This is a genomic window from Sphingomonas gilva (assembly GCF_003515075.1).
In the GTDB taxonomy this organism is placed as follows: domain Bacteria; phylum Pseudomonadota; class Alphaproteobacteria; order Sphingomonadales; family Sphingomonadaceae; genus Sphingomonas; species Sphingomonas gilva.
Genome location: NZ_QWLV01000003.1, coordinates 115343 through 171067 on the forward strand (window position 1 = coordinate 115343; position 55725 = coordinate 171067).

A 55725-nucleotide genomic window follows, 5' to 3' on the forward strand; every position below is an offset into this window, starting at 1 on the left:
GAAGGGGCGGAATCGCCACCTGCACGGTGGCGAGCCGGTAATAGAGGTCCTCGCGGAACTCGCCCGCATTGACGCTGGCGAGCAGATCATGGTCGCACGCCGCGATGATGCGCAGATCGAGCTCGCGGACGTTGCGCGCGCCCACGCCCTGCGCTTCGCCGGTCTCGATCAGGCGCATCAGCTTGGCCTGCACGTCGAGCGGCAGCAGCCCGACATCGTCGAGCAGCACGGTGCCGCCATCGGCCTGCGCCAGCCGTCCGATCTTGCGCTCGAAAGCTCCGGGAAAGGCGCCCATTTCGTGCCCGAACAGCTCGGATTCGATCAGGTTGGCGGGAATGGCGGCGAGGTTGATCACCGCCAGCCGGCTCCTGGCGCGCGGCGATGCGGCGTGGATCGCCTGCGCGACCACCTCCTTGCCGACGCCGGTCTCGCCCTCGATCAGCACGGGCACGCGCGTCCGCGCCGCCTTGGCGGCGATGGCGAGCGCGGCGCGGAACTTGGGCGCGGAGCCGACGATCTCGTCGAAGCCCAAGGGGGCGGAGATTTTCTCGGTCAGCGGACGCAGCTCGCCCGCGCCTGCATCGGGCGCGACCGCCGCATCGAGCGCGGCGAGCAGCCGCTCGGGCGCGAGCGGCTTGACCAGAAAATCGGTCGCACCGCTGCGCATCGCCTGCACCGCAAGGCTGACCGAGCCATCGGCGGTGAGGATCAGCACGGGGAGCGCCGGGCGGCGCGACTTGAGTTCGCTGACCAGCGAGGTCAGATCATCCGCCTCGCCATGATGGTCGATCAGGATGGCGTCGAGCATCATCCCGTCCTGCGTGCCGAGCATGGCGATCGCGGTTTCCGATTCGCCGGCGAAGATCGTCCGCCAACCGCCGCGCTGCGCAAGCACGGCGACCAGCCGGCGCTGCGCCGCCTCGTCGTCGATCAGCATCAGCATACGCTGCCCGTTGCGCGTCATCGTCCGTTCCGGCCCATAACCTGCCCCATGATGGGGCATGTCTAGCGGGGACGGGTAAAGGGGGGCTTAAACGTCCTGGACCAATCGACCGTAAAGTTCGGGCCGGCGATCGCGGAAGAAACCGAAGGCGGCGCGGTGGCGCTTGACTTGGGCTAGGTCGATCGTCGCGGTGATCACGCCTTCCTCCTCGCGGCCGAGCTCGGCCAGGATGTCGCCGCGCTCGTCGCAGATGAAGCTGGTGCCGTAGAAGGTCTGGCCGTGCTCGGTCCCCACGCGGTTGGCGGCGACCACCGGCACGACGTTGCTGACCGCATGCCCCACCATCGCCCGCCGCCACAGCCGCGCGGTGTCGAGCGAGGTGTCGTGCGGTTCGCTGCCGATCGCGGTGGGATAGAACAGGATCTCCGCTCCCATCAGCATCATCGCGCGCGCGGTTTCGGGATACCATTGATCCCAGCAGACGCCGACGCCCAGCTTGGCGGCGGGCCCGTCCCACACCTTGAAGCCGGTGTTGCCGGGACGGAAATAGAATTTCTCCTCATAGCCCGGCCCGTCGGGAATATGGCTCTTGCGGTAAACCCCCGCGATCTTGCCGTCGGGACCGACCATGGCGAGGCTGTTATAGTGATGCGGCCCGTCGGCTTCGAAGAAGCTGGTCGGAATGTGCACCTTGAGCTCGGCGGCAAGCGCCCGCATCGCCTGGACGGCCTTGTGATCGCCCACGGGTTTGGCGTTGGCGAACAGCCCTTCATCCTCGACGCGGCAGAAATATTCGCCCTCGAACAGCTCCGGCGGCAGGATCACCCGCGCGCCCTTCGCCGCCGCCTCGCGCACCAGCCGCGACACATTGGCGATATTGGCGTCGATATCGTTCGACAAGCCGAGCTGCAGCGCGGCGACGGTGATCTCGGTCATTCAGACCCTCGGTATCTGCTGGCTGATGCAATGGAAGCTGCCGCCGCCGGTCAGAATATGGTCGGCGCGAAAGCCCGTTGCAACGCGGTCCGGGAACAGCGCCTGGATCGCCGCCACCGCCGCCTGATCGTTGGGAGCGCCATATTGCGGCACCACCACCGCGGCGTTGCCGATGTAGAAGTTCATGTAGGATGCCGGGATCGCCCCGCCATCGCGCTCGACTCGGCCCGGCGAGGGCAGGCGGACGACCTCCAGGCCGAACCCATGGGCGCGTGCCGCCGCATCGGCATAGACCGCCGCATTGGGATCGTCGGGCCCCGCCGCCTCGGGCACCGCCAGCAGGCCCGCCGCGATGAAGCGGGCGAGATTGTCGACATGTCCGTCGGTATGGTCGTTGAGCAATCCGTCGCCCAGCCACAGCAACCGCTCGACGCCCAATGCGCCGCGCAGCCGCGCCTCGATCTCCTCGCGCGCCATGCCCGGATTGCGGTTGGGATTGAGCAGGCATTGTTCGGTCGTGACGCCCAGGCCAGCGCCGTCGACGTCGAGCGCGCCGCCCTCGAAGATCCAGGGCTCCTCGCTGACCGGAAGGCCGAAGCTCTCCGCCAGCCGATCGCCGATCGTGTCGTCGCCCGGCAGATCATATTTGCCGCCCCAGCCGTTGAACCCGAAATCGCGCCCCTGCCGCCCGGTGCCTTCGATGACGATGATCGGCCCGGTATCGCGCAGCCAGATGTCGCCGAAATGCTGGACGATCACCTCCGCCGCATCGCCCGCCAATCCGCGTGCGGCATCGGCGGCATGCCCGGTCGCCGCGACCAGGATCACGCGCTCGCCCCCGCCATCTGCATGGACCGCGCGCGCGAAGGCCGCCACCTCGGCCTGAGCCGGCTCCAGGTCTTCCAGCCACAGCGCGGGATCGCTCGGGAAGCCGATCCACACCGCCTCGTGCGGCATCCATTCGGCGGGCATGCGCAAGCTCATTTGCCGGCGCGGCTCTTGTCGCGGATCGCGCGGAATTCGTCGCCCTCGACCCAGTTCGGCCAGTCGCTGGCGGAGGCGAGCTCGCGCCCGACACGGTAATAGAGCGCCATGTCCTGCATCACCCCGGTCCAGTCCCAGGCGGGGTCATATTCGTCGGCGGGCGCATGATAGCGGTTAACCTCATAATCCTTGGCCGCCGCCTCGCCGGCCGCCTTGCCGCCCGTCACGAGATCGTCGCCGCCGTCGAAATAGAGCATCGGCACGCCGTGCTTCGCCAGGCTGAAATGGTCGGACCGGTAATAAAAGCCCTTTTCGGGCGTCGGTTCGGCGCTGGCGACGCGCTTCTGCGCCGCCAGCGCCCGATCGAGATAAGCGTCCAGCCCGGACTTGCCCTTGCCCACGACCACGACATTGCGCGCCGGACCGGCGAAGCCCAGCGCATCCATGTTGATCCCGCCCACCGTCTGCGCCAGCGGCATGACCGGATGCTCGCCATAATAGGCCGATCCGAGCAGCCCCGATTCCTCGGCGGTGACCGCGAGGAACAGCTGGCTGCGCGGCGTCGGTCCCGCCTTCACATTGGCCTCGGCCAGGGCGACCAGCCCGGCGGTGCCGGTGGCGTTATCGACCGCGCCGTTGCAGATATCGTCCCCGTCCACCGCCTCGCACCGGCCGAGATGGTCCCAGTGCGCGGTGTAGAGGACATATTCGTCGGGCCGCTCGGTTCCGGGCAGCAGCGCCACGACGTTCTTCGACTGGTGCTTGCGCACATCGTTCTCGAAGCCGACCGACGCCACGACCCCGAGATCGACCGGCTTGAAGCCGGGGCGCTTGGCCGCGGCGGTGAGCGCGGCCAGATCCTGCCCCGCGCTCGCCATCAGCGCCTTGGCCTTGTCGTTGGTGATCCAGCCGATCGCCGCCGACTGATCGGCATTGCCGTCGGCCGCGTCGGCCATCTGCTGCGCGCCGGTCCAGCTCGACTGGACGACGTTCCAGCCATAGGCGGCCGGCACGGTGTCGTGGACGATGATCGCCGCCGCCGCGCCCTGGCGCGCGGCTTCCTCATATTTGTAGGTCCAGCGGCCATAATAGGTCATCGCGCGGCCGCCGAACGGGCCGGTCAGCCCTTCGGCCTCGTAATCGGGGTCGTTGACCAGGATGACGACGGTCTTCCCCTTCACGTCGACGCCTTCATAGTCGTTCCAGCCGCGTTCGGGCGCGTTGATGCCATAGCCGACGAACACCACCGGGCTGTCCTTGACCTCGACCCTTGGCGTGACGCGGTAGGTGGCCACGACCATTTCGGGGCCGTAGGCGGCGCTGACGGTCTGCTTGCCGCCGGTGAAGGTCAGCGGCGAGACGTTCTTCGCGGCGATCTCGACCAGCGGCACGGTCTGGAACCAGCTGCCGTTGTTGCCCGGTTTCAACCCGAGACGCGTGAACTCGGCGACCAGCAGGTCGAGCGTCTTCCGCTCGCCCGCCGTTCCGGGCGCCCGCCCCTCGAATTCGTCGGACGAGAGCCGCTCGGTGAGCCGCTTCATTGTCGCCTCGGAAGGCGCGGCCGATGTCTCAGGCGCCTCGGCAGTGCTCGCCTGGCAGGCGGCGAGCAGCAATGGCAGGGCGAGCAGAAGGCGCATCATGGGTCTCCGAAAGGCAGTGCCGCGTGATGGCAGCGCGAGATGCCTGCGTCCAGACCAACGAAAAAGGGCGGCCCCGCAGGACCGCCCCATTCGCGCAATCTGAAAAGAATCAGCGGGAGTAGAACTCGACCACCAGGTTCGGCTCCATCTTCACCGGATAGGGCACCTCGTCGAGCGTCGGCACGCGGGTGAAGGTGATCTTGGCGTTGCCGTCGGGCGCGATATATTCGGGGATGTCGCGCTCGGCGAGGCTCTGCGCCTCCATCACCAGCGCCATTTCCTTGGCCTTGTTGCCCAACGTGATCTCGTCGCCCGGCTTCACCAGGCGGCTGGCGATGTTGCACTTCACGCCGTTGACCAGGATGTGGCCGTGGCTGACGAGCTGGCGCGCGGACCAGATGGTGGGCGCGAACTTGGCGCGATAGACCACCGCGTCCAGCCGGCGCTCGAGCAGGCCGATCATGTTCTGCCCGGTATCGCCCGCCATGCGGCTGGCCTCGACATAGGACTTCTTGAACTGCTTCTCGGTGACGTCGCCGTAATAGCCCTTCAGCTTCTGCTTGGCGCGCAGCTGGATGCCGAAGTCCGACACCTTGCCCTTGCGGCGCTGGCCGTGCTGGCCGGGACCGTATTCGCGCTTGTTGACCGGGCTCTTGGGCCGGCCCCAGATATTCTCGCCCATGCGGCGATCGAGCTTGTACTTGGCGCTGGAGCGCTTCGACATCGTGAATTCCTTGCAATTGCCAACAACGGACCGCGCCCGGCATGGGCGCGATCATTCCCGGTCATCGCTCTGCCGAAGGCAGGGCCGCCGCTTCACCGGGGTGCGGGGCCGTTTGCGAAGGCGCGCGGGTATACGCGGGAACGTCCGGAGTCAAGCTGGACGCCTCCGCCATCGCGGCCTAGTGCGCTCGCCATGCAGGACCCCATTCTTCCCGGCCCCGAATGCACGACGATGGCCGAGGTCCGCCGCGGCGTCGACGCGGTGGACAGGGCGCTGATCGCGCTGATCGCCCGCCGCTTCGCCTATATGGACGCCGCCGCGCGGATCAAGCCGACGCGCGGCACCGTTCGCGACGAGGCGCGCAAGGCGCAGGTGATCGCCAATGTCCGCGCGCATGCCACCGCGGCCGGCGTGCCCGAGGCGCCGATCGCCGACATCTGGAACCGCCTGATCGAGGCGTCGATCGCCTATGAACTAGAGGCGTTCGACGCCGTCCGATCATCCTGAGCAGCGACCGAGCTCGTCGAAGGCGCGTGTCGCAGGACCAGCGCTAGCGCCGCCTGGGCGAAAGGGCGGAGAACACGCCCCGCAGCGTCCGCACCTCCTGGCTGGTCCAGCCGGGCTTGGTGAGGAGCGTCCTCAGCGTCCGCCGGGTCGACGGCGCGCGCGAGGGCGGATGGAAGAAGTCGGCCGCCTCCAGCAGCGCGTCGAGCTGGCCGATCATGCCGTCGAGCTCGCCCTGCGGCGCGGGGGGATCGATCTCGGTGGACGGCGGGCTGGCCAGGCTCTCGCCCTTCGACCATTCATAGGCGATCAGGATCACCGCCTGGGCCAGGTTGAGGCTGCCGAATTCGGGATTGATCGGCACGGTGACGATCTGCCGCGCGACCGCGACGTCGTCGGTCTCCAGCCCCGATCGTTCGGGCCCGAACAGGATCGCCGAACGCCCGGCCTGCGCGCGGATCGCCGCCGCCGCCTGCTCGGGGGTCACCACCGGCTTGGTCACGCCGCGCTTGCGCACCGTGGTGGCGAAGACATGCGCGCAGTCGGCGACCGCATCGGCCACCGTTCCGAACACCCGCGCCCGTTCGAGCACGATGTCCGCGCCGGAGGCGGCGGGGCCGGCGGACGGGTTGGGCCAGCCGTCGCGCGGGCTGACCAGGCGCAGCTCGGTCAGCCCGAAATTGAGCATCGCCCGCGCCGCCTTGCCGATATTCTCGCCCAGTTGCGGGCGGACGAGAACGATGATGGGGGGCGTGAGAGATTTCAAATCGCCCTGTCCCTCCCGTTCGTCCCGAGTAGGCGTCGAGCTTGTCGAGACGCCGTATCGAGGGATTGGCTCCGCAAACCGTTTCTTCGCCGCGGCGGATAGCGTCGCCCAGTCTCCCCGGAAAAGGGCTTCCTTTTTTGCCCGCGACCAGTTCTTGACCTGGAGTTCGACGCGAATTGCTTCCTCCCGCGTGGGAAAGCTTTCCGACCACATTAGAGTGACTGGCCGGCGCGTCTGGGTATAGCCTGCGATCTCGCCAGCTTGGTGCTGGGCGAACCGGAAATCCAGATCTTCGGTATGCGCGGTGTAGTAGGTGCCATCGGAGCAGCGCAGGACATAAGCGAAGAAGCTCATCGCTGGAGCCTATCCCTCCCTCGATACGCCATCTCGACAAGCTCGATGGCTACTCGGGACGAACGGAGTGTGAAGGCCGCCAAGTTGGTCACCCCCTGCCCACCTCGGTCACGTTCCCGGCGAACTCCTCGAAATCGCGCGCCTCGGTGAAGTCCTTGTAGACGCTGGCGAAGCGGATATAGGCGACCGAATCGAGGCCTTTCAGCCCCTCCATCACCATCTCGCCGATGCGCGTGGAGGTCACCTCGCCCTCGCCCTGCGTCTCCAGCTGGCGCTGAATGCCCGAGACCAGCTTGTCGATCCGCACCTGGTCGATCGGGCGCTTGCGGCAGGCGATCGAGACCGAGCGCAGCAGCTTGTCGCGCTCGAACGGCTCGCGCCGCATGCCGCCTTCGGCGCCACCGCTCTTGAGCACCACCAGCTCGCGCAGCTGGATGCGCTCGAAGGTGGTGAAGCGCGCGGCGCAGCCTTCGCACTGGCGCCGGCGGCGAATCGCCGCGCCGTCCTCGGTTGGTCGCGAATCCTTTACCTGGCTGTCCTCATGGCCGCAGAACGGGCAGCGCATCTATTGCTCCTGCCGGAGAAGCGATGCGCGCACGCGCAAAGGCATCAGATGCCTTCCGGGTAGATCGGGAAGCGCGCGCACAATGCCCGCACCCGCGCGTTCACCGCCTGCTCCACCTTCGCGTCGCCCTGCTCGCCGTTCTTCCTGAGGCCGTCGAGCACGTCGGCGACCATGTTGCCGATCTCGCGGAATTCGGCGACGCCGAAGCCGCGGGTGGTGCCGGCGGGAGAGCCGACGCGGATGCCGCTGGTCTTGACCGGCGGCAGCGGATCGTTGGGGATGCCGTTCTTGTTGCAGGTGATGCCGGCGCGCTCCAGCGCCTCGTCGGCGTCCTTGCCGGTGACGCCGAGCGGAGTCAGATCGACCAGCGCCAGATGCGTGTCGGTGCCGCCCGAGACCAGGTTGGCGCCGCGCTCCTTCAAGGTCGCCGCCAGCACCTTGGCGTTCTCCACCACCGCGCGGATATAGCCCTTGTATTCGGGCTGCAGCGCCTCGCCGAAGGCGACCGCCTTGGCCGCGATGACGTGCATCAGCGGGCCGCCCTGAAGGCCCGGGAACACCGCCGAGTTGATCTTCTTCGCGATCGCCTCGTCATCGGTCATCACCATGCCGCCGCGCGGGCCGCGCAGCGTCTTGTGCGTCGTGGTGGTGACGACGTGCGCGTGGCCGAACGGGGTCGGGTGCAGCCCGCCCGCGACGATTCCCGCGAAATGCGCCATGTCGACCATGAACAGCGCGCCGACCTCGTCCGCGATGGCGCGGAAGCGGGCGAAATCGATGATCCGCGGATAGGCGGAGCCGCCGGTGATGATCAGCTTGGGGCGATGCTCCCTGGCCAGCCGCTCGACCTCGTCGAAGTCGATCAGATGATCGTCGGCGCGCACGCCGTATTGGACGGCGTTGAACCATTTGCCCGACATCGCCGCCTTGGCGCCGTGGGTCAGATGGCCGCCGGCATCGAGGCTGAGGCCCATGATGGTGTCGCCGGGCCTGGTCAGCGCCAGCATCACCGCGCCGTTCGCCTGCGCGCCCGAATGCGGCTGGACGTTGGCGTGAGCACAGCCGAACAGCTGCTTTGCGCGCTCGATCGCCAGCGTCTCGACCTCGTCGGAAGGGTGGCAGCCCTGATAATAGCGCTTGCCCGGATAGCCTTCGGCGTACTTGTTGGTGAAGACCGAGCCTTGCGCCTCCAGCACCGCCTTCGACACGATATTCTCGGACGCGATCAGCTCGATCTGGCTCTGCTCGCGCTCCAGCTCGTGCGCCACGCCGGCGAACACCGCCGCGTCGGCATCGGCCAGGCCGCGGGTGAAGAAGCCGTCCGGCTGGACGTCGTTGGAAGCGGTGGGTCGGCTGCTCATGCGGGTTCCTCGTCAAGCGCGGGTTGGCCCAGCTTGGCGACGCGCGGGGTGTGGCGGTCGCCCAGAAAGGCGGTGGAAAGGAAGGCGGCCAGGCAGGCCTTGGCCAGCTCCGGGCCGATCAGCCGCGCGCCCATCGCGATGATGTTGGCGTCGTTGTGGCTGCGCGCGAGCGCCGCCGAAAGCGGCTCCGACACCAGGGCGCAGCGCGCGGCCGGATGGCGGTTGGCGGCGATGGCGATGCCGATCCCCGATCCGCACAAGGCGACGCCGCGCTCCGCCTTGCCCTCGGCGACGGCGTTGGCGACTCGGTAGCCGTAATCGGGATAGTCGACGCTCGCGCTGCCGTGCGTGCCGAGGTCGACGACCTCATGCCCCTCGCCGCGCGCCCATTCGGCGAGCAGCGACTTCATCTCCACGGCGGCGTGGTCGGCGGCGAAAGCGATCTTCATGGCGGCGCTTTAGACCTCTCGCTCACGCTTCGCCACCCGCGTTTCGCCGATTGCCGCGACGATCCGCCACGACTAGGTTCGCCCGCGTGACCGCGACCGACGCCAGCGACGATGCCCGTGCCCGGTTGACCGCCGCGCTGGTCCGCGCCGGCGAGGGCGACCGTTCGGCGCTGCGCCAGGTCTATCAAGCGACCCATGCGAAGCTGTTCGGCATCATCCTGCGTATCTGCGGTGAAAGGCAGGCGGCGGAAGACGTGTTGCAGGACGTGTACCTCACCATCTGGCGGCGCGCCGGCGCGTTCGATCCCGGCCGCGCCAGCCCGATCACCTGGATGGCGACGATCGCGCGCAACCGGGCGATCGACCGCGTCCGTTCGTCCGCCATCCGCCGCACCGAGCCGGAGGACGCGGCGCTGGCGGTGGCGGACGAATCGCCCCTCGCGCCCGAACTGATCACCCAGGCGCAGGCGGCGACCCGGCTGCACGGCTGTCTCGACACGCTGGAGGAGCGCCAGCAGGCGGCGATCCGCACCGCCTTTTTCGACGGGCTGACCTATGCCGAGCTGGCCGAGCGCCAGGCGGTGCCGCTGGGCACGGTCAAGAGCTGGATCCGGCGCGGCATGATGAAGCTGAAGGAGTGCCTCGGCGATGTCCGCTGACGCGCTCCCGGAACACGACGCGCTCGCCGCCGAGCTGGCGCTGGGGCTGCTGGAGGGCGAGGAGCGCGCCGCCGCGCTGCGCCGCGTGCTCGCCGAGCCCGAATTCGCCCGCGCCGTGTCCGATTGGCGCGACCGGCTGGCGCCGCTGTTCGATCTCGTGCCGGATATGGCGCCCTCGGCCGATCTCTGGGCGCGGATCGACGCCGCGCTGGACGGCCGCGCTGCCTCCCCTCAGCGCACCGGCTTCTGGAAGGGCGCGGCCGCCGCAGCGCTCGCCGCGGCCGCCGCGCTTGCCGGGGTGCTGGTGCTGCGCCCGGCGCCGCCGCCGCAGATCGTCACCCAGCCCGCCCCGCCGCGCCTCGCCGCCCCGCTGATGCCCGAAGGCGCCTCCGGCACGATGATGGCGAGCTACGATCCCGGCCATGCGATGCTGCGCATCCGCGCGGAGACGATGCCCGACGATGGCCGGATGCCCGAATTGTGGGTCATTCCCGAAGGCGGCGAGCCGCATTCGCTGGGCATGATCAGGCAGGCGGGGACGACCGAGATGGCGATGCCCGCCGAGCTTAAGGCCTGGCTGGTCGATGGCGCGACGCTCGCCGTCACGCTCGAGCCCGCCACCGGCTCGCCCACCGGCAAGCCGACCGGGCCGATGATCGCCAGCGGCACGCTCACCACCGTCTGAGGCATCCGCCCGCTGCGCTCCGCCGTATCTCGGCCGGGCGCTTCCTCTTTCGCGCCCGCAGCCAAGGGACAGGGCGGCGCCGCTGGCGAACCCTCCTTTCGCAAGGGGCGCCGTCCTGGGGCCTGCCGGCGACGAGCCGGCAGGCCCATCCCTCGGCAAGGGAGCGCCGCTCGGCCTCTCGCGACTCGGCCGCGCTAGATCCAGTTCGGCGGCGTGTATCGGCGCCGCGGATTGCCGGCCATCGCGGAGGTGTGGCCGGTCCAGCGATAATCGTTGACGTTGCGGTTCATGCCGTTGGCCACCAGTCGCGCCTTGTTGGCGTCGCTCAGCCACAGCGAGGGCGCCCAGCCCGGTTCCAGATCGTCGGGGAACATGGTGATCAGCCGCCAGCCGCCATGGCTGTGCGTCGCGGGATCGTGCTGACGCCGGTAGATCAGGCTGCAACTGCCCTGCCACAGCAGATCGAGATCGAAGAAGGCGCACAGATCGTCGATCGATTCGAACAGCGGCCGCTTGCGGCGCAGCGCGATCATGTTGAACTTGTACGTCGCCGCGGACACGTTCGGGAACAGCTGGTCGCCGGTCTTGCGATCGTGGAAGCCGTCGATGCACTTGCGCACGAATTCCAGGCTGTGACGCGGATAGTTGCGCGGATCCTTGCGGGCGAAGCCGAGGCCGTACGGCGCGCCGGGACGGGGCGGCCCGACGACGATGTGGACGGAGTTGATCGGCGCGCGCATCCGCTTGCCGGTCTTGAAGGCGTAGGTCGCGGCGTAATGCTCGGGGCCGGTCAGGCCCGCGACCACCGCTTCGCCCCGCGCCCGCGCCAGGAAATGGGCCTCCGGCGTCATGAATCCGCCCGCCGTGGTTCCGGCCGCGGTGCCGGGATTGACCGGCGGATTGCCGTGATCGTTGAAGATGTCGAATATGGTCGACCCGTCATGATCGCTGTACGCCATCGCCCCGCCGTTCCAGCGGCGGATGGTGGCGTTCAGCCCCATCGGATCGGCGGCATGATCGGGCGTGATCTGAGTGACGGCGCGGATGAGCTGCGCCTCCCACCCGGTCTGCGCGCCGTGGCGGCCATAGGCGTGGCTGCCGTCATGCGCGGCGACCTCCGCCTTCAGCCTGGCCTCGTTGTCGCGCGTGGCGACCGATTTGAGGCCGATGAGATTGGAAAGATCCTTGTACTGGGGACCCCAGTTCTTCGTCGCGACCGGACGCATCTGCGCCTCTCCCCTGGCTTCCTCGCCTGCGGCCAACCTATCCCGCGTCCGGACGATTCGGCAAGGAAACGATTCGCGAAAGGGGGTGGACGCCGGCCTTATGCCGCCTTGCGCATCTCCAGCCGGTCCCAGATCTCGGCGAGCGCCCGCGTCAGTTCGCGCATCGCGGCTTCGTCATGCGTCGGGCCGGGGGTAAAGCGCAGCCGCTCGGTGCCGCGCGGCACCGTCGGATAATTGATCGGCTGGACGTACACGCCGTATTCGGCGAGCAGGATGTCGGCGATGCGCTTGGCCTTCACCGGATCGCCCACCATCAGCGGCACGATGTGCGTGGTGGACGGCATCACCGGCAGATCGGCCTCGGCGAACATCGTCTTCAATCGCGCCGCCGCCGCCTGCTGCGCGTCGCGCTCTTCGCCCGACCCCTTCAGGTGCCGCACGCTCGCGAGCGCGCCGGCGACCAGCACGGGCGACAGCGAGGTGGTGAAGATGAAGCCCGGCGCATAGCTGCGGATGACGTCGATGATCGTCTTCTCCGCCGCGATATAGCCCCCCATCACCCCGAACGCCTTGCCCAGCGTCCCCTCGACGATGGTGATGCGGTCCGCCGCGCCATCGCGCTCCGAAATGCCGCCGCCGCGCGCGCCGTACATGCCGACCGCGTGGACCTCGTCGAGATAGGTCAGCGCGTTATACTTGTCGGCGAGATCGCAGATCGCGTGGAGCGGCGCGATGTCGCCGTCCATCGAATAGACGCTTTCGAAGGCGATCAGCTTGGGCGCGGCTGGATCGGCCCCGGCGAGGAGCTCTTCGAGATGCGCCACGTCGTTGTGGCGGAACACGCGCTTCTCGCAGCCCGAATTGCGGATGCCCGCGATCATCGAGGCGTGGTTCAGCTCGTCCGAGAAGATGATGCAGCCGGGCAGCAGCTTGCCGAGCGTGGCCAGCGTCGCCTCGTTCGAGACATAGCCCGAGGTGAACAGCAGCGCGCCTTCCTTGCCGTGCAGGTCGGCGAGCTCGGCCTCCAGATCGATATGGTAATGCGTGTTGCCGCCGATGTTGCGCGTGCCGCCCGATCCCGCGCCGACATCGTGCAGCGCCTCTTCCATCGCCGCGATCACCTTCGGGTGCTGGCCCATCGCCAGATAGTCGTTGGAGCACCACACCGTGATCGGCTTCGGCCCGTTATGCCCGGCGAAGCAGCGCGCATTGGGGTAATTGCCCTTGTTGCGCAGGATGTCGATGAACACGCGGTAACGCCCTTCCGCATGCAGCCGGTCGATCGCCTGGTGGAACACGCGATCGTAATTGACGCCCTGGGCGGACGAATCGGCCGGGCCGGTGCTGACGAGCTTGGTCATGACACCCGCCCCCTAGCGCCGTTCGCCGCGCATTTCCAGCATGCGGCCGGGCAATTGACCGAATGACCGAGAACGGGCCGCTCGATCACAGCGTTTCGGCGCGCGAAAGCCCGTGGCGCGCGAGCGCAGGGAACAGCGCCTCGGGCGGCCGGGCGGTGAACACCGCGACGCCGCCGGACGGCGCGGCCGGCCAATCCTGCCCCTGGGTGAGATGCGCCACGCGCCGCGCGATGCCGGGACCGCCGTCGACGAAGCGCACGCCGGTCGGCGACGCGGCGGCAAGCTCCTCCCCGACCAGCGGAAAGTGCGTGCAGGCGTTGACGACGACATCGATCCGCTCGCCCTGCGGCTGACCGAACAGCCCCGCCAGCACGGCGGCGATCCGAGCCGGATCGGGCGGTTCGCCGCGCAGCTTGGCCTCGGCGATGTCGACCAGCTCGGCCGAGCCGTGGCGGATCACCGTGCAATCCGCGGCGAACCGGGCGGCGAGATCGTCGACATAGGGTTGGCGGACTGTGGCCTTCGTTCCCAGCACGCCGATGACGCGCGTCCGCGACAATTCGGCGGCGGGCTTGATCGCCGGCACGGTGCCGACCACCGGCACGTCGAGCGCGGCGCGCACCGCGGCGAGGGCGATGGTCGACGCGGTGTTGCAGGCGATGACGATCAGGCGCGGACGATAGCGCTCGACCAGCCGGCCCAGCAGCGCCGGCACCCGCCCGGCGATCTCGGCTTCGCTCCTTGTGCCATAGGGATAGCCGGCCGAATCGGCGACATAGACGATCGGCGCCTGAGGCAGCAGCGCGCGCGTCGGGGCGAGCACGGAAAGCCCGCCCACGCCCGAGTCGAAGAACAGCAGCGGCCGGCGGGCATCCATGCGCGCGCTTCTAGCCGCGCATCCTTCCCATGCAATCATCAGCTTGATCGACATTGTTGCGCACCCGGCATCACCGACCTAAATCCTTGAAGGAACAGGGGGCGGAGCGGGTTGACCACCGAGATTGTCTGGATGATGCCTGCGGGCGCATTGCTGCTCGGCTATCTGCTGGGGTCGATCCCGTTCGGCGTGATCCTGACGCGGCTGGCGGGCGCCGGCGATCTGCGGCGGATCGGATCGGGCAATATCGGCGCGACCAACGTGCTGCGCACCGGGCGCAAGGGTTTGGCGGCGGCGACGCTGCTGCTCGATCTGCTCAAGGGCGCGGCGGCCGTCTGGATCACCGGCGTCGTTTTCCCCGGACATGAAATGCTGGGCGCGGTCGGCGCGTTCATCGGCCATCTCTATCCGGTCTGGCTGGGCTTCAAGGGCGGCAAGGGCGTGGCGACGCTGATGGGCATCTGCGTGGCGCTGGCCTGGCCGGTCGGCCTCGTGTTCGCGGTCGTCTGGCTGGGGACGCTTGCGCTGCTGCGCATCTCCTCGCTCGCCGGGATGCTCGCCGCGATCAGCGCGCCGGTGGCGGCGGCGCTGTTCGGACGGTTCGATCTCGTCATCCTCTTCGTCGTCTTCGCGCTGCTCGTGCTGTGGAAGCATCGCGCCAATATCGATCGCCTGCTCGAAGGCAGCGAGCCGCGCGTCGGCAGCCGTGGCTGACGTCGAGCCGCAGACCGACCGGATCGATCGGCTGCGGCTGATCCGCACGCCGCGCATCGGCCCGGTCAGCTATGTCCAGCTCATCCGCCGCTTCGGCAGCGCGGGAGAAGCGCTCCGCGCGCTGCCCGATCTGGCCGGGCGCGGCGGCGGGCGGGCGCCCGCCATCCCCGATCGCGGGCTCGCCGAGCGCGAGCTGGCGCAGGCCGCGCGGCTGGGCGCGCGCCACGTCATGCTGGGCGATGCGGACTATCCGGCCCTGCTCGCCCGGCTCGACGATGCGCCGCCGGTGTTCACCGCGCGCGGCGATCTTGCGCTGGCGCGGCGGCCGTGCGTGGCGATGGTCGGCGCGCGCAACGCTTCGGCCGCCGGCTGCCGCTTCGCCCGCACGCTGGCGCATGCGCTGGCGGAGGCGGGCTTCGGCGTCGTCTCCGGCCTCGCCCGCGGCATCGACACCGCCGCGCATCTCGGCAGCCTCGAAGGCGGCACGATCGCGGTCATCGCCGGCGGCATCGACATCGTCTATCCGCCCGAAAATGCCGAGCTGCAGCAGCGGATCGCCGGCGAAGGCCTGCTGATCGCCGAGATGCCGCCGGGCGTCGAGCCGCGCGCGCGCCACTTCCCGCACCGCAACCGCATCATCGCGGGGCTGGCGGCGGGCACCGTGGTGGTCGAGGCCGCGCCCAGGTCCGGCTCGCTGATCACCGCGCGCCTGGCCGGAGAGGCGGGGCGCGAGGTGATGGCGGTGCCCGGTTCGCCGCTCGACGCCCGCGCCCAGGGCTGCAACCTGCTGATCCGCGAAGGCGCGACGCTGATCCAGTCGGCCGACGACGTGATAGAGGCGCTGGGCCCCATCGATCGCCGCATGGTCCGCGCGCCGGGCCTGTCCTATCAGCCCGAGCCCGCGCAGGAGGCGAGCGACGCGGAACGCGACAAGGTTCGCCGCCTGCTCGGCCCGGTCCCGGTGGGCGTGGACGAGATCGTGCGCCAGTCCGGCGTGGCGGCCGCGACGGTGCAGACCGTGCTGCTGGAGCTGGAGCTGGGCGGAATGCTCGAACGTCATGCGGGTGGGCGCGTCAGCCTTGCGGCCTGAACGGCTCGGCGCTGGCGCCAAAATTATGCTGTCCTACATGGCCGTGATTGTGCATCAGCTGGCGAATGACCGGCATCGGGCCCGATCGACATGCGGCAACGACACGTCGTCGTCTCACGAAAATCGCGCCGGACACTGAACATACTGAACTTCGCTTGCAACCGATCGGTTGAATGTCGCCCGGCTTGACGCCCTGGTCACACGCTCCCCACTCTCGCGCGTACACGTAAGGAACCGCGAACCTCCATGCAGCTCGTCATCGTCGAATCGCCCGCCAAGGCGAAAACCATCGAGAAATATCTGGGCGGCGATTACCGCGTGCTCGCCTCCTACGGCCATGTCCGCGATCTGCCGGCGAAGGACGGATCGGTGAACCCCGATGAGGGTTTCGCGATGGAGTGGGAGAATTACGCCGACAAGGCCAAGCAGCTGAAGGCGATCAGCGACGCCGCCAAGGGGGCCGACCGGCTCGTGCTCGCGACCGACCCCGATCGCGAGGGCGAGGCGATCAGCTGGCACGTCCAGGAGGTGCTGCGGAAGAGGAAGGCGCTTCCCGCCAAGGTCGACCGCGTCACCTTCAACGCCATCACCAAGGCGACCGTCAGCGAGGCGATGCGGCACCCGCGCGCGCTCGACGAGGATCTGATCGACGCATACCGCGCCCGGCGCGCGCTCGATTACCTCGTCGGCTTCACGCTCTCGCCGGTCTTGTGGCGCAAGCTGCCGGGCGCCAAGTCGGCGGGCCGGGTGCAATCGGTCGCGCTCAGGCTCATCGTCGAGCGCGAGCGCGAGATCGAAGGCTTCACGCCGCAGGAATATTGGTCGGTCACCGCGCATCTGGAAGCCGACGGCACCGCGTTCGACGCGCGGCTGTCGCGCTGGAAGGGCGAGAAGGTCGACCGCCTCGCCATCGGCGATCGCGGCGATGCGATGGCGGCGAAGAAGGCGGTCGAGGACGGCCGCTTCAGCGTCGCCTCGGTCGAGACCAAGCCCGCCACGCGCAATCCGCCGCCGCCCTTCACCACCTCGACGCTGCAGCAGGAGGCGGCGCGCAAGCTCGGCTTTTCGGCGAGCCACACGATGCGGATCGCCCAGGGCCTCTACGAGGACGGCGCGATCACCTATATGCGTACCGACGGCGTGCAGATGGATGGCGCCGCGATCTCGGCCGCGCGCCGCGCGGTGACCGATCGCTACGATGCGAGCTACGTCCCCGAGAAGCCGAGGGCGTACCAGACCAAGGCGAAGAACGCGCAGGAGGCGCACGAGGCGATCCGTCCGACCGATTTCTCGAAGGATCGCGCCGGATCGGGCGATCACGCCCGCCTCTACGATCTGATCTGGAAGCGCGCGCTGGCGAGCCAGATGGCCTCGGCGCGGATGGAAAGAACGACGGTCGATCTCGCCGACGGCAGCGGCCGGACGGGCCTGCGCGCCACCGGCCAGGTCGTGCTCTTCCCCGGCTATCTCGCGCTCTATGAGGAAGGCCAGGACGACAGCGCGGACGAGGATTCGAAGCGCCTGCCGCGCATGAAGGAAGGCGACGCGCCCGCCAAGAAGGGCGTCGACGCCGAGCAGCATTTCACCCAGCCGCCGCCGCGCTTCTCCGAAGCCTCGCTGGTCAAGCGGCTGGAGGAACTGGGCATCGGCCGCCCCTCCACCTACGCCTCGATCATCCAGGTGCTCAAGGACCGCGCATATGTGAAGATCGAGAAGAACCGCTTCTTCGCCGAGGAGAGCGGGCGGCTGCTGACGGCGTTCCTCGAGCGCTTCTTCGAGCGTTATGTCAGCTACGACTTCACCGCCGGCCTCGAGGACGAGCTCGACGAGGTGTCCGGCGGCCGCGCCCAGTGGCAGGCGGTGCTCGACGCCTTCTGGAAGGACTTCAAGCCGCGCACCAGCGAGGTGATGGAGTTCAAGCCGTCCGAGGTGACCGCCCAGCTCGACGCGTTCCTCGCGCCCTATCTCTTTCCGCCCAGGGCCGATGGAACGGACCCGCGGCTATGCCCCAATTGCGGCGAGGGGCGGCTGGCGCTGCGCGGCGGGCGCTTCGGCGCGTTCGTCGCCTGCTCCAACTATCCCGAGTGCAAATACACCCGCCGTTTCGCCCAGCCGGGCGGCGGCGAGGGCGACGATACCGGGCCGGAGGTGCTGGGCGAGGACGCAGACGGGCTGGAGGTCAGCAGACGTTCCGGCCGGTTCGGGCCCTATATCCAGGCGGGCGAAGGCAAGGAGGCGAAGCGCGCCTCGATTCCCAAGGACCTGCCCGGCGAGCTCGATCTGGAGATGGCGCTCAAATTGCTGTCGCTGCCGCGCACCGTCGGCACGCACCCCGAGACGGGCAAGGAGATCGTCGCCTCGATCGGCCGCTATGGCCCCTATCTGCAGCATGACGGCAAATATGCGCGGCTGGGCTCGACCGCCGAGGTGTTCGAGACCGGCATGAACGCCGCGGTGGTCAAGCTCGCCGAAGCCGCGGCGAGCGGCGGCCGCCCGGCGCGCGGGTCGCGCGAGCCGCTGAAGGTGCTGGGCAAGCATCCGCGCACCGAGGCCGAGATCAAGCTGATGGAGGGCCGCTACGGCGCCTATGTCACCGACGGCACGACCAACGCGACCCTGCCCAAGAGCGTCGCGCAGGATCAGCTGACGTTGGAAGAGGCCGCGCAGCTGATCGATGCCAGGGCTGCTGCGGCACCGGCGAAGAAAGGCAGGAAGCCGGCCGCGAAGAAGAAGGCAGCGCCCAAGAAGAAGCCAAAGGGCTGATCGTCGCCCCTGCGAAGGCAGGGGCCTCTGGGTTTGTGGCACGTCAGCAGCTGCGTATGCCGACCGAGGCCCCTGCCTTCGCAGGGGCGACAGATTTTGGTTGGTGTGTCAGGCCGCGCGGCGCACCGTCGCGCCCAGCCATGCCCTTGCCTGGCGCTGCGCCTCGGCGATCTCGCGGGCGGACATCTCGTCGGCGATCTCGGCGCGCCATTCCTGCGCGCGGACGTCGCCGTTCAGCGCCGCCAGGTTGAACCATTTATGCGCTTCGATCAGATCGACGCCGACGCCGTCGCTGCCGCTCGAATAGGCGACCCCCAGGTCGAACAGTGCGTCGGCGTCACCGGCGGCGGCATCGGCCAGCCTGCTTTCGATCAGAAACTGCGCGCTCTTGAAGCTGTTGCCCATCGTGAAGCCCCCTTCACCTGATCCTCATGCGATCACTTTCGGGCAGCAGCTTTCAACAAATGGTTAACGTCGAAAAAGCCATGATCAATCGACCGCGAGATTGTCGATGAACCTGGTTCTGCCGATCCTCGCCGCCGCGATCAGACGGCGCGCGCGGCCCGCCGCCGGATCGGGCGCGAGCGTTTCCGCATCGACCAGCGCGAAATAGTCGATCGGATCGAAACCCGCATGGCGAAGCCGCTCCACGCCATGGGCAAGCGCCGCCTTCGCATCGCCGCCAACGCGGATCGCTGCGGCGGCTTCGCCCAGCGCGCGGGGCAGGGCAAGCGCGCTGTGACGCTCCTCATCGGTCAGATAGGCGTTGCGCGACGACAGCGCGAGGCCGTCATCGGCGCGCTCGGTCGGCACACCGACGATCTCGATCGCGAAGTCCAGATCGGCGACCATCCGGCGGATCACCGCCAGCTGCTGGAAATCCTTCTCGCCGAAAAGCGCGACATCGGGCCGGACCTGGTTGAACAGCTTGGCGACCACCGTCGCCACCCCGTCGAAATGGCCCGGCCGCGCCGCGCCGTCCCACAGGTCGCTGATGCCCGAAACGGAGACGGTGGATGCGAAGCCGTCCGGGTACATCGTCGCCACCGAAGGCATCCACAGCAGGTCGCAGCCGCCGTCCTTGAGCATCCGCGCATCCGCCGCCTCGGCGCGCGGATAGGTCGACAGATCCTCGTGCGCGCCGAACTGCTTCGGATTGACGAAGATCGACGCCACCACCTTGTCCGCCCGCTGTCGCGCCTCCGCGACCAGCGCCATGTGGCCGGCGTGCAGCGCCCCCATGGTCGGCACCAGCGCGATCCGCGCGCCATCACGCCTCAGCCCGGAAATCGCGGTGCGCAGGGCGTTAACGTCATCGATCGTTTGCATGGGTGTTCCGGCTGCGGCAAAGGGTGGACGCGCCTTCTATGGGGGCGGGGGAACGGCTTCAAGCGACAGGAATTCGGGGCACGTGGCGTCCGGCAGGGTACACACCATCGTCTTCGCCAACGAAAAGGGCGGTACTGGCAAGTCGACCACCGCGGTGCATGTCGCGATCGCGCTGGCGGCGAAGGGCGCACGCGTCTCCGCGATCGATCTCGATCACCGCCAGCGCACGCTCGCGCGCTATCTGGAGAACCGCGCCGCGACGATGAAGCGGACGGGCAAGGACCTGCCCCAGCCGCGCTACGCCGCACATGACGGAGTGAGCCAGGACCGGTTCGAGGAGCTGGTCGGCAGCCTGTCCGAGGGTGCCGATTTCCTCGTCATCGACACGCCGGGGCGCGACGATCCCTTCGCCCGGGCGGCGGCGACACGCGCCGATTCGCTCGTCACGCCGATGAACGACAGCTTCGTCGACTTCGATCTGATCGGCCAGGTCGATCCGGACAACTACAAGGTCACGCGCCCCAGCTTCTATTCGGAGCTGATCTGGGACGCGCGCAAGGTGCGGGCGAAGGCGGACGGCGCGACGATCGACTGGGTCGTCCTCCGCAACCGCCTTCAGCATATCGAGGCGAAGAACATGCGCCGCGTCGGGCTGGCGCTCGACCAGCTCGCCAAGCGCGTCGGCTTTCGCGTCATCCCCGGCCTCGGCGAGCGGGTCATCTATCGCGAGCTGTTCCCGCAGGGGCTGACCTTGGTCGACAGCCGCGATTTCGGCGAAATGGGCCTGGCGCATGTCGCCGCCCGCCAGGAGCTGCGCGAGATGGTCGCCGGGCTTGCCCTGCCCGAGCCCGCCATCCCCATGTTTGCCTGATGACGAAGCTGATCATCGCGGCCGCGGTGCTTGCCGCGATCTGGCTGTTGTGGCGGCGCGGCCGCCGCGGCGCCGGCATGACCGTCACGGAGGCGCGCGCGACGCTCGATCTGCCCGCGGACGCCGACGAAGCGGCGATTCGCGCCGCGCATCGCCGTCTGATCGCCAGGGTTCATCCGGATGCGGGCGGCAACGCCGCGCTCGCCGCACGGATCAATGCGGCGCGTGACGTGTTGCTGCGGGAGCTACCGAAGGAGTTGAAATGACCCACCGCTTCGATCCCACATCCCTGCGCGAATACGACATCCGCGGAGTCGTCGGCAAAACGCTCGGCGAGGCCGATGCGCGCGCCATCGGCCGCGGCTTCGCGACCCTGGTGCGCCGTTCGGGCGGCACGCGCGTGGCGGTGGGACGCGACGGCCGCAAATCCTCGCCCGCGCTGGAGGCGGCGCTGGTCGAGGGGCTGACCGCGAGCGGTGTCGACGTTGTCCGCATCGGCCTCGGCCCGACGCCGATGCTATATTATGCCGAGGCGGTGCTGGAGGTGGATGGCGGCATCCAGATAACCGGCAGCCACAACCCCGCCGATTATAACGGCTTCAAGATGGTGCTGCAGCACAAGCCGTTTTTCGGCCCACAGATCCAGGAGCTTGGCCGCATGGCGGCGGAAGGCGACTGGGAAGAGGCGGAAACGCCGGGCGCGGTCGAGGACGCCGATATCGAGGACGATTATGTCGGTCGGCTGATCGCGGGCTATGCCGGCGGCGCCTACCGAATCGGCTGGGACGCCGGCAATGGCGCCGCCGGCGCGGTGATCGAGAAGCTGGTGAAGCTGCTGCCTGGTGAGCATCACACGCTCTACACCGATATCGACGGCGATTTTCCCAATCATCATCCCGATCCCACCGAGGAGAAGAACCTCGCCGATCTGAAGGCGCTGGTCGCGGAGAAGCAGCTCGATTTCGGACTCGCCTTCGACGGCGACGGCGACCGGATCGGCGCGATCGACGGCGAAGGGCGCGTGATCTGGGGCGATCAGCTTCTCTCCATTCTGGCGGAACCTGTGCTGCGCGAACTGCCCGGCGCCACGATCATCGCCGACGTGAAGGCGAGCCAGGCGCTGTTCGACCGGGTGAAGGAACTCGGCGGCAAGCCGGAGATGTGGAAGACCGGCCACTCGCTTATCAAGTCGCGGATGAAGGAGACGGGCGCGCCGCTCGCCGGCGAGATGTCCGGCCACATCTTCTTCGCGCACGATTATTATGGCTTCGACGACGCGCAATACGCCGCCGTACGGCTGATCCGCGCGGTGCACATGATCGGCAAGTCGATGACCGAGATCAGGGGCGCGATGCCCAAGTTCGTCAACACGCCGGAAATGCGCTTCCAGGTCGATGAGGCCCGCAAGTTCGCGGTGGTGGACGAGGTGCTCGATCGGCTGGAGGCCGAGGGTGCCGACGTCAACCGCACCGACGGCGCGCGCGTCACCACACCCGACGGCTGGTGGCTGCTGCGCGCCTCCAACACCCAGGACGTGCTCGTCGCGCGCGCCGAGGCGAGGGACCAGGCGGGGCTTGATCGGCTGATGGCGCAGATCGATGCGCAACTGGCGGCGAGCGGGCTCAAGCGCGGACCGCAGGCGGCGCATTAAAGCTTCGGGCTGGCATTTCCGGCCCGAAGCACCCATCTGGTGGGAATGCCCCCATCACAAATAATCCGCGTCGTCGACCTGGAGACGACCGGCGCGAATCCCATGGCCGACGGCGTTTGCGAGGTCGGCTGGCAGGACGTCGCGCTCGGCGCGGAGGGCGAATGGGAATTGTATGGCGATGGCGGCGCGCGACTGATCAACCCGGGCCGCCCGATTCCGCCGATCACCCAGGCGGTCCATCACATCCTCGACGAGCATGTGATGGACGCACCGTGGTGGCACGATGTCGCCCGCCAGGTGCTCGATCCCTATCCGAAGCGCATCGCGCTTGCCGCGCATCGCGCCGATTTCGAGATGAAGTTCTGTTCGCCCGCCCAATCGGCCGGAAAGGAGTGGATCTGCACCTGGAAGTGCGCGCTGCGTCTATGGCCCGAAAGCCCAAGCTTCTCCAACCAGGTGCTGCGCTATTGGCGCAGGCCCGCGGGGCTGGAGCATGATCGCGGCCTTCCCGCGCACCGGGCATTTCCCGATGCCTATGTCACCGCCTTCCACCTGCGCGACATGCTGAACGAGGTCGGGCCCGATCAGCTGATCGCCTGGTCGGCCGAACCCGGCCTGCTGCCGCGCGTCCGCTACGGCCCCGACCGCGGCAAGGCGTGGGACGAGATCGGCGAGGACTCCCTCGCCTCCTTCCTCACCGATCGCGACATCGACGTCCGCTTCACCGCCGAGACCGAGCTCGCCCGCCGTCGCGGCGGCGGCGAGGTAAAGCGGCCGGCGCGACAGGACCTGCTGCTTTAGGCGGCGCGGCGGGCGTCATAGCCTTCGGTTGCCAGCATCACCGTTTTGGGAATGACCTGCTCGCCCGAAAGATAATAGGCGATTGTTCGCCGCGACAGGCCAAGCGCTGCGGCGGCAGTGTCCAGCGTAAGATCGTGGCGCTCCATCCATGTGCGTAGACCAGCCGACGGCATCGTCTCCCCGATCTGCTCATCGGCCCACCGGCGTAATTGAGCCGAGCCGAAATCGATCCCGACAGGCCATTCGACCGCCCAGCCATCATCTGAAATGGCGGCTGTCGCAAATACGAACCTGTCGGCCAACGGCGCGAGGTTGGCGCGCGCCGCGATCAAAGGACCAAGATCTACATCGGCACGGCGCTGATTGTCCCAGACGACCGTCAACATCGCCGGTCCGGAGATCGCTATCGTTTCGATCTTGCCCAGCGTCATGCGCCGTCTCCGCTGAATTCCTGCCACTTCGCCTCCAGCAGGGGCCGGTTGTCCGCTGCCCATGCCAGCGCCTCGCGCAGATCGATCCTGCCGCTGGATGCGATCACCTCCAGCGTGTCGATCCGCACCTGCGCCGCTCCTTCGCGCCCCAGCACATGGAAGTGCGGCGGATTGTGATCGGCGAATACATCGCGATCTCCGACGCGGAGAAGCGGATCAGGCGCGGCATGATAGTGCAATCATTGCACCAAGTCCATCACACGTCCAGGTTCGCGACGCTCAGCGCATTGTCCTGGATGAACTCGCGGCGCGGCTCGACGACGTCGCCCATCAGGCGGGTGAAGATCTCGTCGGCGACGTCGGCCTGGTCGATGCCGACCTGCAGCATCGATCGGTTCTCCGGATCGAGCGTGGTTTCCCACAGCTGCTCGGCGTTCATCTCACCCAGTCCTTTGTAGCGCTGGATCGACAGGCCCTTGCGGCCGGCGGCGAGGATCGCCTCCAGCAACTGGCTGGGGCGCGACACGCGCGCCTCGCCCTTGCCGACGGTATCCGCCTCGTCATCCTCGGATTCGGACGTGGCGGCGGCATTCTTGAGCGGGACGAGCTTCGACGGCGCGGCGTAGGATTCGGCCTGCTCCATCGCCAGCGCGTGGAGCTTGCGCGCTTCGGCCGACGCAAGGAAGCTCGCTTCGATGACGTGATGATCGGTGACGCCGCGCCACAGCCGCTTGAAGTGGTAGGCGCCCTCCGCGCCGATCTCGGCGGACCAGCGCGCTTCGGGGTCGGATGCGGCCATCGCATCGCCGGCGGCGGCGAGCGAAACTTCTCGATCCTCGCGCTTATCGGGATCGAGTGCGCGGTTCAGGGCGAGAGCTTCGATTATTGCGGGGTCGTAACGACGCGGGACGTAGCGCATCAGCGTGCGCATCCGCCGGGCGTGGTCGACCAGGCCGCGCAGGTCATCGCCGCTGCGCGCGCCGCCTGTGGTTTCGAGCACGGTCAGCGCCACGCCCGCCTCGACCAGATATTCGTCGAGCGCGGCATCGTCCTTCAGATAGACCTCGCTGCGTCCCTTGGCGGCTTTGTAGAGCGGCGGCTGGGCGATGTAGAGGTGCCCGGCGGTGATGATCTCCGGCATCTGACGGTAGAAGAAGGTCAAGAGCAGCGTGCGGATATGCGCGCCGTCGACGTCGGCGTCGGTCATGATGACGATCTTGTGGTAGCGCAGCTTGTCGAGGTTGAAATCGTCGCGGCCGATGCCGGTGCCCATCGCCTGGATGAGCGTGCCGATCTCCTTCGACGACAGCATCCGGTCGAACCGCGCGCGCTCCACGTTCAATATCTTGCCGCGCAGGGGCAAGATCGCCTGATAATGGCGGTCGCGTCCGCTCTTGGCGGAGCCGCCGGCCGAATCGCCCTCGACCAGGAACAGCTCCGACTTGGCCGGATCGCGCTCCTGGCAGTCGGCGAGCTTGCCGGGCAGCGAGGCGATGTCCATCGCCCCCTTGCGCCGGGTCAGCTCGCGCGCCTTCTTCGCCGCCTCGCGCGCCGCCGCGGCGTCGATAACCTTCTGGACGATCGACCGGGCATGGCCGGGATTCTCTTCGAGCCACTCGGCCAGCTTGTCCGCCATCAGGCTTTCGAGCGGCTGGCGGACTTCGGAGGAGACCAGCTTGTCCTTGGTCTGCGACGAGAATTTGGGATCGGGCAGCTTGACCGAGACGATCGCGGTCAGCCCCTCGCGCATGTCGTCGCCGGTGAGGCTGACCTTCTCCTTCTTCAGCGCGCCCGATTTCTCCGCATAATTGTTGAGCGTGCGGGTCAGCGCCGCGCGGAAGGCCGCCAGATGCGTGCCGCCGTCGCGCTGCGGGATGTTGTTGGTGAAGCAGAGGACGTTTTCGTAATAGCTGTCGTTCCACTCCAGCGCGACGTCGATGGTGACGTCGTCGCGCGTGCCGGCGATGGCGACGGGATCGGGCATCAGCGGCTGCTTGGCGCGATCGAGATATTTGACGAACGCGGCGGTGCCGCCTTCGTAGAACAGCTCGACCTCCTTCGGCTCCTCGTGCCGGGCGTCGCGCAGGACGAGCCGCACGCCCGAATTGAGGAAGGCGAGCTCGCGGTAGCGATGCTCCAGCTTGTCCCAGTCATATTCGGTGATCTTGAAGGTGGCGGGCGAGGCGAGGAAGGTGACCCGCGTCCCCTTCTTGCCGTTCGCGGGGCCGATCACCTTCAGCGGCGCGACCGCGTCGCCATGGGCGAAGCGCATGTAATGCTCCTCGCCGTCGCGCCAGATGTTGAGGTCGAGCCACTCGCTGAGCGCGTTGACCACCGACACGCCGACGCCGTGCAGGCCGCCCGAGACCTTGTAGGCGTTGTCGTCCGAGGTGTTCTCGAACTTTCCGCCCGCGTGGAGCTGGGTCATGATGACCTCTGCCGCCGAAACGCCCTCCTCGGCGTGGATCCCGGTCGGAATGCCACGGCCATTGTCCTCGACCGAGACCGATCCGTCGGCGTTCAAGGTGATCAGGATGCGGTCGCAATGCCCGGCGAGCGCCTCGTCGATCGCATTGTCGCTGACCTCGAACACCATGTGGTGGAGGCCCGAACCGTCGTCCGTGTCGCCGATATACATGCCGGGACGCTTGCGCACCGCGTCGAGGCCCTTCAGCACCTTGATGGAATCGGCGCCGTAGCTGTTCTGATTGGGGTCTGTTGCCATGCCCAGCATATAGGGTCCTGGGGCGCGAAACGAAAGCGAAATGGGCGGTTTGGCGATGCGCGCGGGAAGAACGGCCGATCCCTTCCCCTCATCGTCATGCCGGACTCGTTCCGGCATCCATTGCGCCCCAAGCGCACGCCTATCTGGTGGAGAGATGGACCCCGGAACAAGTCCGGGGTGACGGGTTGGGAGGGTGCTTATTACCACCAATCGGCTACGCTATCCTGCCCGTTTCGCCTTCACCAGCGCGGCATCCAGGGCCTGGAGGAAGCGGGAGCGATCGGCGGCGGCGAAGGGCGCGGGAAGAATGGCCGATCCCCTCCCTTCATCGTCATGCCGGACTTGTTCCGGCATCCATCGCGCTCCAAGCGAGCGCCTGCCTGGTGGAGAGATGGTGTTCGAGCTTTGACTTGCCCCCGGCAAGTCAAGAATCCGTCCGGCGGACGGATTCTCGCCCGAACACGGAACAGGTCCGGGGTGACGGGTTGGGACGGTGCTTATTACCACCAATCGGTTACGCTATCCTGCCCGTTTCGCCTTCACCAGCGCCGCATCCAGGGTCTGGAGGAAGCGGGAGCGATCGGCGGCGGCGAAGGGCGCGGGACCGCCGAGCTGGTCGCCGCCGGCGCGCAGATCGGCCATGATCGCGCGGGTGGCGATGGCGGCGCCGATCGAGCTCGTCGTGAAGGGCCTGCCGGTGGGCGCGATCACCGCCGCGCCGGCCTTCAGCGCGCGATCGGCGAGGAGGATGTCGGCGGTGATCACGATGACGCCCGGCGCGGCGCGCTCGGCGATCCAGTCGTCCGCCGCGTCGAAGGCGTCGCCGACGATTACCCGCTTGACCAGCGGATGCGCAGGGATGCGGAAAGGCGCGTTGCTGACCAGGGTGACGGGCGCCTCATGCCGCCATGCGACCTTGTAGATTTCGTCCTTCACCGGGCAGGCGTCGGCGTCGACCAGGATGTGGATGGGGTGGGTCATACAGGTTTCCCTCCCCTCCCTGAAAGGGAGGGGATCAAGGGGTGGGTATAGCGCAGAGCGGGGCTCGACGCCCCGATCGGCGCTATTCGCGTTCGGGGGATGAGTCTTTGAGGCGCGCAGACGCGCGCACCCACCCCCAAGCCCCTCCCTGGAAGGGAGGGGAGTATCTTCTGATGAAGCTCTACCGCCGCCCCCTCGGGCCGTGGGTTGGGCGGGGGCTGTGGCGCTTGGGGGCGAGCGTCGGGCGGTTGGCGCGCGGGTTGGGGCGGTGGCCGCCCTTGGGCGCTTCGGGCGAGGGCTCGATGGCGATGCCGCTCTCATCGTCGCTCTCGGCATTTGCGGTGCGCTTGACCGCCGCCATGAAGCGCGAGGCCATGGCGCGGGGGATCTGGAAATATGTCTCGTTGGCGCCGATGCGGATCGCGCCGATCTCGCCGCGCGTGACATGGCCGCGGCGGCAGAGCAGCGGAAGAATCCAGCGCGGATCGGCATTGTGGCGCCGGCCGATATTCATGCGGAACCAGACGGTATCCTCGAACCCGGCGCGGTGACCCTCGGCACGGTCCGGGCGCGCCGTCGGGGCGGACGCGTCGATCAGCTCCTCGGGCTGGGGGAGCTGCGAACGATGCGCGCGGACGAGGAGCGCGGCGATGTCCTCGGCCGGGCGCGCTTCGAGCAGCTTCGCCGCGAGCGCGCGGTCCTCTTCCTCGATCTCGACCGGCTGAAGCAGCGTCTCGAGCAGCCGCGCGCGATCCTGCGCGCGGATGTCGTCGATCGTCGGCGGGGCGACCCACTGCGCCGGGATGCGCGCGCCGCGCAGCATCGATTCGACCCGCTTGCGGCGCGGATAAGGGACGATCAGCACCGCGGTGCCCTTCTTGCCCGCGCGGCCGGTGCGGCCCGAGCGGTGCTGCAGCGTCTCCGCGTCGCGCGGCAGCTCGACATGGATGACGAGGCTCAAGGTCGGCAGATCGATGCCGCGCGCGGCGACGTCGGTCGCGACGCAGACCCGCGCGCGGCGGTCGCGCAGCGCCTGCAGCGCCGCGTTGCGCTCGTTCTGGCTATGCTCGCCCGACAGCGCGACCGCGGCGAAACCGCGATCGGTCAGGCTGGCGTGGAGGTGGCGGACATTCTCGCGCGTGGCGCAGAACAGCATCGCCGTTTCGGCATCGTGCAGGCGCAGGAGGTTGACCACCGCATTCTCGATATCGGCCGGCGCGACGGTGACCGCCTGATAGCTGATGTCGCCGTGCCCGCGGTCCTCGCCCACGGTCGAGATGCGCAGCGCATCCTTCTGGTAGCGCCTGGCGAGCATCGCGATCGGCTTGGGGATGGTCGCGGAGAACATGAAGGTGCGGCGCGCATCGGGCGTCGCGTCGAGGATCTCCTCCAGGTCCTCGCGGAAGCCCATGTCGAGCATCTCGTCGGCCTCGTCGAGCACCGCGACCTTGAGGCCGGCGAGATCGAGCGCGCCGCGTTCGAGATGATCGCGCAGGCGGCCGGGCGTGCCGACGACGATATGCGCGCCGTGGCCGAGGTTGCGGCGCTCCTTCGCCGCATCCATCCCGCCGACGCAGGTGGCGACGCGCACCCCGGTGCCGCCATAGAGCCACATCAGCTCGCGGCTGACCTGCAAGGCGAGCTCGCGCGTGGGCGCGACGATGAGCGCGGCGGGCGCGGTGACGGGGATCAGCGCGCCGTCCGGGGCGAGCAGGGTGTCGGCCATGGCGAGGCCGAAGGCGACGGTCTTGCCCGAGCCGGTCTGGGCGGAGACGAGCAGGTCGCGGGCGCGGGCCTCGGGTTCGAGCACCGCCGCCTGGACGGGAGTCGGCTCGGCATAGCCGCGCGCGGCGAGCGCCTGCTGCACAGGCGGGGGGAGGGTTTGGAAGGGCATGTGTTTATCCGGTGACGGCGCGCATGGGGGCCGAGTTCGGCAGGCATATGGGCCGGATCACGCCAGATTGCGACTCCCAAATCCTCCCTCGCAGCGAAGCTGCGGGGGAGGGGGGCGTAGCGGCGACCAGCAATGTGCCGGGGGCACATTGCAGCCGCGGAGCCGGATTGCGAAGCAATCCGTGGGCGAAGCATGGTGGAGGGGGCCTAGCTGCGGTCGTTTATAGTGGCTGCGATGAGCCGGATTACGCCATCCAGGTTGGAAAGAACCTCCCGCGCCGTAATTCTGAGCACGAGAACATGCTGCGCTGCCAGCCATTCGTCACGAACGGCATCGCGCTCAGGTCTATCGCCCATGTCATGCGAGATGCCGTCGATTTCGATCGCGAGCTTCAGCGGCGCGCAGTAGAAGTCTAGCGAATATGGACCAGCCGGTTGCTGGCGGCGAAATCGCACATCCGGCCACCGACGCAACTCGCGCCATAGCAGGACTTCAGGCAGCGACATGCGTTTGCGCTGCGCACGTGCTTGGCCGGTTGAACCTTTCAGCCGCAGAAACCCCCCTCCACCATTCGCCTACGGCGAACGGTCCCCCTCCCCCGCTGCTACGCAGCGAGGGAGGATCTATCCGCTCAATACATGTGTTGGCCGCCGTTGATGCTCAGCGTCGATCCGGTCACGAACCCGGCGTTCTCGGAACACAGGAACGTCACGCCGCGCGCGATTTCGTCCGCCTGGCCCAACCGCCCGACGGGCACCTTGGCGACGATCTTCTCCAGCACGTCGGCCGGCACCGCCGCCACCATGTCGGTGTCGATATAGCCGGGCGCGATGGCGTTCACCGTCACTCCCGCGCGCGCGCCTTCCTGCGCCAGCGCCTTGGTGAAGCCGTGGATGCCCGATTTGGCGGCGGCGTAGTTGACCTGGCCATATTGCCCGGCCTGGCCGTTGATCGATCCGATATTGACGATGCGGCCCCATTTGCGCTCCCGCATCCCCGGGAACACCGCCTTGGCCATGTTGAAGCAGCCGCCGAGATTGGTGTCCATGACCTCCTTCCACATCTGGTAGGTCATCTTGAGCATCGTGCCGTCGCGGGTGATGCCGGCATTGTTGACCAGTATGTCGACCGGCCCCAGCTCCTCGGCGACCTGGGCGCAGCCGGCCTGGCAGGCGTCGTAATCGGCGACGTCCCATTTATACGCTTTGATGCCGGTGCGATCGGTGAAGGCCTTCGCCCGCTCGTCATTGCCGGCGTAATTGGCGGCGACGGTCATCCCGGCGTCCTTGAGGGCGAGGCTGATCGCCTCGCCGATGCCGCGGGTGCCGCCGGTCACGATCGCAACACGAGCCATTTGCCTTGATCCTCTCTCTTCTGGTCTGGCCGGAAGGCTATGCGTTCGCCAACCAGCCCGCAAGCTCCCTGCGGAGCAACGTTTTGAGCATGTGAATGCCGCCCTCGCTGTCGTTGAGACAAGGCAGATAGGCGAAATCGGTTCCGCCGCTCGCGCGGAAATCCGCCGCGCCGCGGATGGCGAGCTCCTCCAGCGTCTCGAGGCAGTCGGCGGAGAAGCCGGGGGCGACGACCGCGACTCTGGTGACGCCCTTGCCCGGCAGCGCCTTCAGGACGGCGTCGGTCGCGGGCTCGAGCCATCTGGCGCGGCCGAAGCGCGACTGGAAGGCGACGGTCATTTCGCGGCCCAACGCTTCGGACAGCAGGCGCGCCGTCTTCCGGCAATGGCAATGATAGGGATCGCCAAGCTCCAGCGTGCGCTGGGGCACGCCGTGGAAGCTGGCGACGATCGCCTGGGGTTCGAAGTCGAGGCTCGCCAGGGACGTTCGCACCGAATCCGCGAGCGCGGCGATATAGGCGGGGTCATCGTGATAGGGCGGCAGCGTGCGGATCGCGGGCTGCCAGCGCATCGCCGCCAGCGTGGCGAACGCCTTGTCGTTGGCGGTGGCGGTCGTCGCCGCGCAATATTGCGGGTAGAGCGGGGCGACAAGGATGCGCTCGCACCCCGCGGCCTTCATCGCCGCCAGCCGATCTGGGATCGAGGGGTTGCCGTAGCGCATCGCCCAGTCGACCAGCACATCGGGCCCGAATGCGTCCTTGAGCGCCGCCGCCTGCGCCCTGGTGATCGCGGCGAGCGGGCTGCCGTCCTCGCGCCACACCTGGCCATAGGCGTGCGCCGACTTCCTCGGGCGGGTGTTGAGGATGATCCCGCGCAGGATCGGCTGCCAGGCGAGCGCAGGGATCTCGACCACGCGCCGGTCGGAGAGGAATTCGGCGAGGTAGCGTTTGACCGCGCGGCGGTCCGGCGCATCGGGGGTGCCGAGGTTGATCAGCAGCACGCCCAGCTTGCGCGGCGGGATGGCGGGGTGGTCGGCGGGCGGCGTCATGCCGATCGAAGCGGCAGGCTGCGGTAGCGCGTGCCGCTCGCCGCGCGCAGCGCGTTGGCGATGGCGGGGGCGACGGCGGGGACGCCGATATCGCCGACCGCGCCGGGGGCGACGCTCGACGGCACGATCTGGAGCACGATCTCGGGCGCGTCGGCGAGCGCGGGAATGCCGACCTCGCGCAGGCTCCGCGCCTGGCCGAGATTGTCGGTGTAGGACGCGCCCGCGCCGACCGCCTGGGCGACGCCGAACAGCAGGCCGCCCTCGATCTGCTGGCGGGCGATCTCGGGATGGTTCTGCCGCCCGCAATCGACCACCGCGACGAGGCGCGAGACGCGCACGCGTTGACTGCGATCGACCGCCGCCTCGGCCATCACCGCGATGTAGCTGCCGTGCATCGCGTGCGCGGCGATGCCCTGCCCGCTGCCCGCCGATCCGCCGTCCCATCCGCCGAGCGTGGCGGCGATCGACAGGCAGCGCGCGAGCCGCGCCTGGCCGGAGAGCATGGCGATACGGAAGGAGAGCGGCTCGACCCCCGCCTCGCGCGACAGCTCGTCGATGAAGCATTCGGTGAAGAAGGCGTTCGCGCCGTGGCTGCCGCCGCGCATATGGCCCGTGGGCAGGCGCAGGTCGGCGCGGTGATGGTCGATCGCCATGTGCGGGATCGCATAGGGCGGGGCGGCGCCGGCGACCGCATAGGGATCGCCCGCGCGCCAGCCGGTGAGCGCGGCGATCTCGGGATGATCCGGGACGAGCCGCGACGCGAGCGCGCGGCCGGTCGCAGGCGCGGCGATCTTGGCGAGCCAGCCCTCGATCATGCCGTTGGGGGCGAGGCGGGCGGAGAGGCGCGCGGCGGCGGGGGCGCGCGGCGGCACGCGCAAGAGGTCCTCGACCCGGCTCCAGCCGAGCTGCACCGGACGTTTGAGCGCGTACGCCAGCACCGCCGCCTGGCGGGCGATCTCCAGGTCGAGCTTCGACCCGTCCTGCCCGCCGACCAGCATCGGATGGACCGTCACCTGCGCTTCGGCGACGCCGATCGCCTCGGCGGCGGCGTGGCGCGCGGCGGCGGGCGTCTGGGTCGGCAGCCACAGCTCGAGCCGGCCGGTCTTCCACTCGGCGGTCGCGGTCATCGGCTCGGCGGCTGCGTGGAGCGCGGGCGCGGCGTAATAGTCCGAGGTGTAGATGCGCGCGCCGGTAAAGGCGGCGGACAGGTCGCCGCGCTCGACCATCCGCGCGCCCTCGCCGGCGAGCGCGGTCCGCAGGCCGGTCTCGATATGCGTATCGTCGATCAGCCCCCCACCGGTCTCGAACCGCGGCGCCATGCCGTCGAGCGCGCGATTGGCCGCCCACCAGTTGGTGGCGACCGCCGCCACCCAGCGCGGATTCTCGACGACATGCAGCACGCCGACAATGCCGTCGGCGGCGGCGCGATCGATGCGGGTGAGGCGGCTGTCGCCCAGCGGACCCTGGCGGATCGCGGCATAGACCATGTTCGGCAGGCGGATGTCGCCGGCGAAATTGGCCGATCCGTCGACCTTGGCGGGCAGATCGATCCGCGGCACGCTTTGGCCGATCAGCCCGCCGCGCCGGAAACCGCGGATCGGCAGCGGATCGGGCGGAGTCTCGGCGGCGGCCTCGGCGGCGAGCCCGCCGAAGCGCAGCGTCTCCTCGCCCCAGCGGACCAGCCCGTCCTCGGTGTCGCAGGCCTGCCAGTCGATGTCCCAACGCTTGGCCGCGGCCATGCACAGCATCGCGCGCGCCGCCGCCCCCGCCTGACGCAACGGCGCTTCATAGGCGGCCTCGGCATGGACGCCGTCGGTGACGGTCAGGCCCGCGCGCGTGGCGAAATCGTCCGCCCAGTCGTCTGGCAGGCCGAGCGATCCTTCGAACAAGGTCATCGGCGCGGCCCTGTTGGCGTAGAGCGGATTGGGCGGCGCCGGCTCGACCGCGATGGTGCGCCAGTCCGCGCCCAGCTCATCGGCCAGGATCTGCGGCAAGGTGGTGGTGACGCCCTGCCCCATCTCGGCCTGCGGCACGATCACCGCGACATGCCCGTCCTCGCCGATCTTGACCCAGGGGCCGAGGATATGCTCGCCCTCCGCCGCGCGCAGGTTCGCGACATGCGCGCGCGGCCACAGCGCGAAGGCGACGAGAAGGCCGATGCCCGCCCCGCCGCCGATCAGCAGCCCGCGCCGGCTGATCCCCCTCCTCTCGGTCCATTCGTCGCGTTCGCGGGCCATGGCGGCGGTGTTAGCGGGGGGTGGGGGTTTGGGCCAGAGGGCGTGACGAACAACGAAACCTGGGTCCGTTAGCAATCACGGTTGGTTCGGGCGGGAAGCTCTGGCTAAAGCAAGCGCGGCGGGTCGCCTCTCGTCTGCAACGAGGGCGAAAACATCCGTCCAAAGGAGGTGATCGATATAACAATCGATATTGCAACTCTGATCGTCAGCATTGCGATGCTGATGATCGCTTTCGCCGCTCTGGTGGTGCAGATCATCAGGGAGGCTCGTTCTAAATAGCCGAAAGGCTCGTTAGCAACGACGGGAGGAGGCGGGCCTGCCAGCTCGCCTCCAAACGATTTGGCCCCAACCGCTGCCACGGTCGGGGCCATCATTTCGGATGAGATGATCGACATTCAACCGATATTGCTTGGCCAATATAGGCACAACCTGTCACCAAATCAACAATTGCGAGACGGCTTCTAGGCCAAAGACCGATACCGGTTCCTCAGCGTCACCTTGTCGATCTTCTCGGTGCCCAGGCGCGGCAGGGGGTCTTCGGCTATCCAGATGCGCGCGGGGATCTTGAAGGCGGCGATGCGGCCCGAGAGGAAGTCCTGCAGCCCCGCCTCGTCGAGCGCCGCGCCTTCGGCCGGGTGGACCACCGCGCCCGGCACCTCGCCGAAGCGTTCGTCGGTGAGGCCGAACACCGCGGCTTCTGCGACGCGCGGGTCTTCGTAGAGCGCGGCCTCGACCTCCTGGCAGCTGATATTCTCGCCGCCGCGGATGATGATGTCCTTCTTGCGATCGACGATGAACAGATAGGCGTCCGCGTCGAGAGTGCCGATGTCGCCGGTGCGGAAATAGCCGTCGGCGGTGAAGGCGGCCGCTGTCGCCTGCGGATTGCCCCAATATTCGCGGAAGTTGCAGATCGAGCGGATGCACACCTCGCCGCGCTCGCCCTGCGGCACCGGCCGCCCGGCATCGTCGAGGATGGCGAGATCGACCAGCGGCTTCGATCCCATGCCGGTCGAATCGGGCTTGGCCATGTAGTTCTCGCGCAGATTGCCGCAGCCGACGCCGTTGGTCTCGGTCAGGCCGTAGCCGAGCAGCGGCTTGGCCCCGCCCATCTCCTCGTTCAATCGCCTGGCATGCTCGACCGGGCGCGGCGCGCCGCCCGCGGCGTAATCGCCGCACGAGGAGAGGTCATATTCGTGGCGGCGCGGGTGGGTGAGGATCTCGTAGCTCATCAGCGGCACGCCGACGAAATAGGTGACCTTCTCCGCCTCGATCAGCCGCATCGCCTCCTCGGCGTCCCATTTGGGCATGATGACGAGCTTGCGGCCCATCGCGAAGCTCTGGAGGAACACCGGCACCTCGGCGGTGACGTGGAACAGCGGCACGTTGAGCAGGGTGGCCGGCTGCATGGTCGGCGCCTCGCCGCGCTCGGTCGCGATGCCGAGCATGATCAGCGTCTGGACGAGATAATTGAACGTGCCCTGCACCACCGCGCGGTGGTCGCTGAGCGCGCCCTTCGACTGGCCGGTCGAGCCCGAGGTGAAGAGGATGGTGGCGAGATCGTCGCCCGAAAGCATCGCCAGCGCGGTCTCCGCCCCGCCGCCTTTCGCCAGCAGCGGCGCGATCGCCGCGTCGATCGGCTGGCCGACATCGATCGCGATCACCCGCGCCTCGTGCTCCGCCTGCTCGAGCCGCTTCGCCCGCGTCAGGTCGGCGATCACCAGCGCGCAGCCGACATCGTCGATCGCCTGCGCCAGCTCGTCGGGCTCCCACCAGCCATTGAGCAAGGTGGCGACGCCGCCGGCCATGAGGATGCCCATATAGGCGACGATCCACGCCGGCGAATTGCGCGCGGCGATGCCGATGCGGTCGCCGCGCCGGACGCCGTGCCCCTCGACCAGCCCGCCCGCGACTTGCCTCGCGGCGGCGAAGGTCTGGGCGAAGCTCAGCCGCTCCGCGCCCGCGACGAGGAAGGTGGCGTCGCCATGCTGAGCGCAGAAATGCGCGAAATAATAGCTGAGCGCGGGCGGCGCGCTGGCGATCATCGGCATCTGCCGCCCCCGGCTTTCGACCATCTTGAGCGGCATCGGGCCGCCTTCGCCGGTGACGCGGGCGAGCCCCGCTTCGATGGCCTGATCGAGCGCGCTCGACATCCTTCTATCTCTCCTCTTTGCGCTTGCCGCTTTGCCCCCTTATGAGGGCGCGACCTTGCCTGGGAAAGTGCCTTGATCCTCTCGCTCGCCGCCAGCGCCGCCGCATCCCCCGCCATCCGCTTCGAAAGCCTGGGGCTGGGCCCGGTGGCGCTCGATCTCGGCGTCTTCACGCTCAAATGGTATTCGCTGGCCTATATCGCCGGGATCATCGTCGGCTGGTGGTATCTCTTGAAGCTGATCGCCCAGCCCGGCGCGCCGATGGCGCGGCGGCACGCCGACGATCTGGTGTTCTACGCGACGCTCGGCATCATCCTGGGCGGGCGGTTGGGCTATGTGATCTTCTACGCGCCCGAGATGTTCCTGACGCCGCTCAGGATTCTCAGGCTGTGGGACGGCGGCATGTCGTTCCATGGCGGGGTGCTAGGCGTCACGCTCGGCATCATCCTGATGGCGAGGAAGCACGGGCTCGATTGGCTGCGGGTGCACGACTATGTCGCCTGCTGCGTGCCGTTCGGGCTGTTCTTCGGCCGGCTGGCCAATTTCGTCAACGGCGAGCTGTGGGGCAAGCCGACCGACGACCAGAGCTGGGGCATCATCTTCCCGCGCGCCGGCGAGCTCGCGCGCCATCCGAGCCAGCTCTACGAGGCGGGGCTGGAGGGGATCGCACTGTTCGCGCTGCTCTGGTTCCTGTTCTGGAAGACCGACGCCCGCTACCATCCGGGCAAGCTGGTCGGCTGGTTCCTGCTCGGCTACGGCCTTGCGCGCTTCAGCGTCGAGTTCTTCCGCGAACCCGACGAGCAGCTGGTCGAGTTCGCGGTCAACACCGGCCTCCACATGGGCCAATGGCTGTGCGTGCCGATGATCGTCGGCGGGGCGTATCTGATCGCCACGAGCAAGAACCGCAGGAAGCGCGTCGAGCCGGTCGCGGGATCGGCGAGCGTTGCCTGATCTTCCCATACCCCCCCGGCACGGGGAGGGGGACCGCCGCTCGAAGAGCGGCGGTGGAGGGGGCTGGCCGCAAACGCGCCGATCGTGGCGCTCTCCCTCCACCGCACTTCGTGCGGTCCCCCTCCCTGTTCCGGGGAGGAATTAGATGGACCTCCTTCCCGAACGCCTCGCCCGGGCGATCACGGTCGCGGGGCCGATCTCGATCGCCGATTATATGGGCGCGGCCAACGCGCATTATTACGCGACGCGCGATCCGCTGGGGGCGTCGGGCGATTTCACCACCGCGCCCGAGATCAGCCAGATGTTCGGCGAGCTGGCGGGCGCGTGGCTGGGCGATCTGTGGGACCGCGCCGGGCGGTCCGACGCGCGCTATGTCGAGCTGGGCCCGGGGCGCGGGACGCTCGCCGCCGATGCGCTGCGCGTGCTGGCGCGCGCCGGGTGCGCACCCGAACCGCATCTGGTCGAGACCAGCCCGGTGCTGCGCGGATTGCAGGCGGAGCGCGTGACGGGCGCGGCGTGGCACGACCGGATCGAGGATGTGCCGCAAGGCAAGCCGCTGCTGATCGTCGCCAATGAGTTCTTCGACGCGCTGCCGATCCGACAGCTGGTCAGGACCCAGACCGGCTGGCGCGAGCGGCTGGTTGCCTGCCAGGACACGCTGTTCCTGCCGATCCCGGGGCGCGAGGTGCATGACCGGGCGGTGCCGCCGCAGCTGCGCGACGCGCCGATCGGGTCGATTCTCGAAACCTCGCCCGACGGCGTCGGCGCGATGCGCGCGCTGGCGCAGCGGCTGGTGGCGGACGGCGGCGCGGCGCTGATCGTCGACTACGGCTATGAAGGGCCGGCGCTCGGCGACACGTTGCAGGCGGTGTCGCGGCACGGCTATGCCAATCCGTTCGAGGAACCGGGGACGCGCGACCTCACCGCGCATGTCGATTTCGCCACGCTGGCGGCGGCCGCGCTGGCGGAAGGCGCGGCGGCATCCGAGGTCGTGACGCAAGGGAGCTGGCTGATGGCGATGGGTATCGAGGCGCGCGCCGAGGCGCTGATCCGCGGCAACCCCGCGCGGGCGGAGGAGATCGCCGCCGCGCGCGACCGGCTGGCCAGGCCCGAGGCGATGGGCGAGCTGTTCCGCGTGCTGGCGGTGACCGCGCCCGGCTGGCCGGCGCCGACGGGGTTCGCATGACGCCGGTATTGCGCCCCGCCACGCTCGCCGACGCCGACACGCTGGCCGATATCGGCCAGCGGAGCTTCGCCGAGACCTTCGGGCATCTCTATCGGCCCGAGGATCTGGCGATATTCCTCGAAAGCCATAGGCGTGCGCAATGGGAGGCCGAGTTGGCCGATCCGGGGTTCATCGTAGCGATCGCCGAGATCGATGGCGAGGCCGCGGGCTACGCCAAGCTCGCCCCGCCCAAGCTGCCCATCGCGGTGCGCGAGCCGGCGATCGAGCTGCGCCAATTCTATGTGCTGAGCGGCTGGCAGGGGAGCGGGCTCGCCGCGCGGATGATGGACTGGGTGATCGCGACCGCGCGCGAACGCGGGGCGCGCGACATCCATCTTTCGGTGTTCGTCGACAACCACCGCGCGCGGCGCTTCTACGAACGCTACGGGTTCGAGCGCGTCGGCACCTACGCCTTCATGGTCGGCGGGCACGAGGACGAGGACGATATCATGCGGCTGACGCTCGATGGTTGAGCCCGTCCGTGCCCGGTCGCTGGCGGCGCCGCACGGCTTCGGCACCAGCGCGTTCGGCGATTGCGGCCTCGGCTCGGGCGATCCGGCGGCGGGCGCCAATCGCGGGGCGGTGGCGGAAGCGGTGCTGCCGGGCGCGGCGCTCACCAGCGTCTATCAGGTGCATTCGGCCGAGGCGGTGGTCGCCGAGCCATGGCCGGTCGACGCGCGGCCGCACGCCGATGCGCTGGTCACCGACCGGCCGGGGCTGCTGATCGGCATCGTCACCGCCGATTGCGCGCCGGTGCTGTTCGCCGACGCGGAGGCCGGCGTGGTCGGCGCGGCGCACGCCGGGTGGAAGGGCGCGCTCGGCGGCGTCACCGATGCGACGATCGCGCTGATGGAGACGCTGGGCGCGCGGCGCGAGCGGATCGCGGCGGCGATCGGCCCGTGCATCGCCCGCGCGAGCTACGAGGTGGAGGACGGTTTCGCACGCGCCTTCGCTCCCGACGACGAGCGTTTCTTCACCGCCGGGCGGCCGGGGCATTTGCAGTTCGACCTCGAAGCCTATGTCGCGCACCGCCTTGCCGCCGCGGGAATCGCGCGGGTCGAGGCGCTGGGCCTCGACACCTATGCCGACGAGGCGCGCTTCTTCAGCTACCGCCGCGCGACCCATCGCGGCGAGGCGACCTATGGGCGGCAGATCTCGGTGATCGGATTGCCCTGATCCTCCCCATGCGAAGCAGGGGGAGGGGGACCGCACGCAGTGCGGTGGAGGGGGAGCCGCGGCCCCCCCCCCCCCCCCCGGCGGGGCCCCCCCCCCCCCCCGGGGGGGGGGGGGGGGGGGCCCCCCGCGGGGGGGGGGGGGGGGCCCGCCGCCGCCCCTCCACCAGCCTGCGGCTGGTCCCCCTCCCCGTTCCGGGGAGGATGGGCTAGACCCCTCCCATCACGCTATCAGGAGAGGCCCGTTGGCCAAGGAAACGATCAACCCCACCGAAGCCGAGCTGTCCGGCACCACCCCCCGGCGCAAGCCCAAGCCCGATGTCGACAGGATCGGCGGGCGCAAGCTGAAGCCGTCGACGCTGATGATGGGGCACGGCTTCGATCCGGTGCTGTCCGAAGGATCGCTCAAACCGCCGATCTTCCTCACCTCGACCTTCGTCTTCCCCAACGCGGCCGCGGGCAAGCGGCATTTCGAGGGCGTCACCGGCAAGCGGCCGGGCGGCGCCGAGGGCCTTGTCTATTCGCGCTTCAACGGGCCCAACCAGGAGATACTGGAGGACCGGCTGGGGGTTTGGGAGGATGCCGAGGACGCACTCGCCTTTTCGAGCGGCATGTCGGCGATCGCGACGCTGTTCCTGGCGATGGTCCGGCCGGGCGACACCATCGTCCATTCGGGGCCGCTCTACGCCGCGACCGAGACGCTGATCGCGCGCGTGCTGGGGCGCTTCGGCGTCCACTGGCTTGATTTTCCCGCGGGCGCGACGCGCGAGGAGATCGATGCGGTGATGACGAAGGCCAATACCGGCCGGGTGCCGCTGATCTATCTCGAAAGCCCGGCAAACCCGACCAACGCGCTGGTCGATGTCGAGGCGGTGGCGGCGGCGCGCGACGCGGTGTTCGGCGCCGAGAATCCCGAGAAGCCGCCGATCGCGATCGACAACACCTTTCTCGGCCCGCTGTGGCACAAGCCCTTGAAGCACGGCGCCGACATCGTCGTCTATTCGCTGACCAAATATGCCGGCGGCCATTCGGACCTGGTCGCGGGCGGTGTGCTCGGCACCAAGAAGCATATGGATGTGATCCGCGCGATGCGGAACACGATCGGCACGATATGCGATCCCAACACCGCCTGGATGCTCTTGCGGAGCCTCGAGACGCTCGAATTGCGCATGACGCGCGCGGGCGAGAACGCCGCCAGGGTGTGCGAATTCCTCCGCAGCCATCCCAAGGTGGAGAAGGTCGGCTATCTCGGATTCCTCAAGGATGATCGCCAGGCGGACATCTACCAGCGCCACTGCACCGGCGCGGGATCGACCTTCTCGCTCTACCTGAAGGGCGGCGAGAAGGAGGCGTTCGCCTTTCTCGACGCGCTCAAGATCGCCAAGCTCGCCGTGTCGCTGGGCGGCACCGAGACGCTGGCGAGCCATCCGGCGGGGATGACGCATCTTTCGGTGCCGGACGCCCGCAAGCAGGCGCTCGCCATCACCGACAATCTGGTGCGTATCTCGATCGGCGTCGAGGACGCCGACGACCTGATCGCCGATTTCGAGCAGGCGCTGGAGATGGTTTGAGGCGGTCCTTCGATACGCCGCTTCGACAGGCTCAGCGGCTACTCAGGATGAGCGATCATTCTCCGTTCCCGCTCATCCTGAGTAGCGACCGAGCTTGTCGAGGGCGCGTATCGAAGGACGTATCGAAGGATTACCGCCAATCCAGCAGCGGCCAGCCTTTTTCCGCCGCGAGCGCGCGCAGCTTGAGGCTGGGGTTGGCGGGGTAGGCTTCGTCGGCCCATTCGAAGGCGGGCCGGTCGCTCGGATGGTCCGAATAGAAGCGGATATGCGCTTCCGCCCGGTCCAGCCCGGCGGCCGCCATCCAGGCCTTGACCATGTCCAGCTTGGCCGGGCCGTAGCAATTGCTGCCGTCGATCGTGGCATGGACACGGTCGTCGAGACCGATGATCGAGTTGGTCGCGACGCAATCGTCGAAGCCGAGCTGCTCGGCGATCGCCGCCGCGTACATCCGGTTGGACGCGGTGGCGAGGACCAGGCGGTAGCCCTCCGCCTTGTCCGCCGCGATGCGATCGCAAGCGGCGGCGAGCACGTTGGTCTCCATCGTGTGCCGCGCGAACCCCTCGACGAGCGGGGACAGGCTCGACGGCTTGAGATGCTTGCCCAGCAGCCAATGGTGGCTGATCTCCTTCAGCCGCGCGCGATCGATCAGCTTCAGCCAGAATGCGATGCTCGCGGCGATCGCGACCGGTATGAACACGATGCGCCACCGCGCGCGCCGCTTCATGCAATAGGCCAGGAACGGCACCCAGGTGGGAACCCGCGTGATCGTCTTGTCCATGTCGTAGATGGCGAGCTTGTGCACGACCCCGCCCCTAACCCCGGAACGACTTGCCGATCCAGCGATTATGCGCCAACCATGAACGCGATGGTCGCACCCGCCGATTTCAGCCAGATAGACGAAGGTGGCGCCACCACGCTGCGCTTCACCGGCTGCCTGTCGCTGGCCTATATCGGCGATGTGCCGCAGCGGCTGGAGGCGGTCGAGGCGCGGGTCGACCGGCTCGACCTTTCGGGCATCGACCATATCGACACGATCGGCGCCTGGGTGATCCACCGCTTCGCGCGCGACAGCGGGGCGAAGGTCGAGGGCCTAGATCCCGACGCGCAGCATCTGCTCGATCAGGTCGAGGCCGCCGACCAGCCGGTCAGGATGCGGCCCGACCGCACCCCCGCCTTCACCCGCGTGCTCGGCGAGATCGGCGAGGCGACGATCGTCGCGTTGAAGACGCTCGCCGGATTGCTCGGCTTTTTCGGCGCGACGCTGATCGCCTTCGCCAACGTCATCCGCCATCCCCATCGCTTCCGGCTGAACGCAGTGGTTCAGCGTTTCGAGGTGGTCGGCGTCTCCGCGCTCGGCATCATAGGGCTGATGAGCTTCCTGATCGGCCTGGTCATCGCCCAGCAAGGCGCGGTGCAGCTGGCGCAGTTCGGCTTCGAGACCTTCACCATCAACCTGGTCGGGCGGATCACCTTCCGCGAGCTGGGCGTGCTGATGACCGCGATCATGGTCGCCGGCCGATCGGGCTCCGCCTTCGCCGCGCAGATCGGGACGATGAAGCTGACCGAGGAGATCGACGCGATGCGCACCATCGGCGTCTCCCCGATGGAGGCGCTGGTGGTGCCGCGCGTGCTGGCGGCGGTGATCATGATGCCGCTGCTCGGTTTCTACGCCTCACTGATCGCGGTGATCGGCGGCGGGCTGTTGTGCTGGATCCAGCTGGATATCCCGCCGATCACCTTCATCCAGCGCATTCGCGAGGTGGTGCCGATCACCGATCTCTATATCGGGCTGATCAAGGCGCCGGTGTTCGGCGCGATCATCGCCATGTCCGGCTGCTATCAGGGGATGCAGGTGGAATCGGACGCCGAGCAGGTCGGCAGCCGGACGACGTCGGCGGTGGTGCAGGCGATCTTCCTCGTCATCGTCCTCGACGCGTTCTTCGCGGTGTTCTTCACCTTCATCGGATGGGACTGATGAAGCGCGGCGAACCGATCATCCGCGTCCGCGGGCTCAAGAACAGCTTCGGCGAGCAGGTGGTGCACGAGGATCTCGACCTTGACGTGATGAAGGGCGAGGTCATCGGCGTGGTCGGCGGATCGGGCACCGGCAAATCGGTGCTGATGCGGTCGATCATCGGCCTGCAGACCCCCGACGCTGGCGAGATCACCGTGTTCGGCGAGGATACGGTCGACAAGGAAGAGACCGAGACGATCGACATCCGCAAGCGCTGGGGCATACTCTTCCAGGGCGGCGCGCTGTTCTCGACGCTGACCGTGGCCGAGAATGTCCAGGTTCCCTTGCGCGAATTCTATCCCGGGCTGAACCAGGCGCTGCTCGACGAGATCGCCGCCTACAAGGTGGTGATGACCGGCCTTCCGCCCGATGCCGGTCCCAAATATCCGGCCGAGCTTTCGGGCGGCATGAAGAAGCGCGCCGGCCTTGCGCGCGCGCTGGCGCTCGATCCCGAGCTGCTCTTCCTCGACGAGCCCACCGCCGGGCTCGATCCGATCGGCGCGGCGGCGTTCGACGAGCTGACGCTCAGCCTGCAGAAGACGCTGGGGCTGACGGTGTTCCTGATCACCCACGACCTCGATTCGCTCTATGCGATCTGCGACCGGGTCGCGGTGCTGGCCGACAGGAAGGTGATCGCGGTCGGCACCATCGACGAGCTGCTGGCGTTGGACCATCCATGGATCCAGGAATATTTCAACGGGCCCAGGGGGCGCGCGGCGACCGCATCGGTGACGCGCGAACAGGCCAAGGGATGAAGAGCTGATGGAAACCCGTTCGAACCATGTGCTGGTCGGCAGCGTCGTCCTGATCCTGCTCGCGGTGCTCGCGCTGTTCACCGTCTGGCTGGCGCGGCTGGGCGGCGGCGCCGAGAAGCAGTACGACATCTTCTTCAAGGAAGCTGTCGACGGCCTCGCCAAGGGATCGCCGGTCAATTTCTCGGGCGTGCCGTCGGGCCAGGTCGAGGAGATCGCGCTGTGGCCGCGCGATCCGCAGTTCGTCCGCGTGCGGATCAAGATCAAGGAGGAGACGCCGGTGCTGCAGGGCACCACGGCGGCGATCGAGGGCATCGGCTTCACCGGCGTCAGCCAGGTCTCGCTGGACGGCGCGGTGAAGGGCGCCCCGCCGATCGCCGATCGCGGACCGGCGGGCGTGCCGGTGATCCCGACGCGCACCGGCGGGCTCGGCGCGATCCTCTCCTCCGCGCCGCAGCTGCTCGAACGGCTGACGACGCTGACCGAGCGGCTGACCGAGCTCTTGTCCGACCGCAACCAGGCGTCGATCGCCGGTATCCTCGACAACACCAACCGGCTGACCGACGCGCTCGCGGATCGCGGGCCGGAGATCGCCGCGACGCTCGCCCAGACGCGCATCGCGATCGAGCAGGCGGGCAACGCCGCCGAGGAGATGGGCAAGCTCGCCGCGACGACCAACACCCTGATCGGCGAGGATGTTCGGCCGGCGATGCAGAACCTCAACACCGCGATCGCCTCGGCGCAGAAGAGCGCGGAGACGCTGGAGGCGGCGATCGGCGATGCGCGGCCGGGCCTGCAGGCCTTCTCCAAGCAGACCATCCCCGAGGTCGGCCTGCTGGTGCGCGACTTGAGGCGGATGTCCGATGCGCTGGCGTCGGTCGCCGAAAAGGTCGATCGCGGCGGCGTCGGATCGGTGGTGGGCAGCCAGAAGCTGCCCGATTACGAACCCAAGTGAAGGGGCCGAATTTCATGAAGAAGCCGCTGCTGGCCACCCTCCTCGTCCTGCCGCTGGCCGGATGCCTGAGCTTCGGCGCCGAGCCGCCGCCCTCGCTGCTGACGCTCGATCCGGCGAGCCCCGTCGCCGCCGGGCAGAGCCAGACGAGCAGCGCGGCGAGCTCGATCACCATCACCGTGCCGGTCGTGCCGCAGGAAATCTCGACCAACCGCGTGCCGGTGCAGGCGACGCCGACGTCGATCGCCTATGTGAAGAATGCGCAATGGGTCGAGCCGCCGGCGCGGCTGTTCGCGCGGCTGCTGTCGGACACGATCACCGCGCGCACCGGGCGGATCGTGCTCGATCCCGGCCAGTTCACGCTCAATCCGGGCACAAGGCTGACCGGCGAGCTCCGCCAGTTCGGCATGGACGCCGCGTCGAGCTCGGCGGTGGTGATCTACGACGCGGCGCTGGCGCGCGGCGAGGGCCAGGTCGAGAAACGCCGGTTCGAGGCGCGCGTGCCGGTGGGGGCGATCGACGCCGCCAGCGTCGGGCCGGCGCTCAACGAGGCGGCGAATCAGGTCGCGGTCGAGGTGGCGGGCTGGATCGGCGGCTAGCCGGTTCGCACTATTCGAACTGGATCTCCACGCGGCCGTCGGCGCGGACGATACGCCGTTCGCGGCGGGGCCGATCATCCGCGCGGACGGGCTGCTCGCGGCTCAACGACACGCGCGCGGCGGATATGATCCGCGCCCGCGCTACCGCGACCGCCGTGACGCGGGGCGTCGCCGGCGGCTCGGCATCCTGCGGCGCGCTTGCCAGCAGCTGCAAGGGCAGGGGCAACAGCGTGGGGTCCATCGCATGCGACACAACGCCCATAACGGCGCGTTGGCGACCGCATTAAGTGGTTAAACGATTTCTTTACCAGAACGGGACGGAAAATCGGGCTGTTGCGCCGGCCTTGCGGCTTTGCTAGGGGCCGGCGCCTGCCAGCCGCCGGGAACCCGGCGGGCGGTTCTCTCGCGTGCGGTCGTGGCGGAACTGGTAGACGCGCAACGTTGAGGTCGTTGTGGGCGAAAGCCCGTGGAAGTTCGAGTCTTCTCGACCGCACCAGAGACAAGCCGCGCCGGACGACAGGGAGTCGTCTGGCGCGACTCTCACCCCTTCAGTTCGACGCCGTGCGCACCAGCGGATCGGCGGCGACCGCGCCGAGATGGACGCTGGGCGTCTTCGCGCCGACGCTGGCGCGCGCGCCAATCACGGGCGTCAGCCGCGCCGCTTCGGCCGACAAGGCGGCGATGCGCACCAGATAGCCGCCATAGGGCACGCCTTCGAACAGGAAGAAGCCGTCGAACTCGCTGCGCGTCACCCGGACGACGCGCCCTTCCATGTCGACCAGCTCCAGATCGATCCCCTGGATCGCGCCGCCGCCCGCCTTGACCAGCGTGCCGTCGATCTCTCCCGCGGCGACCAGCGGCAGATCGACCGCGATGGCCACGCCGGGACGCGGCGTCACGACCATGCCGGGCGTGGCGGGCTGAACCATCGGATCGGCGAGCGACGAGGCGTCCACGCCGATCAGCACCGGCTCGAACGGCTGTAGGCCGTCGACGATCGCGCGGCCGCCCGCATCGGTGAGCGAATCGACCGGCACCCGCCCGGCGGCGAGCTGGACATTCTTCTCGAGCGGTTCGCCCGCCTGGCGCACGCCGTCGCCATTGGCGTCGCGATAGACCCGGACCAACGCCTGGCCCTGCGCGGCGAGCTTCCGGTGGGTGACGCGGATGCCGCTTCCCGCCGGATCGGGGCCGAGGCTGAAGGCGAGGTTGAGGCCTGCCGCAAGCGAGCCGTCGGTCGCCGCCTCGGCGCTCGCGGTCAATGCGAAGTGGTTGAAATTACGAATATATCCAACGCCGGCACGGCCGCGCGACAATGATGCGTCATAGCCCAGTTCGGCGCGCCAGTCGGCATCGCCGCCGCCCCCCCATTCGCCGATCAGATTGGCGCTTTCGAAGCGGCTTTCGGGCGACAGGCGGTAGCGCAGCTCGCCGCGCAGCCGCATGCGGCCGGCGCGGCCGTTGAACAGGAGCGCTGCCTCTGTCCGGTCGGGCGGCGACAGGCCGTGACGGACGATCTGGCGCTGGCGATCGACCAGCGCGGTCACCGATATCCCGCGAACCGTCGTCGAGACGCGCGCGCCGAGATCGAAGGTCGAGACCCCGGAGGCGCGCGTGACGTAGCGTCCCTCGACATGCACCGGCAGGATCGTCCGGCCGAGCGTGAAACTGTGATCGAGCGACAGGCTGTGCAGGCCGGTGACCCCCGGATCGACCCGATCGGAGCCGAAATCGCGCGCGAGGATCGATTCGGCGGTGAGATAGGTGCGGCCGAACTCGCCGAGCACCGCCAGCCGCGCGGCGCGGCCGCCGCTGTCGGAGCCCGACAGCGTCAGCTCGGCGAGCGAAGGGCCGATCGCGCGACGCAACGAGGCTTCGAGGTAATTGAAACGATTACCCTCGATCACCAGGCTCTGCACGCTGCCGGCGATCGCGGTCTTCGCATCGAGCCCGCGCTCCAGGCCGAAGGCGCCGCGCCAGCCGAAGCGCTCCGCGTTGAACGGATCGGCATCGAGGCTGACGAGATCGCGATTCTCGTCGACCGCGCCCGCCCAGAACCAGGTCTTGCCCGGCGGGATCGAATCGAGCCCGACGGGCACGGTGCGATAGTCACGCCGGACCTGCCCCTGCGGACCGTAGAGCACGATCTCGAAGCGGTTCTGGCCGTAGAGCAGCGGCACCTGGAGGAATTCGTAGCGGCCGTCGCTGCGGTCCCTCGCGAAGGCGAGGAGCTGGCCGTTGCGGTAGAGCTCGGCGTCCCAGCCGGCGGGCAGCTCGCCGCGAAAGCTGGTGCGGTCGAAGGTGTCGGGCCGGTCGACCGGACGGTTGCTGATCAGCGCGCCGCGGCCGATCGCGCCCGACGACACGATCGGTGACGCCATGGCGGTGACGTCGCCCGCGGCGATCGTGGTCGCGCCGAGCGGCAGCTTGCCTTCGGGATCGGTGCGATAGGCGCGCATCCGGAGCGATGCGGGCCTGCCCTTGCGGTCGGAGGCGAGCCGCGCCTCGACCGAGGTCCTGGCGATCTCGCCCGTCGCGAACAGCTCGTAGCTCGCGTTGAGCTCGCGCATGCCGCCGCGCCGGTCGCTCAGCCCGCCGATCGAGGCGACGACATCGACCGACGGCGTGCGCCAGGCGCGATAGGGCGCGCTCGCCTGCGGCAGCGACTTCAGGTCGAACGTCGCCGCGGGCCGCATCGACGCCGCGCGCGCGCGTCGCTCCATCTGCAGCTCCAGCGGCAGCTTGGTCTCCGATTCGACCTTGAGGATCGCGTTGGACAGGTCAGGGATCAGCGAGACGCCCAGCCAGCGGGCCAGCGCGCGCGTGTCGACGCACCAGCCCTCGGGGGTGTCGCGCACCGCCGCCGAATCAAGATCGCGACGATCGTTCATGATTTGTTCGGTTCGCGCCGCGCGGTCGACGACGATCGTCTGCGCTTCGGCAAAGGCCCAGCCGGTAACGCGGCCGGCTTTCCTGTCGATCCGGATGGGAAGGTCGAGCGCCATCACCGTGTCGGCGAGATCGACACAGGCGCCTTCGGGCGTGACATAGCCGCGCACGCCGTCGCCCAGGCGGTATTTGCCCAGGCGCACGTCGAGCAGCAGCGCATCGTCGTCATTGGCGGTCCAGCCGCCGGGTTGCGGCGCCGCGCGCACCGATGGCGGCATGACGGCGCTCATCAGCAGCGCCGCCACACCGAGGCATTTGAGGATGATGGGAAAACGCCGCATCGCGCCGCGCCCGCAGTCGGCTCCGCCTCTCTAGCGCAGCACCACCTTGGCTTCGGCGATCACTCGGCCGCCCTCCTCGCCGTCTTCGAGATATTGCACCGTCGCCGGGCCGGCGAGCTTCGCCGCCACCTCCTCGGGAATCGGCAGCGTCAAGTTGCGCCGCGCAACTTCGGGATAGACGGCGATGCCGCGCGCCTGCAGCGCGGGCTTGGCCTCGCCGGGCTTGAGCACGCGGATCTCGCCATAGGTCGAGCGCATCCCCTCGCGCGTCAGATCGAGCGAGAAGCCGCGCCCCTCCGGCGTATCGACCAGCTGGGCGCCGGCGATGCTCGCGGTCGCGCGCAGGCTGCCCTGACGGACGATCACCGGAATGGTGACGCCGTAGATCGGCGTGAGCGCGATCGACACGCCCGTGGCCGGCGCGTCGCCAGCGCTCGGCGCCTTCGCGTCGGGAATCGCGCGGAACAGCATGTGGACGCGGTATTCGCCGTCGGGCAGCCCTTCGGGCGCGCGCACGCCGATGCGGATCGCCTGCGGCTGGTTGGGCGCGAGCTCGACCCGGCGCGGCGCGTAGCTGATCATCGCCAGCGCCGCCTTCTCCGCCTCGCTCGCCTCGGCCTCGGCGATCTCGTCGAGCTTGCCGTCGGCGGTCATGCGGCGCACTTCCAAGCTGACGCGGTACACCGCGGTCTCGTTGCCGATATTGTTGAGGATGACCTCGGTCCCGCGCTCCCCGTCGAGCACGACGCGCGTCGGCGCCACCAGAAGATCGCCCTGCGCCAGCACCGGCGCGGCGGCCGCCGCAGAAGCGAGCATGGCCGCGCGCACGAAGCGCGCCATGGAAAATAGCATGTGAATGGTCCCCACCACCGGGCCAGAGGTCCCCACGACCAGCCCTTGGCGCCACCCTCGCCGGACAAGGTTGATATTCCGCTAACCATCGCGGCGAGGACAAAAGAAAAGGCCCGCCGGGATCGCCGACGGGCCTTTCGCTGTCCGGGTTACGCTTCGGCTTACTGGTAGTTCACCGTCACCGTGAACTGGCCGGCATAGTTGCCGTCGGCCTGGTTGGCGGCGACGTTGAGCGTGCCGCCGACGGTGAAGCTGTCGCTGCCGTCGAGCAGCAGCGTGCCCGAAGACGGCGCGAGCGTGCTCGACATCGAGTTGGCGCCCGAGGTGAGCGAGGCGTTGGTGGTCGAGATCGTGACCGTCTGGCCGATCGTCCCGGTGACGTTGAAATTCGCCGCCGTGGTCGTGCCCGAGCAGGTCAGGCCGGCGCCGCAGGTGCGCGTACCGGTCGAAGACACCGCGACGGTCGAGGCGGCCGCGCCGGTCACGATCGTGCCGAAATCGAGGTCGGAGGTGTTGGTCACCGTCACCTGCTGCAGGATCTTGGCCTTCGCGGTGGCGGTGGTCGAGGCGGCGTTCGCCGCACCGGCGCCCAGCGCCAGCGTGCCGAGCACGAGCACGGCCTTCGAGAAACGATTGATCATGTGTCTGGTCCCCACTTCATTTGCCCGCAGATGGAAGTCCCCACCGCCATCTGCAGCATGCCCTCTGCGCCCCCGGCTGTTCAGATATCGTGTGCGGGCATGGTAAACGCGGCGTTAGCGATCGTGCGGCGCGGTCATTCGTAATCGACCTCGATCGGGATGCGGCCGCGATAGTCGCCCGCCTCGCCCGCAGGCACGCGCAGCGTGCCGCCGAACCGGAATTCGACCGTGCCGAGGATGCCGAGCCGCGGCGCGCCGGGCAGATCGGTCCTGAGATCGACCAGCCGCGCGGCGCCGCCGCCGGGCGCGGTGAGCTCCACCTCCGCCGGCATCGACACCCGCAGCCGGCGAAGCGGCCGCCCGGTGACGCGCACCGTGCCGCGCACGGGTATCCCGCCTAGCGCGCTCAGCCCGCCCGACACCGTGCGCGCGCCGGAGCGCGGATCGAGCGTCGCGCTGCCCGACGCATTGGAGGCAATGACCATGCGGCTGAAATCGAGCTCGGTTTCGACCGTCACCCTCAAGGGAAACAGCGCATCGCCGATCGCCGCGGGCGCGCTGTCGCCGCCCGCCGGGCAGAGCTGGCACTGCGCCCGCGCGGTCGCGGGACCGGCCAAAGCCAGCATGGCGGCAAGGAGAATGCGCGAACCCATGCGATCGCCCTAGCGCCAGGGCTTCAACAATGCGTTAACCCTACCGAGGGCTCCGCACGGACATAGCGGGCGGGCGATGCGTTACATGTCGATTGTCAGAAAGGTCCCGCGTGCCCGCCCAAGCCTGCATCAACGCCATAGGCACCGCGGTGCCCGATCACGACATCCACCACGGCTTCATCGCCTGGGCGCGCGAGCAGGTGACGGATTCGCGCGCACGTGCGCTGTTCGATCGCATGGCGGCGCGATCGGGCATCGCGCATCGCTGGTCGGTGCTGCCCAAGGATGTGTCGCCGGTCGCGCCGGGCGGCTTCTACGCCGGTGCGCTGCCGGGGACGGCGGCGCGGATGGCGCTCTATGCCGAGCACGCCCCGGCGCTGGCGATGGCGGCGATCGAGGATCTCGCCGGACGCGCCGGGCTTTCGGGGATCACCCATCTGGTCGTCGCCAGCTGCACGGGTTTCGTCGCGCCGGGAATCGATCAGATCATCGCCGCGAGGATGGGCTTGCCGGGATCGGTCGAGCGGCTGCTGGTCGGCTTCATGGGCTGCTACGCCGCGGTCGCCGCGCTCAGGAGCGCGCGCCACATCGTCCGATCGGACCCCGCGGCGCGCGTGCTGGTGGTGACGGTCGAGCTGTCGAGCCTGCACCTGACCGACACGCCCGAGATCGAAGCGCTGCTGGCGATGCTGCAGTTCGGCGACGGCGCCGCCGCGGCGCTGGTGACCGCCGAGCAGACCGGATTCGCGATCGACGCGCCCTTCGCCGCGACGCTGCCCGAATCGGATGCGCTGATCACCTGGACGATCGGCGACCATGGTTTCGCAATGCATCTGTCGGGGGAGGTTCCGGCGCGGATCGCGCATGCGCTGGCCGATCCGGCGCTGGCCGAGACGATGACCGGCGGGGCGCCGATAACCGATATCGACGGCTGGGCGGTGCATGCCGGCGGGCGGTCGATCCTCGATTCGGTCGAAAGGGGCCTGGGCTTGGCGCATGACGCATTGTCCGATTCGCGCGCGGTGCTCGAAGCGTTCGGCAACATGTCTTCGGCGACCCTGATGTTCGTGCTTGCGCGGATGCTCGAAGGCCCGGCGGTGCGGAGCGGCGTCGCGATGGCGTTCGGGCCGGGGCTCGCCGCCGAGGGCTTCGCCTTCCGGAGCGCGCGATGAGCCTCGCGGTCCGCGCCCATGCCGAGGAGCGGATGGACGACCCTGCGCTCGACGCGCACATCTATGCAGCCGTGCTGCGCGACCTGGCGCGGGTCAACCGGACGACGCTGGCCGCGCGGCCGACGCTGGATTTTCTGAAGCGCGCCGTGGGCGACCGGCGCCGCTTTCGGCTGCTCGACGTCGGCTTCGGCGACGGCGACATGCTGCGGCGGATCGCGCGCTGGGCGCAGGCGCGCGGAGTCGCCGCCGATCTGGTCGGGATCGACCTCAACCCGCGCAGCGCGGCGGTGGCGGAAGCCGATACGCCCGCGGAGCTGGCGATCGCCTATCGCACCGGCGACTATGCCGATCTCGCCGGTCAGGAATGGGACATCGTCGTCAGCAGCCTCGTCGCGCATCACATGACGCATGACCAGCTGATCGCTTTCCTGCGCTTCATGGACCGCGAGGCGCGGATCGGCTGGCTGGTCAACGATCTCCACCGCCACGGCTTCGCGCATGCGGGCTTTCAGCTGCTCGCGCGGCTGATGCGCTGGCACCCCATCGTCCGCGCCGACGGCACGCTGTCGATCGCGCGGAGCTATCGTCCCGATGAATGGCCGCCGATCCTCGCCGAGGCGGGCATCGAGGGTGCGACCGTCGCGCGCAACTTCCCGTTCCGGCTGTGCGTGACATGGGTCCGCTGATCGTCGGCGGCGGCCCGGCGGGCTCCGCCGCGGCGATCCGGCTGGCGCGCTGGGGCATTCGCCCGCTGCTGATCGAACGGACGCGCGAGCCCGGCGACGCGCTGTGCGGCGGATTCCTCAGCTGGCGCACGCTGGACGGTCTGGCCCGGCTGGGGATCGGCGAGCTGGACGGCGCGCCCGTGCGCCGGCTGCGGCTGTTCGCCGGTGAGACGGTCGCCGAACGTCCGCTGCCGGCGCCGGCGATGGGAATCTCGCGGCTGCGGCTCGACCGGCTGATGATCGAGGCGGCGGCGCGCGCGGGCGCGCGGGTGGAGCGCGGCGCCGCCGCGCGCGGATGGGCGGAAGGCTTCATTCGCGTCGATGCGGACGAATGGGCGCCGGACGGCCTGTTCCTCGCGACGGGAAAGCACGAGCTGCGCGGGCTCGCCCGCCCCCGGGAAGCGGCGGGCTCCGATCCCGCCATCGGGCTTCGCGTCCGCCTGGGGCCGCATCCCACGCTCGACCGGCTGATCGGCGATGCGATCGAGCTGCACCTGTTCGACCGCGGCTATGCCGGGCTGGTGCGGCATGAGGACGGCAGCGCCAATCTGTGCATGGCCGTGCGCAAGTCGCGGCTCGACGAGGCGGGCGGGCCGGAGGCGCTGCTGGGCGCGCTCGCGCGGCTGCCGCACCTCGGCGAACGGATGGCCTGCCGTCGAAGGGGAACGCCCGACGCGGTGGCACATGTCCCCTATGGCTGGCGCGCCCGCGCGGCGATGCCGGGCATCTTCCGCCTCGGCGACCAGGCCGGGGTGATCCCCAGCCTCGCGGGCGAGGGCATGGGGATCGCCATCGCCTCGGGCGTGCGGGCGGCAGATTTATGGCTCGGCCACGGCGTGCATGGCGCGACGCACTATCAGGCGGCGATGGGGCGGGCGCTCGGGCGGCCGATCGGCGTCGCGTCGCTGATCGGATCGGCCGCGCAGATGCCCTTGCTCGCGCCCTGGCTGGTCCGGCTGGCGGGCATCCCCGGCGCCGCCGATCTGATCGCGCGCGCCACGCGCGTCCGCCATGATTGACGCAACTACCGCTCCTCCCCATCTTCGGAGCATGGAGAAGATCATCAAGAGCGAGGCCGAATGGCGCGCCGCGCTTTCGCCCGAAGCCTATCATGTGCTGCGCGAGGCGGGCACCGAGCGCGCCTTCGCCGGCAAGTACAACGCCAACAAGACCGATGGGCTTTATCTTTGCGGCGCGTGCGGCCTGCCGCTGTTCGATTCCGAGGACAAATATGATTCGGGATCGGGATGGCCCAGCTTCACCCAGCCGATCGATCCGCAGGCGGTGGCGGAAAAGCGCGACGTCAGCCACGGCATGGTGCGCACCGAATCGCTCTGCGCGCGGTGTGACAGCCATCTCGGCCATGTCTTCCCCGACGGCCCGCCGCCAACGGGTTTGCGCTATTGCATGAACAGCCTCAGCCTGGACTTCAGACCGCGCGAGCAATGAACCATTAAGGCGCAATGCCTTGTAGCTCTGCGCGTTCATGTCTAATCCCGAGCCGTCCATGCCCGCCGCGCGTTCCCGACCCCAGAAAGGCCCCTGGCGCCGTGCCTTCATGATCTCGCTGCGCATCGGCATCGGCCTTGCGGTGCTCGGGCTGATCGCGCTGGTCACCGCGGTCTATGTCGCCAAATCCTCGCTGCCGAGCTATGAGGAGCTCAAATCCTCCCCCAACGGCCAGATGATCCGCGTCTTCTCGGACGATGGCACGCTGCTCGTGTCGCTGGGCCCGAGCTATGGCGAATGGCTGAGCTTCAACCAGATCCCGCAGGTGATGCGCGACGCGATGGTCTCGGTCGAGGATCGCCGCTTCCGCAGCCATCTGGGCGTCGATCCCATCGGCGTCGCGCGATCGTTCAAGGTCCGCTGGGATACCGGCCGCTGGACGCAGGGCGGATCGACCATCACCCAGCAGCTGGCGCGCAACATCTTCCTGTCGAACAACCGCACCTTCGCCCGCAAGGCGCGCGAGATGATCCTGGCGCTGGCGATGGAGCGCAAGTTCACCAAGGACCAGATCCTCGAACTCTATCTGAACAAGGTCTATTTCGGCGGCGGCGCCTATGGAATCGACGCGGCGGCGCGCAAGTTCTACGGCCATTCGGCGGCAGAGCTGAGCCTGGCCGAAGCCGCGGTGATCGCCGGGCTCGTCAAGGCGCCGTCGAACTACTCGCCCACCGCCGATGCCGAAGCCGCGATCGGCCGCGCGGGCGTCGTCATCCAGACGATGCGCGAGGCCGGCAAGATCACCGCCGCCGAAGCCGCCGCGGCCGATCCGCAGTCGGTCGAGCTGGTCACCGATCCGCGGCAGAACAGCGTGCGCTATTTCACCGACTGGGCGCTGCCCCAGCTCGACATATTGATCGACGAGACGACGCAGCCGATCAACGTCTACACCACGCTCGATCTGAACATGCAGCGCGCCGCCGATCGCGCGATCCGCGCCAACACCCCGCGCGGGACGCAAGGCGCGCTGGTCGCGCTCGATCGGGGCGGCGCGGTGCGCGCGATGGTCGGGGGCAAGGATTATGTCGCCTCGATCTACAACCGCGCGACGCAGGCGGTGCGCCAGCCGGGATCGGCATTCAAGCTGTTCGTCTATCTCGCCGCGCTCGAAGCCGGGATCACGCCCGACGACGCGGTGGTCGACGAACCGGTGACGATCGGCGGCTGGAGCCCGCGCAACAGCTCCGGCCGGTTTTCCGGCCAGGTCAATATCCGGACGGCGTTCGCCTATTCGCTCAACACGATCGCGGCCAAGCTGGGGCAGGAGGTCGGCTTCGGCACCGTCGCGGACATGGCGCGCCGCTTCGGCATCACGACGCCGGTCAACACGCATCCCTCGATGGTGCTCGGCACCAGCGACGTGCGGTTGATCGACATGACGCGGGCCTTCGCCTCGGTCGCGGCGAAGGGCGTCGCGGTGACGCCGTTCGGCATCAAGAAGGTGACGACCGTAGGCGACCGGGTGCTCTACGAGCATGAGGTCGACACCTCGCGCGTGCTGGTCGCGCCCTATGTCGCCGCGCAGATGACCGACCTGCTGCAGACCGCAGTCGCGACCGGAACCGGCGCGGCGGCGCAGATCGGCCGGCCGGTGGCGGGAAAGACCGGCACCACCTCGTCGAACAAGGACGGCTGGTTCC

Annotated in this window: 54 protein-coding genes and 1 tRNA gene (2 of these 55 only partly in view); 25 read left to right on the top strand and 30 right to left on the bottom strand. The window is 68.8% G+C overall.

Annotated features, from left to right (window positions below; translation table 11 throughout):
• The 5 genes from D1610_RS09085 to rpsD all read right to left on the bottom strand — a co-directional run.
• Positions 1 to 964 carry the 5' portion of a sigma-54-dependent transcriptional regulator gene (locus D1610_RS09085; protein ID WP_118863863.1) on the bottom strand. 464 nt of this gene lie to the left of the window's left edge, so the window shows 964 of its 1428 coding nt (coding positions 1–964); its start codon is at positions 962 to 964; its stop codon lies beyond the left edge, outside the window.
• Positions 965 to 1030: 66 nt separating this feature from the next.
• Positions 1031 to 1879, bottom strand: a complete 849-nt coding sequence (gene aguB / locus D1610_RS09090; protein ID WP_118863864.1) for an N-carbamoylputrescine amidase — start codon at positions 1877 to 1879, stop codon at positions 1031 to 1033.
• Positions 1880 to 2863 carry an agmatine deiminase family protein gene (locus D1610_RS09095; protein ID WP_118863865.1) on the bottom strand — a complete coding sequence of 328 codons (984 nt, stop codon included), beginning with the start codon at positions 2861 to 2863 and terminating at the stop codon, positions 1880 to 1882.
• Positions 2860 to 4503 (bottom strand): M28 family metallopeptidase, encoded by a 1644-nt coding sequence (locus D1610_RS09100; protein WP_425453209.1) that lies wholly within the window; start codon positions 4501 to 4503, stop codon positions 2860 to 2862. Before D1610_RS09100 ends, D1610_RS09095 begins: the two co-directional genes overlap by 4 nt.
• Positions 4504 to 4612: 109 nt before the next feature.
• A complete protein-coding gene (gene rpsD, locus D1610_RS09105; protein ID WP_118863866.1) occupies positions 4613 to 5227 on the bottom strand; it encodes a 30S ribosomal protein S4 in 615 nt (204 codons plus the stop codon).
• A 192-nt stretch (positions 5228 to 5419) separates the two neighbouring features.
• On the opposite strand from rpsD, the gene D1610_RS09110 reads away from it, so the two are divergent.
• Positions 5420 to 5734, top strand: coding sequence for a chorismate mutase (locus D1610_RS09110; RefSeq protein WP_118863867.1), 315 nt, complete (start codon positions 5420 to 5422; stop codon positions 5732 to 5734).
• A gap of 43 nt (positions 5735 to 5777) precedes the next feature.
• Here the strand turns inward: D1610_RS09110 and D1610_RS09115 are convergent, their stop codons facing one another.
• From D1610_RS09115 to rpiB, 4 genes are all read right to left on the bottom strand, one after another.
• Positions 5778 to 6851 (bottom strand): TrmH family RNA methyltransferase, encoded by a 1074-nt coding sequence (locus D1610_RS09115; RefSeq protein WP_118863868.1) that lies wholly within the window; start codon positions 6849 to 6851, stop codon positions 5778 to 5780.
• An 88-nt stretch (positions 6852 to 6939) separates the two neighbouring features.
• Positions 6940 to 7416: a transcriptional regulator NrdR gene (gene nrdR, locus D1610_RS09120; protein WP_118863869.1), complete on the bottom strand. Its 477-nt coding sequence runs from the start codon at positions 7414 to 7416 to the stop codon at positions 6940 to 6942.
• 44 nt (positions 7417 to 7460) lie between these two features.
• Positions 7461 to 8777: a serine hydroxymethyltransferase gene (glyA, locus tag D1610_RS09125; RefSeq protein ID WP_118863870.1), complete on the bottom strand. Its 1317-nt coding sequence runs from the start codon at positions 8775 to 8777 to the stop codon at positions 7461 to 7463.
• Entirely contained in the window at positions 8774 to 9226 is a 453-nt protein-coding gene (gene rpiB, locus D1610_RS09130) for a ribose 5-phosphate isomerase B (RefSeq protein ID WP_118863871.1), read from the bottom strand. The genes glyA and rpiB overlap by 4 nt, the downstream gene beginning before the upstream one ends.
• A gap of 86 nt (positions 9227 to 9312) precedes the next feature.
• Between rpiB and D1610_RS09135 the strand changes: the two genes are divergently transcribed.
• Both D1610_RS09135 and D1610_RS09140 read left to right on the top strand, forming a co-directional pair.
• Positions 9313 to 9885: a sigma-70 family RNA polymerase sigma factor gene (locus tag D1610_RS09135; RefSeq protein ID WP_118863872.1), complete on the top strand. Its 573-nt coding sequence runs from the start codon at positions 9313 to 9315 to the stop codon at positions 9883 to 9885.
• On the top strand, positions 9875 to 10570 hold the full coding sequence (locus D1610_RS09140) for an anti-sigma factor (protein ID WP_118863873.1): 696 nt from the start codon (positions 9875 to 9877) through the stop codon (positions 10568 to 10570). Before D1610_RS09135 ends, D1610_RS09140 begins: the two co-directional genes overlap by 11 nt.
• A gap of 194 nt (positions 10571 to 10764) precedes the next feature.
• On the opposite strand, the gene D1610_RS09145 is transcribed toward D1610_RS09140, so the two are convergent.
• The 3 genes from D1610_RS09145 to murI form a co-directional block, all read right to left on the bottom strand.
• Positions 10765 to 11796: a hypothetical protein gene (locus tag D1610_RS09145; RefSeq protein ID WP_118863874.1), complete on the bottom strand. Its 1032-nt coding sequence runs from the start codon at positions 11794 to 11796 to the stop codon at positions 10765 to 10767.
• A gap of 98 nt (positions 11797 to 11894) precedes the next feature.
• Complete coding sequence (gene hemA / locus D1610_RS09150) at positions 11895 to 13157, bottom strand: 5-aminolevulinate synthase (protein ID WP_118863875.1); 1263 nt, start codon at positions 13155 to 13157, stop codon at positions 11895 to 11897.
• A gap of 85 nt (positions 13158 to 13242) precedes the next feature.
• The gene (gene murI / locus D1610_RS09155) at positions 13243 to 14034 is read right to left on the bottom strand and encodes a glutamate racemase (RefSeq protein ID WP_118863876.1); all 792 of its coding nucleotides are present in this window, start codon (positions 14032 to 14034) and stop codon (positions 13243 to 13245) included.
• A 132-nt stretch (positions 14035 to 14166) separates the two neighbouring features.
• Here murI and plsY point away from each other — a divergent pair, with 132 nt between their 5' ends.
• From plsY to topA, 3 genes are all read left to right on the top strand, one after another.
• Positions 14167 to 14748, top strand: coding sequence for a glycerol-3-phosphate 1-O-acyltransferase PlsY (gene plsY, locus D1610_RS09160; protein WP_118864048.1), 582 nt, complete (start codon positions 14167 to 14169; stop codon positions 14746 to 14748).
• A complete protein-coding gene (dprA, locus tag D1610_RS09165) occupies positions 14741 to 15838 on the top strand; it encodes a DNA-processing protein DprA (RefSeq protein WP_118863877.1) in 1098 nt (365 codons plus the stop codon). The genes plsY and dprA overlap by 8 nt, the downstream gene beginning before the upstream one ends.
• A gap of 246 nt (positions 15839 to 16084) precedes the next feature.
• Positions 16085 to 18601 carry a type I DNA topoisomerase gene (topA, locus tag D1610_RS09170; RefSeq protein WP_118863878.1) on the top strand — a complete coding sequence of 839 codons (2517 nt, stop codon included), beginning with the start codon at positions 16085 to 16087 and terminating at the stop codon, positions 18599 to 18601.
• 108 nt (positions 18602 to 18709) lie between these two features.
• Here the strand turns inward: topA and D1610_RS09175 are convergent, their stop codons facing one another.
• The gene (locus D1610_RS09175; RefSeq protein WP_118863879.1) at positions 18710 to 19006 is read right to left on the bottom strand and encodes an SEL1-like repeat protein; all 297 of its coding nucleotides are present in this window, start codon (positions 19004 to 19006) and stop codon (positions 18710 to 18712) included.
• 84 nt (positions 19007 to 19090) lie between these two features.
• Positions 19091 to 19930 (bottom strand): pantoate--beta-alanine ligase, encoded by an 840-nt coding sequence (gene panC, locus D1610_RS09180; protein WP_118863880.1) that lies wholly within the window; start codon positions 19928 to 19930, stop codon positions 19091 to 19093.
• 82 nt (positions 19931 to 20012) lie between these two features.
• Between panC and D1610_RS09185 the strand changes: the two genes are divergently transcribed.
• The 4 genes from D1610_RS09185 to D1610_RS09200 are packed head-to-tail and all read left to right on the top strand — an operon-like array spanning position 20013 to position 23253.
• Complete coding sequence (locus D1610_RS09185) at positions 20013 to 20801, top strand: division plane positioning ATPase MipZ (RefSeq protein ID WP_182466768.1); 789 nt, start codon at positions 20013 to 20015, stop codon at positions 20799 to 20801.
• Positions 20801 to 21067, top strand: a complete 267-nt coding sequence (locus tag D1610_RS09190; RefSeq protein ID WP_118863882.1) for a J domain-containing protein — start codon at positions 20801 to 20803, stop codon at positions 21065 to 21067. Before D1610_RS09185 ends, D1610_RS09190 begins: the two co-directional genes overlap by 1 nt.
• Positions 21064 to 22452, top strand: a complete 1389-nt coding sequence (gene pgmG, locus D1610_RS09195; protein ID WP_118863883.1) for a phosphoglucomutase/phosphomannomutase PgmG — start codon at positions 21064 to 21066, stop codon at positions 22450 to 22452. The genes D1610_RS09190 and pgmG overlap by 4 nt, the downstream gene beginning before the upstream one ends.
• 45 nt (positions 22453 to 22497) lie before the next feature.
• A complete protein-coding gene (locus D1610_RS09200) occupies positions 22498 to 23253 on the top strand; it encodes a 3'-5' exonuclease (protein WP_118863884.1) in 756 nt (251 codons plus the stop codon).
• On the opposite strand, the gene D1610_RS09205 is transcribed toward D1610_RS09200, so the two are convergent.
• From D1610_RS09205 to D1610_RS09255, 10 genes are all read right to left on the bottom strand, one after another.
• Positions 23250 to 23684 carry a helix-turn-helix domain-containing protein gene (locus tag D1610_RS09205; RefSeq protein ID WP_182466769.1) on the bottom strand — a complete coding sequence of 145 codons (435 nt, stop codon included), beginning with the start codon at positions 23682 to 23684 and terminating at the stop codon, positions 23250 to 23252. The two genes, D1610_RS09200 and D1610_RS09205, sit on opposite strands and share 4 nt — an antisense overlap.
• A complete protein-coding gene (locus D1610_RS09210) occupies positions 23681 to 23923 on the bottom strand; it encodes a DUF4160 domain-containing protein (protein WP_118863886.1) in 243 nt (80 codons plus the stop codon). Before D1610_RS09210 ends, D1610_RS09205 begins: the two co-directional genes overlap by 4 nt.
• Before the next feature lie 17 nt (positions 23924 to 23940).
• The gene (gyrB, locus tag D1610_RS09215) at positions 23941 to 26409 is read right to left on the bottom strand and encodes a DNA topoisomerase (ATP-hydrolyzing) subunit B (RefSeq protein ID WP_118864049.1); all 2469 of its coding nucleotides are present in this window, start codon (positions 26407 to 26409) and stop codon (positions 23941 to 23943) included.
• A gap of 519 nt (positions 26410 to 26928) precedes the next feature.
• The gene (locus D1610_RS09225) at positions 26929 to 27390 is read right to left on the bottom strand and encodes a YaiI/YqxD family protein (RefSeq protein WP_118863887.1); all 462 of its coding nucleotides are present in this window, start codon (positions 27388 to 27390) and stop codon (positions 26929 to 26931) included.
• 181 nt (positions 27391 to 27571) lie between these two features.
• Positions 27572 to 29284, bottom strand: coding sequence for a DEAD/DEAH box helicase (locus D1610_RS09230; protein ID WP_118863888.1), 1713 nt, complete (start codon positions 29282 to 29284; stop codon positions 27572 to 27574).
• A 206-nt stretch (positions 29285 to 29490) separates the two neighbouring features.
• Positions 29491 to 29790: an endonuclease domain-containing protein gene (locus tag D1610_RS09235; protein ID WP_245942076.1), complete on the bottom strand. Its 300-nt coding sequence runs from the start codon at positions 29788 to 29790 to the stop codon at positions 29491 to 29493.
• A gap of 125 nt (positions 29791 to 29915) precedes the next feature.
• Positions 29916 to 30638, bottom strand: coding sequence for an acetoacetyl-CoA reductase (gene phbB, locus D1610_RS09240; protein ID WP_118863890.1), 723 nt, complete (start codon positions 30636 to 30638; stop codon positions 29916 to 29918).
• A 37-nt stretch (positions 30639 to 30675) separates the two neighbouring features.
• A complete protein-coding gene (hemH, locus tag D1610_RS09245) occupies positions 30676 to 31683 on the bottom strand; it encodes a ferrochelatase (protein WP_118863891.1) in 1008 nt (335 codons plus the stop codon).
• Positions 31680 to 33920, bottom strand: coding sequence for a xanthine dehydrogenase family protein molybdopterin-binding subunit (locus D1610_RS09250; protein ID WP_118863892.1), 2241 nt, complete (start codon positions 33918 to 33920; stop codon positions 31680 to 31682). Before D1610_RS09250 ends, hemH begins: the two co-directional genes overlap by 4 nt.
• Positions 33921 to 34381: 461 nt before the next feature.
• Positions 34382 to 36070: a class I adenylate-forming enzyme family protein gene (locus D1610_RS09255; protein ID WP_118863893.1), complete on the bottom strand. Its 1689-nt coding sequence runs from the start codon at positions 36068 to 36070 to the stop codon at positions 34382 to 34384.
• 72 nt (positions 36071 to 36142) lie between these two features.
• Here D1610_RS09255 and lgt point away from each other — a divergent pair, with 72 nt between their 5' ends.
• From lgt to D1610_RS09285, 5 genes are all read left to right on the top strand, one after another.
• On the top strand, positions 36143 to 37018 hold the full coding sequence (gene lgt / locus D1610_RS09260) for a prolipoprotein diacylglyceryl transferase (RefSeq protein WP_118863894.1): 876 nt from the start codon (positions 36143 to 36145) through the stop codon (positions 37016 to 37018).
• A 145-nt stretch (positions 37019 to 37163) separates the two neighbouring features.
• Complete coding sequence (locus tag D1610_RS09265) at positions 37164 to 38204, top strand: class I SAM-dependent methyltransferase (RefSeq protein ID WP_245942077.1); 1041 nt, start codon at positions 37164 to 37166, stop codon at positions 38202 to 38204.
• Complete coding sequence (locus tag D1610_RS09270; RefSeq protein ID WP_118863895.1) at positions 38201 to 38716, top strand: GNAT family N-acetyltransferase; 516 nt, start codon at positions 38201 to 38203, stop codon at positions 38714 to 38716. The genes D1610_RS09265 and D1610_RS09270 overlap by 4 nt, the downstream gene beginning before the upstream one ends.
• The gene (gene pgeF / locus D1610_RS09275; RefSeq protein WP_118863896.1) at positions 38709 to 39419 is read left to right on the top strand and encodes a peptidoglycan editing factor PgeF; all 711 of its coding nucleotides are present in this window, start codon (positions 38709 to 38711) and stop codon (positions 39417 to 39419) included. The genes D1610_RS09270 and pgeF overlap by 8 nt, the downstream gene beginning before the upstream one ends.
• A gap of 241 nt (positions 39420 to 39660) precedes the next feature.
• Positions 39661 to 40986 carry a cystathionine gamma-synthase family protein gene (locus D1610_RS09285; RefSeq protein WP_245942079.1) on the top strand — a complete coding sequence of 442 codons (1326 nt, stop codon included), beginning with the start codon at positions 39661 to 39663 and terminating at the stop codon, positions 40984 to 40986.
• A gap of 130 nt (positions 40987 to 41116) precedes the next feature.
• Here the strand turns inward: D1610_RS09285 and D1610_RS09290 are convergent, their stop codons facing one another.
• Positions 41117 to 41788 (bottom strand): HAD family hydrolase, encoded by a 672-nt coding sequence (locus D1610_RS09290; protein ID WP_245942081.1) that lies wholly within the window; start codon positions 41786 to 41788, stop codon positions 41117 to 41119.
• A 63-nt stretch (positions 41789 to 41851) separates the two neighbouring features.
• Between D1610_RS09290 and D1610_RS09295 the strand changes: the two genes are divergently transcribed.
• From D1610_RS09295 to D1610_RS09310, 4 genes are read left to right on the top strand one after another with little or no spacing between them, the layout of a single operon-like run.
• Positions 41852 to 42961, top strand: a complete 1110-nt coding sequence (locus D1610_RS09295) for an MlaE family ABC transporter permease (protein ID WP_118864053.1) — start codon at positions 41852 to 41854, stop codon at positions 42959 to 42961.
• On the top strand, positions 42961 to 43755 hold the full coding sequence (locus D1610_RS09300) for an ABC transporter ATP-binding protein (protein WP_245942083.1): 795 nt from the start codon (positions 42961 to 42963) through the stop codon (positions 43753 to 43755). The genes D1610_RS09295 and D1610_RS09300 overlap by 1 nt, the downstream gene beginning before the upstream one ends.
• A gap of 7 nt (positions 43756 to 43762) precedes the next feature.
• Complete coding sequence (locus D1610_RS09305) at positions 43763 to 44707, top strand: MlaD family protein (protein WP_118863898.1); 945 nt, start codon at positions 43763 to 43765, stop codon at positions 44705 to 44707.
• Positions 44708 to 44721: 14 nt separating this feature from the next.
• Positions 44722 to 45303 (top strand): ABC-type transport auxiliary lipoprotein family protein, encoded by a 582-nt coding sequence (locus D1610_RS09310; protein ID WP_118864054.1) that lies wholly within the window; start codon positions 44722 to 44724, stop codon positions 45301 to 45303.
• A gap of 10 nt (positions 45304 to 45313) precedes the next feature.
• Here the strand turns inward: D1610_RS09310 and D1610_RS09315 are convergent, their stop codons facing one another.
• On the bottom strand, positions 45314 to 45544 hold the full coding sequence (locus D1610_RS09315) for a hypothetical protein (protein WP_222926982.1): 231 nt from the start codon (positions 45542 to 45544) through the stop codon (positions 45314 to 45316).
• 168 nt (positions 45545 to 45712) lie between these two features.
• On the opposite strand from D1610_RS09315, the gene D1610_RS09320 reads away from it, so the two are divergent.
• Positions 45713 to 45799 (top strand) — tRNA-Leu (locus D1610_RS09320).
• 52 nt (positions 45800 to 45851) lie between these two features.
• Here the strand turns inward: D1610_RS09320 and D1610_RS09325 are convergent.
• From D1610_RS09325 to D1610_RS09340, 4 genes are all read right to left on the bottom strand, one after another.
• The gene (locus D1610_RS09325; RefSeq protein WP_147414305.1) at positions 45852 to 48533 is read right to left on the bottom strand and encodes a carboxypeptidase-like regulatory domain-containing protein; all 2682 of its coding nucleotides are present in this window, start codon (positions 48531 to 48533) and stop codon (positions 45852 to 45854) included.
• A 30-nt stretch (positions 48534 to 48563) separates the two neighbouring features.
• Positions 48564 to 49385, bottom strand: coding sequence for a fimbrial biogenesis chaperone (locus D1610_RS09330; RefSeq protein WP_245942085.1), 822 nt, complete (start codon positions 49383 to 49385; stop codon positions 48564 to 48566).
• A 161-nt stretch (positions 49386 to 49546) separates the two neighbouring features.
• A complete protein-coding gene (locus D1610_RS09335; RefSeq protein ID WP_118863902.1) occupies positions 49547 to 50026 on the bottom strand; it encodes a DUF4402 domain-containing protein in 480 nt (159 codons plus the stop codon).
• A 134-nt stretch (positions 50027 to 50160) separates the two neighbouring features.
• On the bottom strand, positions 50161 to 50679 hold the full coding sequence (locus D1610_RS09340; protein WP_118863903.1) for a DUF4402 domain-containing protein: 519 nt from the start codon (positions 50677 to 50679) through the stop codon (positions 50161 to 50163).
• Between the two features lie 110 nt (positions 50680 to 50789).
• Here D1610_RS09340 and D1610_RS09345 point away from each other — a divergent pair, with 110 nt between their 5' ends.
• From D1610_RS09345 to D1610_RS09365, 5 genes are all read left to right on the top strand, one after another.
• A complete protein-coding gene (locus D1610_RS09345; RefSeq protein ID WP_118863904.1) occupies positions 50790 to 51851 on the top strand; it encodes a type III polyketide synthase in 1062 nt (353 codons plus the stop codon).
• Positions 51848 to 52537 carry a methyltransferase domain-containing protein gene (locus tag D1610_RS09350; protein ID WP_118863905.1) on the top strand — a complete coding sequence of 230 codons (690 nt, stop codon included), beginning with the start codon at positions 51848 to 51850 and terminating at the stop codon, positions 52535 to 52537. The genes D1610_RS09345 and D1610_RS09350 overlap by 4 nt, the downstream gene beginning before the upstream one ends.
• A complete protein-coding gene (locus D1610_RS09355) occupies positions 52525 to 53595 on the top strand; it encodes an NAD(P)/FAD-dependent oxidoreductase (protein WP_118863906.1) in 1071 nt (356 codons plus the stop codon). Before D1610_RS09350 ends, D1610_RS09355 begins: the two co-directional genes overlap by 13 nt.
• A 31-nt stretch (positions 53596 to 53626) precedes the next feature.
• Positions 53627 to 54025 (top strand): peptide-methionine (R)-S-oxide reductase MsrB, encoded by a 399-nt coding sequence (gene msrB / locus D1610_RS09360; RefSeq protein ID WP_118863907.1) that lies wholly within the window; start codon positions 53627 to 53629, stop codon positions 54023 to 54025.
• A gap of 109 nt (positions 54026 to 54134) precedes the next feature.
• Positions 54135 to 55725: the 5' portion of a transglycosylase domain-containing protein gene (locus D1610_RS09365; protein WP_245942087.1), read on the top strand. 503 nt of this gene lie beyond the right edge of the window; only the first 1591 of its 2094 coding nucleotides appear in the window; the start codon lies at positions 54135 to 54137; the stop codon falls past the right edge of the window.

Bases quoted from the DNA above. Each gene is read 5' to 3' on its own strand.
- D1610_RS09205 (WP_182466769.1), bottom strand. From the start codon at position 23,684: ATGACGCTGGGCAAGATCGAAACGATAGCGATCTCCGGACCGGCGATG.
- murI (WP_118863876.1), bottom strand. From the start codon at position 14,034: ATGGATGCCCGCCGGCCGCTGCTGTTCTTCGACTCGGGCGTGGGCGGG.
- D1610_RS09200 (WP_118863884.1), top strand. From the start codon at position 22,498: ATGCCCCCATCACAAATAATCCGCGTCGTCGACCTGGAGACGACCGGC.
- D1610_RS09330 (WP_245942085.1), bottom strand. From the start codon at position 49,385: ATGCTATTTTCCATGGCGCGCTTCGTGCGCGCGGCCATGCTCGCTTCT.
- plsY (WP_118864048.1), top strand. From the start codon at position 14,167: ATGATGCCTGCGGGCGCATTGCTGCTCGGCTATCTGCTGGGGTCGATC.
- D1610_RS09110 (WP_118863867.1), top strand. From the start codon at position 5,420: ATGCAGGACCCCATTCTTCCCGGCCCCGAATGCACGACGATGGCCGAG.
- D1610_RS09140 (WP_118863873.1), top strand. From the start codon at position 9,875: ATGTCCGCTGACGCGCTCCCGGAACACGACGCGCTCGCCGCCGAGCTG.
- D1610_RS09235 (WP_245942076.1), bottom strand. From the start codon at position 29,790: ATGTCGCTGCCTGAAGTCCTGCTATGGCGCGAGTTGCGTCGGTGGCCG.
- D1610_RS09230 (WP_118863888.1), bottom strand. From the start codon at position 29,284: ATGCCCTTCCAAACCCTCCCCCCGCCTGTGCAGCAGGCGCTCGCCGCG.
- D1610_RS09295 (WP_118864053.1), top strand. From the start codon at position 41,852: ATGGTCGCACCCGCCGATTTCAGCCAGATAGACGAAGGTGGCGCCACC.
- D1610_RS09095 (WP_118863865.1), bottom strand. From the start codon at position 2,863: ATGAGCTTGCGCATGCCCGCCGAATGGATGCCGCACGAGGCGGTGTGG.
- D1610_RS09305 (WP_118863898.1), top strand. From the start codon at position 43,763: ATGGAAACCCGTTCGAACCATGTGCTGGTCGGCAGCGTCGTCCTGATC.
- aguB (WP_118863864.1), bottom strand. From the start codon at position 1,879: ATGACCGAGATCACCGTCGCCGCGCTGCAGCTCGGCTTGTCGAACGAT.
- D1610_RS09355 (WP_118863906.1), top strand. From the start codon at position 52,525: ATGGGTCCGCTGATCGTCGGCGGCGGCCCGGCGGGCTCCGCCGCGGCG.
- D1610_RS09190 (WP_118863882.1), top strand. From the start codon at position 20,801: ATGACGAAGCTGATCATCGCGGCCGCGGTGCTTGCCGCGATCTGGCTG.
- D1610_RS09145 (WP_118863874.1), bottom strand. From the start codon at position 11,796: ATGCGTCCGGTCGCGACGAAGAACTGGGGTCCCCAGTACAAGGATCTT.
- pgeF (WP_118863896.1), top strand. From the start codon at position 38,709: ATGGTTGAGCCCGTCCGTGCCCGGTCGCTGGCGGCGCCGCACGGCTTC.
- phbB (WP_118863890.1), bottom strand. From the start codon at position 30,638: ATGGCTCGTGTTGCGATCGTGACCGGCGGCACCCGCGGCATCGGCGAG.
- D1610_RS09265 (WP_245942077.1), top strand. From the start codon at position 37,164: ATGGACCTCCTTCCCGAACGCCTCGCCCGGGCGATCACGGTCGCGGGG.
- D1610_RS09250 (WP_118863892.1), bottom strand. From the start codon at position 33,920: ATGGCCCGCGAACGCGACGAATGGACCGAGAGGAGGGGGATCAGCCGG.
- D1610_RS09270 (WP_118863895.1), top strand. From the start codon at position 38,201: ATGACGCCGGTATTGCGCCCCGCCACGCTCGCCGACGCCGACACGCTG.
- D1610_RS09310 (WP_118864054.1), top strand. From the start codon at position 44,722: ATGAAGAAGCCGCTGCTGGCCACCCTCCTCGTCCTGCCGCTGGCCGGA.
- hemA (WP_118863875.1), bottom strand. From the start codon at position 13,157: ATGACCAAGCTCGTCAGCACCGGCCCGGCCGATTCGTCCGCCCAGGGC.
- D1610_RS09300 (WP_245942083.1), top strand. From the start codon at position 42,961: ATGAAGCGCGGCGAACCGATCATCCGCGTCCGCGGGCTCAAGAACAGC.
- msrB (WP_118863907.1), top strand. From the start codon at position 53,627: ATGGAGAAGATCATCAAGAGCGAGGCCGAATGGCGCGCCGCGCTTTCG.
- D1610_RS09325 (WP_147414305.1), bottom strand. From the start codon at position 48,533: ATGCGGCGTTTTCCCATCATCCTCAAATGCCTCGGTGTGGCGGCGCTG.
- nrdR (WP_118863869.1), bottom strand. From the start codon at position 7,416: ATGCGCTGCCCGTTCTGCGGCCATGAGGACAGCCAGGTAAAGGATTCG.
- D1610_RS09225 (WP_118863887.1), bottom strand. From the start codon at position 27,390: ATGACCCACCCCATCCACATCCTGGTCGACGCCGACGCCTGCCCGGTG.
- pgmG (WP_118863883.1), top strand. From the start codon at position 21,064: ATGACCCACCGCTTCGATCCCACATCCCTGCGCGAATACGACATCCGC.
- D1610_RS09175 (WP_118863879.1), bottom strand. From the start codon at position 19,006: ATGGGCAACAGCTTCAAGAGCGCGCAGTTTCTGATCGAAAGCAGGCTG.
- D1610_RS09340 (WP_118863903.1), bottom strand. From the start codon at position 50,679: ATGGGTTCGCGCATTCTCCTTGCCGCCATGCTGGCTTTGGCCGGTCCC.
- D1610_RS09115 (WP_118863868.1), bottom strand. From the start codon at position 6,851: ATGAGCTTCTTCGCTTATGTCCTGCGCTGCTCCGATGGCACCTACTAC.
- panC (WP_118863880.1), bottom strand. From the start codon at position 19,930: ATGCAAACGATCGATGACGTTAACGCCCTGCGCACCGCGATTTCCGGG.
- glyA (WP_118863870.1), bottom strand. From the start codon at position 8,777: ATGAGCAGCCGACCCACCGCTTCCAACGACGTCCAGCCGGACGGCTTC.
- hemH (WP_118863891.1), bottom strand. From the start codon at position 31,683: ATGACGCCGCCCGCCGACCACCCCGCCATCCCGCCGCGCAAGCTGGGC.
- rpsD (WP_118863866.1), bottom strand. From the start codon at position 5,227: ATGTCGAAGCGCTCCAGCGCCAAGTACAAGCTCGATCGCCGCATGGGC.
- D1610_RS09100 (WP_425453209.1), bottom strand. From the start codon at position 4,503: ATGATGCGCCTTCTGCTCGCCCTGCCATTGCTGCTCGCCGCCTGCCAG.
- topA (WP_118863878.1), top strand. From the start codon at position 16,085: ATGCAGCTCGTCATCGTCGAATCGCCCGCCAAGGCGAAAACCATCGAG.
- D1610_RS09335 (WP_118863902.1), bottom strand. From the start codon at position 50,026: ATGATCAATCGTTTCTCGAAGGCCGTGCTCGTGCTCGGCACGCTGGCG.
- D1610_RS09350 (WP_118863905.1), top strand. From the start codon at position 51,848: ATGAGCCTCGCGGTCCGCGCCCATGCCGAGGAGCGGATGGACGACCCT.
- rpiB (WP_118863871.1), bottom strand. From the start codon at position 9,226: ATGAAGATCGCTTTCGCCGCCGACCACGCCGCCGTGGAGATGAAGTCG.
- gyrB (WP_118864049.1), bottom strand. From the start codon at position 26,409: ATGGCAACAGACCCCAATCAGAACAGCTACGGCGCCGATTCCATCAAG.
- D1610_RS09255 (WP_118863893.1), bottom strand. From the start codon at position 36,070: ATGTCGAGCGCGCTCGATCAGGCCATCGAAGCGGGGCTCGCCCGCGTC.
- D1610_RS09315 (WP_222926982.1), bottom strand. From the start codon at position 45,544: ATGGACCCCACGCTGTTGCCCCTGCCCTTGCAGCTGCTGGCAAGCGCG.